The organism is Paenibacillus sp. MCAF9, assembly GCF_052114265.1.
Lineage (GTDB): Bacteria > Bacillota > Bacilli > Paenibacillales > Paenibacillaceae > Pristimantibacillus.
Genome location: NZ_JBFREL010000030.1, coordinates 1 through 57,671 on the forward strand (window position 1 = coordinate 1; position 57,671 = coordinate 57,671).

The following is a 57,671-nucleotide window of genomic DNA, read 5'->3' on the forward strand; positions in this document are numbered from 1 at the left end:
TTATCGCTTTTTTATCGCTTTTTTCGCTTATCCCGAAGGATTTGCGAGGCAGTTATTACTCGTTGTTCAGTTTTCAAAGAGCAATCTTTTCTCTCTTGTCGACCGTGTATCTCGTTGGCGACCTAGATAATATATCATAGGCGTATATAGCATTGCAAGTTTTTTTTTCATTATCTACGAAAAAGTTTTCAACACTCCTATTTGCCTTCTATTTGCGTAATCGTTGCTTCGCTTCCTCCTCACCTATATTGAAGAAAGACATAAAAAAACGAGCTCTGCGATTTCCGCAAGCTCGTATGACTTCTAATATGTTTTTGTAACTGTATATTGAGCTGCATCCTTGATAAGCTCATACTTTTTCTTGCCCTTCTTTAGACCCGCATCAACTGTCGTATCAATCGTAACCCATTTCCCATCCAAGTATACTTCGTTCCAAGCATGATAAACATCCACATAAGTAGATTGTCCCATCAAGAGCTTCGTAGGAATATCCACGCTCCGCAGCATTGCCGCAAACAATGAAGCGTATCCGTAGCAGATATCCTTTCTCGATTTAAATGTGCGATCAATATTGGGGAGGTAATCAACTGACAGATTAGCAGCTAATTGATTATCATAACTTACATTCGTAATAATATACTCGTAGATTGCCTTTACTTTCTCCATATCCGTTTTTTTATTGCTCGCTAATTCTTTTGCCTTGACGATGGCGCTGCTCGCATTCGACCAGTCAATGTTCTGGATGGAATTCAAGTACAAAACCTTGTTGTCTTTTAAATCAAGCGTCACGGTTTCTTTCTTCGCCAGTTTGTATTTGTTGCCTGTTGTATTCTCTAGAACAGATATCGTATATTCGCCATTGCCAAGCTGCAATGGAAACTTCTCAGCTGTTTTTCCGCTGGTTAGATTATATGTATAATTTGATGCGCCTTTTGCGATCATAAGCTTCGTTTTCACTTTAGTGCTCACTGCATATTGTACGGAGACAACACCTTTATCTAAATTCCCCGTGTTGAGCCAATCAGAAGAGTCCGCTTCATTTGCCTGAACGACCGTTACATGGATGGATGCAAAAAGAACAAAAGCTGCGATGACTAACATAAATTTACGCATGAATATACTCCCTTCGGTAGCTGGCTGCCATCTTACGGAAGGCCCTTTAGCTTTGCGTCCCTACCTTTCGATAGGTTTGCCATTATCGTGTGAAGCGCTTTGTGATGAATTTCCCCTATACAAACAAAAAAAAGCCTGTTCATTCGGTAGCTGGCTGCCATCATACGGAAGGCCCTTTAGCTTTGCGTCCCTACCTTTCGATAGGTTTGCCGTTATCGTGTAGCGCTTTATTAGTTCTATTCTACCATATGAATCTAGCAAATCAATAGATTGTACTACAATATCAATCATAATTTGAATGTTTTTAAGGATTGTTGTTGCAAATTCTCGATATTAGAAAAAAAAAGAACCGTTGGCTGCTAAAAGCCAAACGGTTTCTTGTTTCTTTCTTATTCAGCAGAACGCTGATCTCTCATATGAGGGAACAACAGTACATCACGAATAGATGGAGCATCTGTTAGAAGCATGATCAATCGGTCGATACCGATTCCTAGTCCGCCTGTTGGCGGCATGCCGTATTCCAGAGCGCGGATAAAGTCTTCATCCATCTCATGCGCCTCGTCATTTCCATGCTCACGCTCAACAAGCTGCGACTCGAAACGCTCACGCTGATCGATCGGATCGTTAAGCTCCGTAAATGCATTAGCATGCTCACGTGCTACGATGAATAGCTCAAATCGATCGGTGAAGCGTGGATCCGCTTCGCTCTTCTTAGCAAGCGGCGAAATAGCAACCGGATGTCCTGTAACAAAGGTTGGCTGAATAAGCGTATGCTCACCGAACTGTTCAAAGAAGGCGTTGAGAATATGACCAAATGTCATATGCGGATCAACGGCAACTTTGTGTTCTTTCGCCAAACGATGGGCTTCCTCGTCGCTCATTTCCACGCCGAAATCTACGCCAGTCGTTTCTTTGACAAGCTCAACCATGCTGACACGGCGCCACTGAGGCGTCAAATCAATCTCTTGGCCTTGATAAGTGATTTTTGTTGTTCCAAGAACCTCTTGTGCAATATGTGCGATGACATTCTCTGTCAATGCCATAATATCCTTGTAATCAGCATAAGCCTCGTAAAGCTCAATCATTGTAAACTCTGGATTGTGGCGAGTCGAAATCCCCTCATTCCGGTATACACGGCCGATCTCATATACTTTCTCCAATCCGCCTACAATTAGTCGCTTCAAATGAAGCTCGATTGCAATACGCATGTAGAGCTGCATGTCCAGCGCATTATGATGCGTTTCGAAAGGCCGTGCTGCAGCACCGCCTGCAATGGAATGCAGTGTTGGTGTTTCTACTTCTAAATACCCGCGGGAATCTAGGTAGCGACGCATGGATTGAATGATTTTGGAACGAGTAATAAAGGTTTGTTGGACGTCGGGATTCACGATAAGGTCAACATAACGCTGACGATAACGAAGCTCTACGTCTTTTAAGCCATGATATTTATCAGGCAATGGAAGAAGCGACTTTGTCAAAACTTCAATATCACGTGCTTTGACAGAGACTTCGCCTGTATTCGTTTTGAATACAACGCCTACTACGCCAATGATGTCACCGATATCTAGCAAATCAAAAGCTGCAAACTTATGCTCTTCAACGGAATCTTTACGAACATATATTTGAACCTTGCCGCTCAAATCTTGAATCGTAGCAAAACCCGCTTTGCCCATGCCGCGTTTCTGCATAATACGGCCAGCAATACGTACTTCAACCGCTTTTTCTTCTATTTCTTCTTTGCTGAGCTCTTCATAGGCTTGTACAATATCTTTGGCGTTATGAGTACGTTCGAACTTTCGGCCAAATGGATCCACACCTAACCCTCTAAGCTCGTCCAATTTGTTTCTGCGAATTTGCAAGAGCTCACTTAGCTCCTGCTGTTCATTGTTTTCTTGTTCCACTTCTTTCATCTCCTTGATCATTCGGCAAAAGCAAGCAGCTGTCACCGGATTCATGCAGCAAAATCTCGTTTCGCAATAAAATATAAGCAATGTATAGACCTGTAATATACGTTCTTATATTTTAAACGTTCAAAAAGCTTCCTACAAGGAAGCTTTTTGAACCGCTCATAGCAAACATTATTTTTTGATATCGAGAATTTTGTATTGAATAATGCCGACTGGTACGCTAACTTCGACAACGGTGCCTTTTTTCTTGCCTAGAATCGCTTTACCAACCGGGCTTTCATTTGAAATCTTGTTTTGCAAAGGATCGGCTTCCGCTGTACCAACAATGGAATAATCCATTGTGTCGCCATACTCCATATCCTCAACCGTTACGATCGAACCGATGCTCACGGTATCAATATCAATATCGTCATTATTTATAATACGCGCATTGCGCAACATTTTCTCAAGGGTAAGAACGCGGCCTTCGATAAATGCTTGCTCATTCTTCGCATCTTCATATTCCGAGTTTTCGCTTATATCACCATAGCCAATTGCTACTTTAATACGTTCAGCTACTTCACGACGCTTGACCGACTTTAGGTTCTCTAATTCATCTTCGAGCTTTCGCAGCCCTTCTTGAGTCAGAATGATTTGCTTATCGTTCATCTTTCCGATTCTCCTGTCATGTGACTAATTTTTCATACCTTGTATGAATTCACTGTTACCTAATATATTACGCTTCTTATTCCTCATACCAACTGTTGTTTGAAGCGCTCTTGATGTCTTCGTTAGATTATATTGCACGATTATATTGCAAAGTTACCCTGAATGTCAATCAAAGCCAGACGACCCATTGAAACCGTTTCATTTCTGAAATGTAGAGCAGAAGCCGCATGATAGCGGCTTTTGTCGAATGGTGTCGACTCGCTCCCGTTACGGGGTAAATCGCATAACCGATCTATTTGTATTTTAGTAAGCGTCTTCTTCTGCAGAACCCGCTTCTTTGCTGAAACAGCACTGACAGCTTGGAATTCTTCGTCCTCTCCAAGCGAGTGAACGTAGTTTTCCAAAATCGCTACCATCGGATCACGGCCGGAATGTTCGAGCAGCCTTTTTGCATCCTCTGGTGAGAAAACGTCGCCATTCCCAATTACGGGAATCGATACCGCTACTTTGACATCCTTTATAATGTCCCAATTAGCCTTACCCGTATACTACCATGCAAAATGGCCTTGTCGCTTACCATCTCCGCACATACAAGACCCGTTCCAAACTCCTTGGCAATTAATCAAAGGCAGGATAGCACACGCTTGTCATCGGCGCTAGCACCACTCTATTCTTCATTTCGATGCCACCGATTTTCAGCATGTCACTCCTTCCTCCTCTTCTAATTGCTTAATGTTCATGTCTTGTGTACCAGACAGCACTATTCACGGTTATCAGACATTAATTCCTCATAGCTGATTCCGAGCGTCTTAGCGATATGATTTAATAACTTCGTATCCGTCTTTCTTGTTCCTCGCTCCAATGAGCCAAGAACGGCCACCGATACGCCAAGCTCCTTGGCCAGCTCCTGCTGAGTATAGCCCTTCAGCTTTCGAAAGGCTCTGACGCGCTGCGCCAATTGATTGTTTTCCATAACGTAATGCCTTCCTTTCCATCCAGAAGCGCTGCTTCAGATACTGCGCTTACCTCGGACTGCAGCCGATGTGTTTGATCCAAAACATCATGCAGCGGAACGAGAACGAACGACCGCTCCATCATACGCGGATGCGGCAAAGTTAATTCCTCTTGATCCATTCTGACATTATCGTATAGGAGCAGATCAAGGTCAATGGTTCTCGGTCCCCAACGAATTTGTCGAACTCTACCGAGCTGCTGCTCGTACTCCAAAAGCTGACGTAAAAGCATTAATGGAGATAGTGTCGTTCGTACAGCTAATGCCATATTGATAAAGGGAGGTTGCTCTGTGTAGCCTACCGGATCAGTCTCATACATGCCCGACACTCTGCTTACCACGATGTTCGGGTGCGCATCGATGAGGCTAATCGCTTCCAGCAGCAGTTGCTCACGGTCTCCCATGTTAGATCCTAAAGCAATATATGCCTCTGCCTGTGCGCCATCAAGCGGGAATTGTTCGTCCATCATTGTCCCGCTTTCTGCGCAGTTCTACCGTTACTCCGTCAAAATGGATATCAAACGGCGGGTTTGGCTTCGTTACTCGAACCGTCACTTCATTTACCATAGTATAAACTTCCAGTACTTGCGATGCAATGTGACCTGTTAAAGCTTCGATAAGCTTAAACGGAGGGCCCTCTACAATCGTTTTCGTAAGAGCGTGGATTTCTGCATAATTCACCGTACTGTTCAAATCATCGGTTAACGCCGCTTGCTCCAAATCCATATTGAGCTCAACATCCACATAATATTTCTGGCCTAGCTTGTTTTCTTCAGGAAATACGCCGTGATAGCCGTAAAACCTCATCCCTTTGATCATCATTTTATCCAATATAGTCACTCTCCTAACGATGTAGCTTATTTTAAATAAGAAACGAAATTCAACAACACAATTAATATCGATATAAAATAGCGTCCGTCATAAGCGCGGTACGCTTAATTGCACGCACATCATGCACACGTACGATTTGGCAGCCATGCGCAATGCCAAGAGCAACCGTCGCAGCCGTTCCCTCAACAAGCTCATCAACAGGCAGATTCAGCGTCTGCTTAATGAAACGTTTACGCGAGGTGCCAAGCAGCACCGGATACCCAAGTGCATGCAGCTCGGATAGACGGCCAAGCAGCTCCAGATTATCCTCATAGGTTTTGGCAAAACCAATACCCGGATCTAGCCAGATTTGATCTTCAGCGATGCCAGCCGTTCGCGCAATGCTTACACTGCCCTGCAAATCTGCAAGTACATCGGGAACAAAATCATTATAGTCTCTCGCATGGCGGTTATGATTGATGATGACAGGACAAGCATATTCAGCTGCAACTGCGGCCATATTAGGGTCACCCTTAAGCCCCCAAATGTCATTAATGATATGAGCGCCTGCCTCTAGCGCGTGCCGCGCAGTCTCAGCTTTGTATGTATCGATGGATAAAGGAATGTGCGGCAGCGCCTTACGCAATGCCTGAATAACAGGAAGGATGCGCCGCAGCTCCTCCTCCACTCCCACCGGCTCAAATCCTGGACGTGTCGATTCACCGCCAATATCAATAATATCAGCGCCTTCCTCCACCATCGCTTTCGCACGGGCAAGAGCCGCATCCACACTCGTATAACTCCCGCCGTCCGAGAAAGAATCAGGTGTCGCATTCAAAATGCCCATAATCACCGTACGCCCGCCCAGCTCCAGCCTCGTTCCGCTGCCAAACTCATATGCTCTTTTATAGAAATTTGGTTGTTGATCCATTGTTAGACCGCCATCCTTCTTCTTAAGGTTACATGATTATAGAGCTTAGATAGCTCCAGCATCACCGTCAATTGTCGTCTGTCGGTAAAGAGTAAGCAATTGCTTCGTAATAGACCCTGCTTGACCGTTGCCGATAACTCTACTCACCCCGCCAGCTTCTGATAACAGAGTAACGGGAACGAGCTCCTGAATGGAATTGGTGAGCCAAATCTCATCGGCCGTTTGCAGCTTCTCCAAGCTATAAAGGCCCTCTTCGGTTTCATACCCTGCACTGCCAGCCAGCTCCAGAACTCGCTCGCGTGTAATTCCCGGCAATATACCGGTGGCCAGTTCAGGCGTATATACAACATTGTCCTTAGCAAAAAACAAGTTGCTCACGATTCCCTCCGCCAACCATCCTTCTCGGCTGAGCATAAGACCCTCGGCCCCAGGCGCAGCACCACTGGCAAGCAGCTCTCGCTTAGCAATAATATTGTTCATATAATGGAGAGACTTAAAGCGAACCTCGCCCTCAGGCGTGTTCCTCCTTGTCTGCAAAAGCCGCAGCTCCCGTCCGCGCATATGAACCGCATCTTTAACCGGCGGCAAAGCCTTTACAAGCATTAACACATTCGGCTGTTCATAATCTCCTGTCGGCAACCCTAGCTCAGCTTCGCCTGCACTGACGGTTAGTCTTATATAGCCATCTTTTAATTCATTCGCCTCAAGGAGCTCGTTAACGGAGCTGCGCAGCTCCTCCATATTAGGCGTGTACTGAATTCCTAGCTGATCACAGCCTGAGCATAACCGCTTCATATGCCTGTCTAGTAAGTAAGGTTTCCCCTCATAGGTGCGGAAAGTCTCGAACAAACCTATACCGTACAAAAAGCCGTGATCATAAACTGAGATCACGGCTTCGCTCGCATCCATTACGGAGCCGTTCAGTTCGACCTTCATCGCACTGCGCCCGTCCGATTTTGCAAGAAATTACGAAGCATCGTCAAGCCATGCTCCGTTATAATGGACTCAGGGTGAAATTGCACCCCTTCAATTGCATATTCCTTATGACGCAAACCCATAATTTCTCCTTCATCGGTTTCCGCTGTTATTTCCAAGCAATCAGGCAGTGTTTCACGGCGTACGATAAGAGAATGATAGCGAGTAGCGATAAAAGGTGATGGCAAACCTTCAAACACAGATTTTCCTTGATGATAAATGGCAGACGTTTTGCCGTGCATCAGCTTCTCCGCACGTACCACTTCCCCGCCAAATGCTTGTCCGATCGATTGATGACCAAGACATACGCCAAAAATCGGGATTTTACCTTTAAAATGCTCGATTAGAGATAAACTAATGCCCGCTTCATTCGGTGAACACGGACCTGGTGATATTAGAATATGATCGGGCGCTAATGCTTCGATTCCGGCTAAATCTATTTCGTCATTTCTTTTTACCGTAATATCTTCCCCAAGCTCACCCAAATACTGTACTAAATTGTACGTAAAGGAATCATAATTATCGATGACAAGTATCATGTTAAGGCTCCCCCTTTTTCCGTTTCCGCTGCCAAATCGACTGCTGCAAACCGTTCGCTGTACTGAATGGCCTTCCATAATGCCTTCGCCTTGTTTAGCGATTCTTTATATTCCCGCTCCGGCTCAGAATCAATAACGATGCCTGCTCCCGCTTGAATATGAACAACGCCTTCTTGAAGCACCATTGTTCTAATAATAATATTAAATTCCATATCTCCGCTGTAGTCAATCCATCCAAGCGAGCCCGTATACGGTCCTCTGCGTGTCGGTTCAAGCTCTTCTATGATTTCCATTGTGCGAATTTTTGGAGCACCTGTAATCGTTCCTCCGGGGAAGGTAGCCGATATAACATCGTAAGCATCTTTGCCGTTTGCAAGCTGTCCTACTACCTGAGAAACAAGATGCATAACATGAGAATATTGTTCAATAACCATAAACTCTTCGACCTTAACCGTACCATAGGTTGAAATCCGCCCAAGATCGTTCCGCTCCAAGTCAACGAGCATAATATGCTCCGCCCGCTCCTTCTCATTCGTGAGAAGTTCGTCAGCCAGGCGCAGATCCTCTTCCTCCGTTCGCCCGCGTCTACGCGTTCCAGCTATCGGTCTTGTGATCAGCTTGTTATCATTGAGCTCAACGAGAAGTTCAGGGGATGCAGATACAATCTGAAAATCAGGACAACGCAGAAACCCCATATAAGGCGATGGGTTAACTAGTCGAATCCATTCATAAAGTTCTTCCGGCGCAGCCGCAATCGCTTTGCTCTGACGAACGGACAAATTCACTTGAAAAACGTCACCCTGCTCAATATATCGCTGAATGCTGCGAACGGCGTCCATGTATGCTTGCTTCGAGAAAGGCGATGTGATGCCAGTAATCGAATCCACATCCAATTGCAATAAATCATCTGTCAACAAGCGCTGACGCTCTGCTCGAAGCGATATCGCTTTCGCTTGGGCACGCTCCTCATCAAACCAGGTTAACCAGTAGTCGGTCATCCCTTCCGCTCTAGATGAAGCACGGTCATAAGCAGCACGCAGCTCCTCTTGATCCGCATTTTGATCTACTTTTGAATGGACAGCACAATACACTTTTGATTGCTCATGGTCGATGATCCATATTTCATTCATTTGCATGAATAAATAATCGGGAATATCCTGATTATCCTCGGCTAGCACCGGCAGTCGTTCGATCGAACGGATGACATCGTAACCCCAGAATCCGATACAGCCGCCAACCCACTTAGGCCCATTCTCAAGCTTCGGCCCCAGCAAACCGCTCATCCATTCTCTCACAACCTCAAGCGGCTTACCTTCCCAGCGGCGCTTGCTTTGCTCCTCTAGCGAATGGAATTGTATCGACTCTGCTTGCAGCCCTTTTCCACGGATAACCCCGTCAGGATGCAATCCCAAATACGTATATCGTCCGTCCTTGCCGCTTTCTAGTACAAAAGCATGCGGCGAAGCGTCCTGCCATACTTCTTCCCATGACGTTACGTTCGCCCGATTACCGAACGCAAAAGGTAATTCTTTAACGAATGGCAGCGTCGTATATTTCTGTTCGGCGTGCCACCGAGTCCATTGCTCTATCGCGGTGATCATCACCTTCAACCCCCGAATACTTGACTTATTTTGCTCAGTATACAGAATAGCTAACTAAAAAGAAAGCCTTCCATTCCGAGGAATGAAAGGCTGTTCGATATAGGCAGTAAAAATTAGTTTTCGAAGTTGAACAGCGGTGTGGAAAGGTAGCGTTCGCCATTGCTTGGAACAATCGCAACAACACGTTTTCCTTCGCCAAGCTCTTTCGCAACTTGCAATGCCGCATAGATCGCTGCGCCAGAGGAAATTCCGCAAAGAATGCCTTCTTCTTTCGCTGCACGACGAGCGTATTCAAACGCATCTTCGTTCTCAATTGTAATGACAGCGTCGTAGATATCACGGTTCAAAATATCAGGAACAAAGTTTGCGCCGATACCTTGAATTTTGTGAGCACCCGGTTTGCCGCCAGAGAGGATCGGTGAAGCAGCAGGCTCTACCGCGTAAATTTTAATACCGTCGAAGTTTTTCTTAAGCACTTCACCAGTACCTGAAATCGTTCCGCCAGTTCCGATACCGGCTACGAACGCATCAAGCTTGCCATCAAGGGAGTTGATCGCTTCGACGATCTCAGGACCTGTCGTTTCGCGGTGAACCTTAACGTTTGCTTGGTTTTTGAATTGTTGCGGCAGGAAGTAGTTCGTGTTCTCAGCAGCTAGTTCTTCCGCTTTGCGAACAGCACCGTTCATACCTTCAGAACCTGGCGTCAATACAAGCTCTGCACCGTAAGCGCGAAGCAGGTTGCGACGCTCAATACTCATCGTTTCAGGCATAACAAGAATAGCCTTATAGCCTTTTGCAGCTGCTACAAGTGCTAGTCCAATTCCTGTATTTCCACTAGTAGGCTCAATAATAGTATCGCCTGGTTTTATGATTCCCTCTTGCTCAGCTACCTCAATCATACTGATTGCAATACGGTCTTTTACACTTGCACCTGGATTTTGATATTCAAGTTTCACATAAACTTCTGCACTGCCCTCAGGCACGAGACGGTTTAAACGAACAAGCGGAGTGTCACCGATAAGATCTAGAACACTTTGTACAATTTTGGCCATGGAAATAACTGCCTCCTTATTCCGACTAATTCAGTTGGTATTTTCACTAATTACATCTTAACAATCTCTTGCATCCGTTGTCAATAGTGACTTTAACTCTCCACTGAAAACGCAGCACCGGGCAAAGCTATTCTGTTTTCACAGCATCATATTTCTCTAGCAGCTTATCCTCAATTTTGGTCAATGAGTCAGCACGTTCAAGCGCCAGCTGCTTGCGTACGGTATCTTGCAGCCTGCCGCCCGACATATTCGTTGTCATTTGGCGTTCGATAAGACGAATAACCGCATAACCCCCATCTACCTTAATCGGACCAGCAATTTCAGCTACCCGCAAACGACTGGCTGTTTCCATCATTTCGCGGTTATAGAATGGGTCATCTTTATCAATCAAGCCGAGATCGCCGCCTGTATCTGCCGTAAAAGAATCAATGGAATAGGAACGTGCCATCTCAGCAAAATCCTCGCCATCCGATAAAAGCCCCATTACGGAGTTAGCTTCCTTCATCGTCTCCGTTATAATCCATTGCAGATGCAGCTGCATTTTCTCATCAAATTCCTCAGGATGATCGGTTATATAGCGTTCAACCTCTTCATCTGAAACATGAATGCTTCGCACGACGATTTTCTCCAGAAGCAAGCGGTAATGCAAGTCCTCCAACACCTGTTCCCGGCTCATGCCTAATTGCTCCTGCATGACTTCAAAAAAACGTTCTTCACTATCGTAGCCTTCAATCATTTTATCAAGCTCACGGCTTTGCTCTTCTGCAAGTATGCTTAGCTCAGAGGCTGCAGCTTCTAAATCAATCGCTTTGTGAACCATTAACGTGCGCAGAACGGCAGCTCCATATTGCGAATGAAGCTCACCTTCCAAATCTGCAAGCGTAATGTTTTCCTTGCCCACTTTAGCGATAACACGACTACCATCCGATTGATTTGTTGGTGTTTGGCCTGGCTTGCTTGGTTCAGCCGTTTCTTCCCCACTGCCGACATTCGTTGGCTGCTGATTATCCAGCTGTCGATCATGACCCGGCCACACTCTAATTACGACGACTACCGATAATACCACCATGCATACGGCTTGAAGGATGACAACGGCCTTCAGCACCTCGTATTTCCTCATTGCCCTAATGCCTCCGATTATTGGATCGGCTTTGGTTTCGCTTGTTCAAGCAGCAGCTTTAGCTGAGCCCGTTCAAATGTATACGCTTCGTTGCAAAATTGGCAAACGACTTCCGCTTTTCCATCTTCATCAATAATTTGTTGCAGCTCATGCTCACCTAAACTGAGAAGTGTCTGCTCTACACGCTCGGAGGAACAGAAGCATTGAAACTTCAAGTCCATCGTATCGTGAATGTGAAGGTCGCCATCTTCGCCCACAATCCGGCGCAGCAGCCCCTCCGGTGACTCTCCTTGATCAAGCAAAGTCGTTACAGGCGGCATCGATCCAACCGCTTGCTCCAGTTTTGTAATCTCATCGTCCGTCAAACCAGGCATAAGCTGAACGATAAACCCGCCGGCATGCAGCACCGAATTATCTGTATCCACCAAGACGCCAAGGCCAACCGCCGAGGGCGTCTGTTCGGAGACCGCGAAATAGTATGTGAAATCCTCGCCAAGTTCACCCGATACAATCGGAATACTGCCACGGTATGGTTCCTTCATCCCTAAATCCTTTGTAATATGAAGATAACCAGTGCGCCCGACAGCTCCGGCTACGTCAAGCTTGCCCAGTGCGTTGCTTGCCAAATGCACTTCAGGATGATCAACGTATCCACGAACCTCTCCGTCTGCATTGGCATCAACAACGATCTGGCCGATTGGACCGTCGCCCTTTACTTGAATCGTCAGTTTTTCTTGCCCTTTCAGCATAGCGCCCATAATAGCACCTGCTGTTAATGTACGTCCTAACGCTGCAGTAGCCGTTGGATATGTACCATGCCTTTGGCGAAGCTCTTCAACAAGCTGAGTCGTGCGAGCCGCGAACACTCGAATCTTGCCATTCCATGCCGTCCCTCGCACCAGCACGTCCTTCAGCTGATTTTCCATCAAAATCCCTCCTGATTGCGTTCATATATAATTCTCAATCCTTCAAGTGTGAGCAGCGGATCAACCTCTTCTATCGTTTCCGATTCAGCAGCGATTAACTCAGCTAAGCCGCCGGTTGCGATTACACGTGGTGTGACACCAAATTCTGTGCGTATCCGTTTAACAATACCGTCAACCTGTCCTGCGTATCCAAAAATAATGCCAGCCTGCATCGATGTCACAGGATTGCGTCCAATGACACTCTTCGGCTTCACAAGCTCAATACGCGGCAGCTTAGCGGCGCGCTGATAAAGCGCTTCGGTAGAAATGCCGATACCCGGCACGATGGCACCGCCCAAGTAATTGCCGCCTTCATCAATATAGTCAAAGGTCGTTGCTGTACCGAAATCAACAACAATAAGCGGTGAGCCGTATTTTACGATGCCCGCCACCGAATTGACGATCCGATCAGCCCCAACCTCACGCGGATTCTCATAGCGGATGTTTAATCCGGTTTTGACGCCAGGCCCTACGATTAGAGGAACTTTACGCAAATATTTGAGACAAAGCTGCTCGAGCGTCCGCATCAAAGGCGGAACAACCGATGAAATAATGACGCCTTCCATTTGCTCCAGCTTCACGCCCGCATAATGAAACAGATTATGAATGTTAATGCCGTATTCATCTACTGTAGCAGAACGATTAGTGCTCAGCCGCCAATGGTGCAAAAGTTCTTTTCCTTTATAGATACCTAACACAATATTCGTATTTCCAACATCAATGACGAGGATCAATGCGACTCCCCACCCTTCTTCTCATTCAAATCCAAGCTAATATCGAGCGCATGGAAGGAATAAGTCAATCCGCCTACCGAAATGACATCAACGCCGCAAGCTGCGATACCTTTAACGGTTTCTAAAGAGACACCACCAGATGCTTCTACGATAACGTGAGGAGAAGCTGCTTTAATTCGAGCTACACATTCCTTCATCAAGTCTGTAGACATATTGTCCAGCATAATAATGTCCGCGCCACAAGCAAGCGCTTCGTCCACTTGCACTAACGATTCTGTCTCTACTTCAATCTTCATTGTGTGTGGAATTTTACTGCGCGCAGCTTCAACCGCAGTACGAATGCCGCCAGAGCCTTTAATATGGTTATCTTTAATCATAACAGCATCGTATAAACCGAATCGGTGGTTAGCGCCGCCCCCCACACGCACTGCATACTTCTCCAGCATCCGATGGCCTGGGGTTGTCTTGCGAGTATCGACAAGCCGAACCGGCAATCCATCAAGCGCATCGATGAAAGAACGTGTCTTAGTCGCAATGCCAGACAGCCGTTGCATTAAGTTAAGCGCAAGTCGCTCTCCGGTTAATAGGCTATGCGTACTGCCCTCTACGGTGGCGATAACCGTACCCTTATTTACATACTCGCCATCCTGTACTTTGGAATCAAAGACAAGTGACGAATCAACAACCTCAAATACGAGCTTCGCAATCGGAAGCCCTGCAATTATACCGCTTTCCTTCACATGGATAACGGCTTTGGAACGCGAGTCCCTTGGAATCGTCGTTTCGGTCGTAATATCCCCACTGCCTATATCCTCTGCAAGCCATCCGCGAATTTGCTCGCGCACTGCCGCATTATAACCGCCTGCCATCCATTCAAACATCCTCTATTCGCTCCTCCGTCAATCCATATAGACGGTGTAACACCGTATGCTTTCTCCACATTGCATCATCGCGTACCGGGAAATCCTCACGGAAATGCGCACCACGACTTTCCTCCCGAGAGAGTGCAGCTTCCGTAGTCAGCAGGGCACAGGTGAGCAGATTAGCAAATTCGTATTCCTCACGCCCCGTCAGAACGGATTGATAGATAGGCAACTGCCTTTTCAATTCCTCAAGACCCTTCATAAGACCACTTGCATCGCGGCGCAAGCCAGCATAACGGACCATAATCTTTTGCAGCTTAAGCCGTCTTTCTACGACAGCTTGGATTGATGTACTGCTCCGTTCTATCTCATTACTAATATTAGGCTGAATCGTAAGACTCGGAAGCTCATCGATTCGTTTTACAATTCTTCTGCCAAATACAATGGCCTCGGAAAGCGAATTGCTCGCTAATCGATTAGCGCCGTGTACACCTGTTGAGGATACTTCGCCGCAAGCGAATAAACGCTTTATATTCGTTTCCCCATTTAGGTCGGTTTTCACTCCGCCCATCATATAATGCATAGCTGGCGCAACCGGAATCCAGTCCGACGTCAAGTCGAGGCCGTATTTTAAGCAATATTCATATATAGTAGGAAAACGGTGCTTCACCATTTCCGGTGATTCATGTGTAATATCAATATAAACGAAGGTCGATTTCGTCTCTTCCATTTCACTGACGATGGCTCTCGCCACAACATCACGCGGTGCCAGCTCCAGCTGCTCATGGTAGCGTTCCATGAAGCGCTCTCCTTTAATATTACGAAGATACGCCCCTTCGCCGCGCACAGCCTCTGATATCAAAAACCTTGGCGCGCCTGGATAACATAGAGAGGTAGGGTGGAACTGAATAAACTCGACATCCTGTATGTATGCCCCTGCTCGATAAGCCATCGCAATGCCGTCTCCTGTGGCAACCTCAGGATTTGTCGTGTAACGGTAGAGCTGGCCAGCCCCGCCTGAGCTTAAAATGACGGCTTTGCCTCTTACAAACAACCGCGCACCGCTCGGCTTCTGTACAATGACACCACAGCATTCGCCGTCATGAGTGACCAAATCAATAACAAAATGGTCGTCCCAAACTTCAATTTTAGGATTGGCAATAGCCGTTTCGGACAATGCTCGTACGATCTCAAAGCCTGTAGCATCCCCGTTGGCATGCAAAATACGCCGCTGGCTATGCGCTCCTTCCTTCGTAAGCGCAAACTCGCCATTCTCCAGATCAAATTGCGTTCCCATCTTTATTAAGCTGCGAACACCTTTGGGCCCCTCATGAACAAGTACATCAACCGCTTCATTAGAACATAAGCCTGCACCCGCTACGAGTGTATCTTGTCTATGGTAAGCCGGTGAATCCTCATCCGAAATAACCGCAGCGATACCGCCCTGCGCATAACGCGTATTGCTGTCGAGCAGCGATTTTTTCGTAATCATGAGGACAGAATTGTTTTCACTTGCTCGTATAGCGGTAAAAAGACCGGCAATGCCGGCCCCAATTACAATCACATCTTTTTCTATAACAGGCAGCTCACTTAACTGCACATCGACTAAATATCTAGGAATCATCATTGGCTCCTCCAAGCGTAGAAGCAGCGCATACTACTTCACGAGTAGCATGCGCTCCAAGGATAAACGGGCTTGATCTGCAACATGTGGCGGTACGTAGATTTGAGGCTGCATCGTTTCCAAGCATTTCACTAGCTTCTTCAAATTATTTACTTTCATGTTAGGGCACACCAAATATTTAGATGCAAAATGAAAAGTTTTGCCTGGGCTGTCTAAACGAAGCTGATAGCCAGTGCCATCTTCTGTTCCCACGATAAATTCTTGGCAATCTGATTCTTTACAATATTTAATAATAGCGGTTGTACTGCCTACAAAGTCGCCTAGCTCAACGACTTCAGGACGACATTCCGGATGCACAACGAATTGCGCATTAGGATATTTCGCTTTCATTTCTTCTACGTCTTTAACCGTCAGCATATCGTGCGTATTGCAGTAACCTTCCCAGATAATCATTTTCTTATCGGTATTCTGCTGCACATAGTGGCCTAGGTTCTTATCTGGTACCCAGATGATCTCGTCGCCTTCAACCGAATTGACAACTTTAACCGCATTTGCAGATGTGCAGCAAATATCAGTCTCCGCTTTGATCTCAGCAGACGAGTTAATGTAAGTAACGACCTTTGCATTCGGGTGCTGCGCTTTCAGCTTACGCAAGCCATCAACACTTACCATGTCGGCCATCGGACAGCCCGCACGCTCGTCGGGAATGATAACGGTTTTATTAGGAGCCAAAATTTTTGCGCTCTCACCCATAAAGTGAACGCCGCAAAAAACAATAACTTCAGCATCCGTTTGTGCAGCCTTCTGCGCAAGCAGGAAGGAATCTCCACGGAAATCAGCTACCTCTTGAATTTCATCACGTTGATAATAATGAGCTAAAATGATAGCATTCCGTTCTTTCTTCAACTGTAACAACCGTTCACGCAGCTCTCGGTTTTGCTCCGCCTTGCGTTCCAGTGCCAGTGCTTCCACAGTAGATCCTCTCCTCTTATGAGGGATGGGCGATAACCCATTCCGTTATACGGCAAGCTGAACTTTGTGAATTGATGCACAAACTTAGAAAGTCGCTTACCTATAGTTTAAACCAAAAGGGATAAATTCATTTGATTAAGTTTTAATTTACACGCGGTAGATGCTACTGTCAATGCGTTAAAGGCCTTTTTAAGGCAGCAATTTAAAATAAATTATTTTGATCGCTGTATCTCACTCACATTCTTCGTAAATGAACCTTTTTTACTATATAATCGCGACCTCCGTCATCACTTGTATTAGCAACGAAATAAAAAAAGTCTCTCTCCGCGATGGAGAGAGACCATTTTGAATTATCTTTTTGCTGGATCGTAAGGTTGACCAAGTGCTGATGGCGCATTTGAACGACCAACAGCTCCTGCCAAAACGATCAAAGTCAAAACGTATGGCAGCATGTAGAAAAATTCAACTGGAATGTGCTGCGAGAATTCAAAGCGCTGTGCAAAGCTTCTAAGCGCCTGAGCTAGACCGAAGAACATTGCTGCTCCTACAACGCCAAGCGGATTCCATTTGCCGAAAATCAGTGCTGCGAGCGCAATAAATCCTTGCCCAGAAATCGTATTATGCGCAAAGCTGCTTGTCGTCGTCAATGTAATTGTCGCACCGCCAAGACCAGCAAGCGCGCCGCTGAGCAATACGCCGATATAACGGTATTTTGTTACGCTGATACCAACGGTATCCGCAGAGCTCGGATGTTCGCCCACTGCACGCAGACGCAAGCCAAACGGCGTGTGGAACAAAACGAAATAACTGATTACTGCGATAGCTAGAACAATATACGTCGTCGGATACGCGGTAAAAATAGCTTTCCCGAGCAACGGAATATCTGATAAATAAGGTATTTTCACTTTGTGAAATACATTAGCCAAAAGCGGCGTTTGACCTGATCCATCATAAAGGCTTTTGGTTAAGTAAAGCGATAAGCCAAGCGATAGGATGTTAATAACGACACCGACGACGGTTTGATCCGCACGGAACGTGATCGTGGATATCGCATGCAATAAAGCAAATAACGTACCATAAATAGCTGCAGCTATAAAACCAATCCACGGTGAAGCACTGCCTAAGCCAGCTTGTATCGCATACTCCGTTGCAACTGCCGCGGCAAATGCTCCTGAAACCATCAAGCCCTCTAGTCCGATGTTCACAACACCTGAGCGCTCTGAGTACATACCGCCAAGCGCTGTAAAAATGAGCGCGGTGGAGAACACGAGCGTTGTATTAATAAGTTGTCCAATGATGTCTAGCACGTTCATCCTACACCGCCTCCTTCCGCTTGCTTGCACGTTTATTTAGAAAAGGCTTTAAGAACCACTTCACCAATCCATGCGAAGCAACGAAGAAAATAACGGCGCCGATTACGATACGCACGACCTCAGGAGGAACACCCGCACCAAAGCTCATGCCTGCTGAACCGTAGCTGAGTCCACCGAATAAGATTGCGCCAAGGAATACACCAATCGGCGTATTGCCGCCAAGGAGCGCTACCGCAATACCATCAAACCCATAGCCCGGAGAAGCGGCCATAACGGTCTGGTTGCCGAACACGCCTAAAATTTCAAACACGCCGCCCAGACCAGCGAACACGCCGCTTATAAACATCGACTTAACCATCGTTACGTTAACGTTCATACCCGCATATAACGCTGCATCCGGATTATGTCCAACAGCACGAAGCTCGTAGCCTTGTTTCGTACGCCATAACACGAAATAAAACACAACGATACAAATGAGCGCAATAATTGTTCCCCAATGCATACGAGCGTTGTCTGTCAATTTAATAAGCCAATCAATTTTCACCATAGCTGATTCATGAACCGGCATCGACTTCTGCTGGCCTTTCTCAACAAGAAACTTCGCAATGATAAAATTGGAGAGGAACAATGCGATCCAATTCAGCATGATGGATGAAATAACTTCATTTACTCCACGCTTCGCTTTCAAGTAACCAGCAATACCCGCCCATAGGCCGCCGAATACAGCACCCGTAATTACAGCTAGAGGCGCATGTATATACCATGGCAGGTCAAGCAGCACGCCTACGATTGTCGCGCCAGTCATGCCCATTACAAATTGTCCCTCTACACCGATATTGAATAGGCCTGTACGGAAAGCGAAGGAAACGGCTAAACCTGTAAAGATCAATGGTGTAATTGCTCGAACCGCTTCTCCCATATTGTAAGGAGTGCTAAACAGCTTATTGATTAAAGAAGTGTACGCTAGAATCGGATCGAACCCTCCAGCAAGCATGGCAATGGCTCCAACCACAAAACCAAGAACGATTGATACTATAGGAACAAGGATAGACGATTTATTAAATATTTTTTTCAAGGTTTCCATATACGCTATCCTCTCCCCTCAGATGCAGGTACAGCTAATTTGTTACCAGCCATCATAAGTCCAAGCTGCTGATCATCTCTTTGCTCAGCGTCAACCTCACCCATTAGCTTGCCTTCATACATGACCGCAATTCGATCGGACAATGCATAAAGCTCATCAAGCTCAAATGAAACGAGTAAAATCGCTTTTCCTTCGTTACGAGCTTGTACCAACCGCTTGTGCACAAATTCGATCGCACCGATGTCGAGTCCGCGTGTAGGCTGAACCGCAATCAGCAAATCAGGATCTTTATGAAGCTCCCGTGCGATAATAGCCTTCTGCTGGTTTCCTCCAGACAGCTGACGAGCATGCGTATGAATACCTGATGAGCGAACATCAAATTCGTTAACAAGCTTTTCAGACAGCTTGTCCATACTGTTGTAATCAATAAACATAGAACGGCCGAATTCCGGCTCAAAATACGTATTCAATATCATATTCTCACTGACTGAGAAATCAAGCACCAGCCCATGCTTATGCCGATCCTCTGGTATATGCCCTACTCCAGCAACCGATATTTGGCGCGGAGAATGATTTGTCATATCCTTGCCATTCAGCTTAACGCTGCCGCCGTCCAGCTTGCGCATACCTGTTATAGCATAAATGAGCTCGCTTTGACCATTGCCATCAACACCGGCTATGCCAAAAATCTCTCCTGCACGAATGTTGAAGGTGGTACCATCCAATACATTTTTGCCTTGATCACCTTTCATCTGCAATCCATCCACAGATAAAATAACTTCGCCAGGCTCGTTCTTCGTCTTCTTCACCTCGAAGGATACGTCCCTGCCGACCATTAATTCCGCAAGCTGCTGCTCATTCGTCTCATCTGTGGTCACTGTCTTGATAACCTTGCCGCGTCGAATAACGGTTACAGCATCTGCAAGAGCCATGACTTCTTTCAATTTATGCGTAATGATAATAATCGACTTTCCTTCAGCAGCCAGGTTGCGAATGATTTCGATTAGCTCCTCAATTTCCTGCACCGTCAAAACAGCTGTCGGCTCATCAAAAATAACGATTTCAGCGCCGCGATACAACGTTTTCAGAATTTCAACACGCTGCTGCATGCCTACTGTAATATCTTTAATTCGCGCCTGAGGGTCTACATTCAGACCATAACGTTCAGATATCGCCCGAACCTTCTCATTAGCGAGCTTGTAGTCGATTTTCATACCTTTGACAGGCTCATTGCCAAGCACAATATTTTCAGCAACGGTAAAAGGCTGTACGAGTTTAAAATGTTGATGAACCATGCCGATGCCAAGGTCAATTGCTTTAGAGGCACCCTCAATGACTGTTTTCTCACCATTAACCCAAATCTCGCCCTCGTCCGGTTGATATAGTCCGAACACAATGTTCATTAGGGTCGATTTTCCTGCGCCATTCTCGCCAAGCAGCGCATGAATCTGACCTTTCTTCAATTCAAAATTTATGGAATCGTTAGCTACCAATCCGGGAAACCGCTTTGTAATTCCCTTTAACTGTACAGCCGCCTTGCTCCGGTCCATTCCTCATCATCTCCCCGGTTTTTACTGCTTGAATATGCATAAAAAATTTGACATTAAAAGCACTTACTTATCCCAACAAAGAACAAAGACCGGCCGAAGCCGGTCTTGTCTGATTCATCAACAAACGATCCTCAATCAAAGGATACCATTGAATGGAGAAAACTATTCAGTAGGTACTTTAATTTCACCGCTAACGATTTTTGCTTTGTATTTCTCTACTTCAGCAAGAACATCAGCTGGAACGTTTTTCTTAGATGTTTCTGGCAAGCCTACTGCATCGTCTTTCAAACCTAGCTCTTGTACAGTTCCGCCAGCCCATGTTCCAGCGAGTAGATCTTTGGATACTTTATGAACAGCAGTTTCAACGCCCTTCATCATGGACGTTAGTGTAATTTCATCACCGAACTCAAGTGATTGGTCTTTATCTACACCAATAACCCAAACGTTTTCACCATTGTCTTTACGTGCTTTACCTTCATTGAACACACCATTACCCGTTGCGCCTGCCGCGTGGAAAATAATATCAACGCCGCCATCGTACATTGTCGAAGCAGCCAACTTACCAAGGTCAGGTTTACCGAACTCACCAGCGTATTCTACTTTTACTGTTGCATCTGGTTTAACCGCAGCAACGCCCGCTTTAAATCCAGCTTCAAATTTTTTGATAACCGGAATATCCATACCGCCTACGAATCCAACTTTATTTGTTTTTGTCATCAAGCCTGCAACGACACCAACAAGGAAAGATCCTTCGTTTTCAGCGAAAGTAATAGAAGCAACGTTTGGCGCTTCAACTACGCTGTCAATTACTGCTAGCTTAGCATCTGGATTTTCTTTAGCCACTTTGCTTAGTGCATCATTAAACAAGAAACCGATACCCCAAGTAAGGTCATATCCTTCTTTAACGAAGCTGTTTAGGTTCGGCTCCATGTCTGCTTCGCCTTTACTTTCCAAGAACTTCGTTTCCGCGCCAGTCTCAGCACTCACTTTCTGAAGAGCTTCCCATGCGCTTTGGTTAAAGGATTTATCGTGTACGCCGCCAACATCAGTAACCATACCAATTTTTTTGCCTTTTCCAGTACCATCGTTTTCAACAGCAGGCGTAGTACCTTTATCTCCGTTCGTGCCGCCCTCGTTGTTTTTCTTGCCACCGCAAGCTGACAACACTAGTGTCAACGCGATCATCATTACAAGCATAAAGCTAAATGTCTTTTTCATGCGTGTTTTCTCCCCTGCTCTAATTTTTGTGTAGCTTGGCAACCCCTGTTACATTCTTATTCTTGCTGATACTGGTCGCTATTATTTCATTATAGTTACAAAAAAATAAACGTCAATAACTTATGTCAGTTTAAGTGACATAAAAACGTTATGACCGTCATCATGTAACATCTATGTAACGTATGACCAATATGAACAAAACCTCCATGTGAGCATTTCTGTTTTTCATCTGAGGTTTATACACGTATTATAGGCTAAATCCGAACATTAATAAAGAAAAAAATAGTCGCCCGCTACTCTTTACAAGTAGCAAAGCGACTATCGTTAACAATTATCCATAAAATACTATTCGTTCTTATCTGGATCTTCTGTTAGATCACGTTTCTCAAGGTTCGGAGCTTTCGCTTCGTCCTGATCACGAGTTTGGATGCGCACCTTTACGTCTCCAACCGTCTCAATAATAGGCTCGGTTGTCGGCTCATTTGTTTCAACTGCATCAGTAGAAGGACCGCCTTCCAAAGTACCAGTCTCAACCAAACGTTTGATTTGATCCATTTCGAGCGTTTCTTCATTAAGCAGTGTTTGAGCAATCAAATGCATTTCTTTGCTCTTCTCTGTCAATAGCTTCTTCGCACGATCATAACAGCCTGTAATAATGGATTGCATTTCTTGATCTATCTCGTATGCAATGGCATCCGAGTAGTTCTGCTCATGTCCAATATCGCGTCCAAGGAATACTTGGCCTTGTGAACTGCCGAATTGCATCGGTCCAAGCTTATCGCTCATACCGTATTCCATAATCATACTGCGTACGATGCCTGTCGCTTGTTTAAAGTCGCTATATGCACCTGTACCAATTTCACCAATAAACAGTTCCTCTGCTACACGGCCTGCAAGCAAACCAGTGATTTTGTCCAGAAGCTCCTGTTTCGTTACAAGCATACGATCTTCTTTTGGAAGCATGATGACATATCCGCCAGCACGTCCGCGAGGAATAATCGTAACCTTATGCACCATATCCGCATGCTCCAAGAAGAAACCTGCAATCGTATGGCCTGCTTCATGGTAAGCGACAATACGTTTCTCACGATCACTGACAACACGACTTTTCTTCTCCGTACCTACAATGATTCGGTCAATCGCATCATCAACTTCAACCATTGCGATATCTTTCTTATTACGACGGGCAGCTAGGAGCGCTGCTTCATTAAGTAAGTTTTCTAAATCAGCGCCACTAAAGCCTGTTGTACGTCTTGCGATAACTTCAAGCTTAACATCCTTGGATAGCGGCTTATTGCGCGCATGTACTTTAAGCACCGCTTCACGGCCCTTAAGGTCTGGACGGTCAACCGTAATTTGACGGTCAAAACGGCCTGGACGCAGAAGCGCTGGATCAAGGATATCCGGACGGTTTGTTGCTGCAATAATAATAATACCTTCGTTGGCACCAAAGCCATCCATTTCAACGAGCAATTGGTTGAGCGTTTGCTCACGTTCATCATGTCCGCCGCCTAGACCAGCGCCACGTTGACGACCTACCGCATCAATCTCATCGATAAAGATGATACAAGGAGCATTTTTCTTCGCGTTCTCAAACAAGTCGCGTACACGGGATGCACCGACACCAACGAACATCTCTACAAAATCAGAACCGGAAATGCTGAAGAACGGCACGCCCGCTTCGCCTGCTACTGCACGTGCAAGCAATGTTTTACCAGTACCCGGAGGACCAACAAGCAATACGCCCTTCGGTATACGAGCGCCTACTAAATTAAATTTCCGCGGGTCCTTCAAGAAGTCTACGACCTCAACGAGCTCTTGCTTTTCCTCGTCTGCGCCAGCGACATCTTCGAATGTAATCCGCTTCTTCTCATTATCGTAAAGCCGCGCTTTGCTCTTGCCAAAGTTCATAACTTTGCCGCCGCCGCCCTGAGCTTGATTCATCAAGAAGAAGAACAGGACAAAGATGATGACAAACGGAATAATGGAGGTAAGGAATGTAAGCCAAATGCTTGGCTGATCCATTTCCTTCGTCTCATAAGCGAATCCATACTGCTTCGACCATTCAGCGATCTTAGGCTCAGCGCTAACGCCAGTCCTTGATACGAATTGATCGTTTTCTGCATCCGCAGGTTTCACTTTATATTTTCCGGAAACAAAATAAGATTGGTTCTCGTACTTAACACTTAACTCTTTAACATTCCCTGACTCAATTGCTGCAACGAGTTCATCGTAACGCAATCCAACGGTCGTGTTATTTTGGCTGCTGATAAATTGAAAAATCCCAACGGTCACCAAAAAGATAATTAAATAAAAACCAGTATTACGGATGATCCGATTCATCCCCAACCTCCTCTCAGACGCTTAAAATATTTTACCATATCATGACTTTCCATAACAATAGAGGTGTACGGAGAAGGGCATGTACGGGTGAATCGCAATTATTTTTGATAAACTTGCGGCTTCAAAATACCAATATAAGGGAGATTACGATATTTTTCTGCATAATCCAGTCCATAACCGACAACAAACTCATCAGGCAGTGTAAAGCCTTTATAGTCTGCTTCCAATTCAACTGTACGGCGAGCAGGCTTATCGAACAAAGTTACAACTGTAACAGACTTCGCATTGCGACGCTCTAGCACGTCAATTAGGTAACTAAGCGTCAATCCGCTGTCGATAATATCTTCAACGATTAGAACATCTCGGCCTTCGACAGATACATCGAGGTCTTTAATAATTTTGACAACGCCAGATGATTTCGTGGATTGTCCGTAGCTAGATACAGCCATAAAATCAATTTCAAGCGGCACTGTAATTTCCTTAACCAAATCAGCCATGAAAATAAACGCGCCTTTCAAAACACAAATAACGAGCGGATTGCGCCCATTAAAATCTTTACTCAATGTTGCACCAAGTTCCTTAACCTTATCACCAATTTGCTGCGCGTCGTACAATACTTCTTGAATATCGTTCTGCAAGTGTAAATCCCCCTACGCTTAACTATGTTTATGAGTGTACCAGTGCTTCTTATTCGTTGCCTGCCCTTATGAATAACACGTCTTTTGTGTGTACATCCGTAAGCGCATGACTTGATCTGCGAATGCCCGGAATCCAGAGTAATTTGCCTGACCCATCAAACAGCAATGGATACAGCTCTCTCTTCAGCGGAGCAACTTTCTCGTCAACGAACATATCTTGCACTTTTTTCGAACCATTTAATCCTAAAACCTGAATTCTGTCTCCCGGCTGCCGATTTCGAACAACGAGCGGATACGTTAGTTCCGACGCATCAAAGCAGGCTTCATAACGCGATGCAGGCTTACAACTTTCTAACGCTGATGTATAAGCAAACTCAAATGTCCACCCGCATTGCTCAATCGCCAGGCTAGCTTTATCCCTTCCCACCTCGCACAAATAGGCACTCGCTTCTTTGGATACATGCTGTGGCACTTTAATCCACCGCATTCTATCATATTCACGAGCGCAGCATATGCCGGCACCAGCATCGATTCGCCAAGTTGCAGGCGCATGAGCGGAAGCAGCAAGCCTCATCGTCTCAATCTGCTCGAAAGATATCTTTTCCGTTTCCTTAGAAAGATAACTTAATATTAGTTTAATCAATCTCCTTTGTAAAGCGACGTGGAGACCATGCAAATCGTCGCAGCTTATCGCGCAATCATTGGGGGATAACGTAACGAGCTGCGCAAATAACGCTTCGGTTTGTTTCTCCATCCATTCGTCTTCCGCTCCCGCTACTTCAGCAAGTCGTTGAAGGGATTGGGATATGTGCGGATTATGCTTTGATAAATACGGTAAAATATCTAACCGAATGATGTTTCGGAAATAATGGCGTTCCTTGTTACTGCTGTCCGTGCAGTAAGGAATTTGGTGTTCTTCGCAGTAACGCAGAAGGTCTGACTTGTTCATACGAAGCAGCGGCCTGATAAGTTCCACGTTTTTTTCTCTTCTTTTACTGAGAATTCCCGCCAAACCAGTTAAGCCTGTCCCACGAATGACGCGCATAAGGACGGTTTCCGCCTGATCATCTGCATGATGGGCGAGCGCGATACGCGAGGCTCCATATCGGGTCGCGATTTCATGCAAAAAGCCGTACCGCCTCTCGCGTGAGGCAGCTTGTCCATTCATTCGAGTTTCTTCTATATAAGACGGCATGTCGAACGTTACCGTCTCACAAATGACCCCTAGCTGCTCCGCAAATTGCTTAACGACAATCAGCTCATGCGCCGACTCCTCTACTCGAAAGCCGTGATTCACATGAGCTGCAATAATGGAGATTTCATTGCTCTTCGCTACAGCAGACAGCATATGCAGCAGCGCCATCGAATCCGGACCTCCGGACACCGCTACAACAATACAATCCCCTTTCGACCAAAGCCTGCGGTCTGCAGCTGTTTTCTCAAGCTCGTTTCGCAGATTCATAGGTTGTACCTCACCTTCACTTCCCGTTGCGCGCTGCCGCTACAGCACATTGCGTATGAGCCAGTAAATTGACGTTCCAAGCAAGACCGCTGACAGGGCAGCAAGCCCCTTTAACCACCCTGGTGTAGCAGAGGGTCTATGCGTGTCTCGTCTATGCATCAGTAAACGCCAAGCCGCTGAAGCCTCGCCCGCGTCCGAATACTGTCCTGCAAAAGCTTTACGCAGCCATCCGGCAACTGGCTTTAATACCGAACTGGATTCAGCTATCTGGATGAGCTCCATAGCTGAGCGATTTTGCGGCAATAGCTCCACTGTTAACTGATGAAGCCGTTTTGGTTCATGCAGCTGTATGCAAAGCACACCAAACGAGAACAAATCGTAACTCGGATCAGCAGATCGCGAGCCTTCATTCCAGTAGCCCCGATCATAAATCTCAGTAAATTGGCGAACGGCTTTACCTGCTGCAGTCACCCCGCCGAAATCAACCAGCTCAACATGACCATAATCGGCAACAAGCACATTTTCCACCTTTAAGTCGCCGAACACCCATCCTGCTTGGTGCAGCTTCGTCAGCTTGCTCAGCAGATTCAAGCCAACTAACGGAAACCACTCCGAGCCGTGCTGCTTTAGGTAATCGTCCAGCTTAGATCCCAGTACATAGCGCATAATATAAAAAGGATATTCCTTTCCATCCGGACCGTACAAATCATCTACGTCGAACAAAAAGGACTCCTGCCCGTATTGCTTCTGCTTGGCGATCGACTGCAGCACATTGATCTCCGATTGCAGATCGAGTGCATCTAAACCGAGCTTCATCGCATACCAGCTGCGATCACGCTGTACGAGATATACTTTACCGTTTGCGCCCTCTCCAAGCAACCTCTCTACCCGGTAACGCCCTTGTTTCCACTTGCCAACCACCACCATGCCACGGCGAAGATCAACTTTAAACGACGTAGTCACTCATCATCCCATCCGTTTCGTCTCTGCTCTGTCTACCATAATCGCCCTGACGATAAAAATCAATGACATGCATAATCGCAGGGCCCGTCGGCGTGGTTCCGCCCATTTGCAGTTTCGGAAAGATGGCGTGAACACCATTCAAGTGACTCGTCCAGCTCAAATCCATCAAACAGTCGTCCCCATGTCTTGAGCCTGGGAAATGAAATACCGAAATTTCACTTTTCCCTTGTCTCGCTTGCAGGCTGAGCATTAAATCGCGTATAGCCTCCTCCACAGCAGCCAGCTTTGGCTTCATGCTGGCGCTGGCATCGATAAGAAGCGCCACTTGCAAATTTGATGTCTCACCCAGCTCGTCGATAACACGTACAACATCGCCACGCTTCTCCGGCGACAATGCTTCGATTGAGCCGTTGCCAAGCACCTGCTTCAATTCCTTCTGAACCGCTAATTGAATCGTTTGCACTACAGTCTTGCGAGTCATCATCTGTACCGTCTGCGACAGCTGACGCATATTTACCATCCTGCTTAGACCGCCGCCCGCACGCGCAATCTCATCAATCTCAGCCGCGCCAAGCTCACCTACATCGCCATGATCGAGTACGCCTACTACATTTACTGAAATCCCTTCCGATTGCGCATGTGCCGCCGCTATGACTGGACTTAGACCCACATTAGAGCATCCATCTGTAATCAACAATATTTGCTTCATATTGATTTACCCTCCTCAAGCGTTTGAGAATCAAACACAACATCGTAAGCATAGGCTTAAGTGTTTGAGAATCAAACGCAGCTTCGTAAGCATAGGCTTAGTGTTTGAGAAACAAACACAGCTTCGTAAGCATAGGCTTATGTGTTTGAGAAACAAACACAGCTTCGTAAGCATAGGCTTATGTGTTTGAGAAACAAACACAGCTTCGTAAGCATAGGCTTAGCGTTTGAGAATCAACGCAGCTTCGTAAGCATCGGCTTCGCCCTTTGCCTTTCTATTAGCTTTGCCTTTTTTGAGAGGGATAAACAGCTAGACTAGTTAAAAATTGATATTTACACATATAACAAACCAATATTACTTGTATTAATAAGGCACATTCGTCCACTCACTGAAAATAGGTTTGATATTCATAGCAATATGTATAACTATTTTATTTGAGCATTTACTATGTACCACAGTTGAGAATTACTAAACTTCATACGCCCCTTTATCTTTCATCGGTCATAATTGAGTGTTGAATGAATGCAGTAACAAATTGATGTTTCAAAAATAAAAACTACGTGTATGTATTAATATTAGTGTGAATTCCACTTCGCGGGTTAACTCAACAGAGCATGTTATGTCTTTGTTACGTTAAAGCTTTTATGTGCTATACACTCGCTATTATGTAACAAACAATAACAATAGCCCATTTCCTGTCAGCGTGAGTCAGCCGACAACAAAATAGGCTACTGCTTGCCCAATGAATATCATAGATACAAGCTCACCGTTCAAGTATCCATTCATCATTGTTTTAAATTTATAAATGATTTTACAGTCCATATTTTATTTCTGTACTCAGCTCACCGTCCTTGGACGCTCCATGCGCGTCACACCCGGAAAACGGAAGGATGCCCATTCCGGCAAATGCTTATCGATACGTGCTACAAGCACGGTCATATCATCAATAATCTCTCCATTATGATGACGAACCACCTTCTCAAGCAGCGCGTCCGCCATTTCCTGCGGATCATCTGTCGCCAGCTCGTTAATAATTCGCTTCATCCAGAGCTCTTTATTAACCGCAAGGCCCGGCGCATCATAAATGCCGTCACTCATCATGACTAGTGTGTCGCCCGATTGCATTTGCATCGACACGAAGTCGACGTCAATATCTTGAAGAATGCCAATCGGCAAATTGTTCGCTGTTATCGGAATAACCTCATTTCCTCGTTTAATAAAGCTTGGCGTTGATCCTATTTTCATAAACGTCGTTTGCGCCGTATACAAATCAACGATCGCTAAATCGACGGTAGCAAATACTTCATCAGATGAGCGCAATAAGAGCACCGAGTTAACTGACTTCACGGCCAGCTTCTCATCCATGCCTGACTGCAGAAGCTGCTGCAGAATCGACAATGCCGCGCTGCTTTCCTGACGCGCACGCTCACCATTGCCCATACCATCGCTGATCGCAACTGCAAACTTGCCATTTCCAAGCTCCACCATACTGAAGCTGTCGCCAGACAACAGATCTCCTCCTTTAGCTGCACCAGCTACGCCCGTCTCCACCTCGTACTGCTTGGCTGAGCCAAACGCAACCAGGGACGGCTCACCGCTTCTCGTTGGGGAGTGCTCCGATTTCACTGCAATATGCTCTCCCAAAATATCACTAAGCAGCGGCGCGATTATTTTTCGGCACTCATCATAGCCTTGTCCAAACGTATGATACACCTCTATATCCACATTCCCCTCCTCTAAGCTCACAATATCAATCCCCTGTACGGATAAACCGAGTCCTTCCACCGCCTCTCTAATTTGCTCCTCCTGCAGATGAAGCGTTTGTCCCTCCCTTTTAATTTCTTTCGCCAAATCCTCCATTACCTGCGATACACCCTGCAATTGATCCGCTACAAGCTGACGGGAGTCGCATATTTGCTTCTTCCAGTGCATATTATTTTGATATAGCTCGTACTGCTGGCTCATATCCACAAGAACCTGGGACGATTTCACGCAATGCGCCGACCAAGCCCGCGGTATTTCCTTAGGGGATGGAATCCGATTCTCCTCTACTACCGTCATCATATCGGTCATCATTTTGTACGTATGAAAAAACTTGTCCTCCCAACAAGCATTTTGCCTATGGCAGCTGGCACAGCTGCGCTCAGCAACCGCATTCATAAAATGGCTGATCTCATCCTCCCTTTTAACCGTCGTAACGCTGCTACCCAGCTGGCCAAAGCTCTTTGACAGCTGACGGAACACTTCTGAGTACTGTGATACGCGGTCCGCAGTCACCTCACGTACCCGCTTCGCATAATCATGCTGCGATTTGGCATGCTCATTCGTACCCGGCACATACCTTGATATCGTGCGAATCATAATACGCGGCGTCAGCATAAGCAGCGTTGCGGCTGCTACCGACTCCCAGGTTGAGCTCATAACATCAGCCTGGCTTCCTACATATATGGATAAAATCGATGTTCCAAGCAACATTCCGAATGCCGCTGCCATTTTGCCGCCATCACGCAGCAGACCAGCCAGCAAGCCCGCAAAAGCGAGTAAGCTCATTTGAACGACTGCACCAAAATCAGCCAAGCTTAGAATGAGTCCTGCAACTACACCGACCGAAGCGCCAAGCGGCGCACCCCCTGCTAAAGCAAAGAGGAGCAGCATATAACGTGACATCACATGCTCTACCGACATTCCGTAAAACACCCATCCAACCGCCCCCGTCATAACCGACGCGAGCAAAATCATTAAACAAATGATTTCCTCGTTTTTGAGAGAAGCTGATTTTTTGGTCATCGTAAGCACTGGTATCGCTTGTATGAATACTAATGTGAGCACAAAACCAAGTGCTGCCTCCACCACAACGAGCATGAAATTGTACCAGCTCAGCTCGTCCCCTATAAACACGCTGAACATTTGCACCATTAACGTTGATGCGAATACTAGAATGGGCGCCGACGACAGTTCTGCCTTCTCGTAGGTTTCCAATCCCTTTAGGAAAAGAAAGAGTACAGCAATCTCCATCGCAATCCACATCGGGGCAGGATCAGCTGCAAACCAACTCCCAGCTACTAAGGATATTGCTACCCACGGGTAAATATCCCTTCTCATAAAGTAAATAACGGCGAAATAAGCAATAGCAAACGGCATCAGCGATTCGAGTATAACCGCTCTTCCGAGCAAGAAAGCTACACCTACGAGTAGAAACGTCCACTTTTTTGCTAAAATGACTTGAATGAACCGCCTTGCAGCCGCCCATTCCCGACCTTTCTGCAACATCGTCTGAGCTAGTCCTAACCGTTTCATACCTGGAAGCACAACCGTGTTTTCCTTTTCCATGAGCAGACACCACCATTCCGAATGTAATGTGTTTTTCATTATAGGAGGTTGTCCGCATAAAGTTTGTCAGTTAAAGCAACTGAATTGTAAATTTTTTCCGACAAAAATAAATGGCCTTGCGGTCATTGTCATTTCACTGTCAAACATATATCCCGTATGGGATTTCAATGCCTCCTACCCAACCAAATCACACAGGTCCGACAACAAAATATGTGTTGTGTCCTTTCGAAATGATGGCGAATCGAGGTTATAATGTGTCGGGAATGATGGAGGATTAGAGAAAAGTATTTTTTTTACGATTCTGCGCGCTTTACAAACGACATTGACCGTGACAATTAGAGGCTCGTCCAAAAATTCACCAGCATATACGCAGTCTTATTGTCCTGCTTCGACAGCAACCTGTATACGCTTACTAATTATCGCGGGGAAAATTGTGCAGCTGGACGCAAAAAAAGCAGAACCGGTTAGGTTCTGCTTCATGTATAATGTTATGACGATTCAGCTTATACTCGCTTGGCACCGCGTCCGCCGCGTTTGCCCTCCGTATTCTTCTTCAAAGAGGAGATGCGCTCTTCGCTGTCTTTCAGGAACCGTGACACTTTATCCTCGAATGACGGTTTACCGTATGCCGGTCTGCCAGCCGATTGCTTGTTGAAGGGACGTCCGCCGCCACCACCACCGCCACCGCGGTTGAAACGTTCGCCACCACCACCACTACCGCCAGTGCTTCCACCGCCGCCTCCGCTGTGACGCTCGCGTTGTTGTGGCGCTGGTTGGCCTTCTGGCCGGTCAATGGCTTGCTTAATGGAAAGCCCGATCTTTCCGTCTTTGTCCACGTTGATCACTTTGACTTTCACGACATCGTCGATCTTCAGGTGATCCTTCACGTCTTTGACGTAATTATCAGCAATTTCCGAAATGTGAACAAGACCCGTGACACCTCCCGACAAGTCGACAAATGCCCCAAAATGCGTAATGCCTGTCACTTTTCCTTCTAACTTAGCGCCCACTTCAATTGCCATAAAATAAAATGTTCCTCCCTAAAAGTTATGCGAAGCAAAACTGAATTCATAAGCATATGCTAAAAGTTTTGCGAAAACGCTATTAACGTGATTATAACCGAACCGTTCAAGTAAGGTCAACAGACGTTCACCCGAATTGACGCCCTAATTAGTCACTGAAAATTTGCTGCTCGCCCTTCTTTACCATGCCCTGCTCTTTTGTTGCTAGCTGTTCGATATATTCTGGGTCGTTTAATCGTTCAATTTGACGTTTAAGCTCCTCGGTTTCTTTGGTGGTAACATCAAGCTTATCTTGAATTGTAGTCAGCTTCAAACCTGTTGCGTTCTTCTGCTGCATTTGGCCAAAAATTGTATACCCCGCCCAGCCCATAAATAGCACAATGAACATCATCCATAGTTTGAACCGGCGTTTTGTGCCAGCATTCCCTGGCGTTTTATTCTCAGCTGCTTTTGCCATGAGCGGTGTTACCTCCTAAACCATTTGCTCCACAATCGAGCTATTCGTTGTCCAAATTCTCTCAGCTTGCCAACTAATTGCCATTTGGCAGCGTAGCGCGATAGCCACCGTCCAAGCGGACGAATGACTGGACCTGCCATCCAAACAAACAATTTCCAAAATGGACGGACTAATTGTATCACAATTTTTAGAGTGAAAATAGTGAGCGCAGACCCAAATGCCAAAATTACCTTTACCAGCTTATAGAGCAGTAAAATCGGCTTAACGATAAGAATATCCAGGCATTTTAGCACAATTTGGATTAGTTTGCGAACGGCTCCGATGATCCATTTTACGACTTGAATAACGATTCTGCTAAAAAAGAAATAATAGATGACCATCCCAATAGCCAGTCCGATAAAAACGTACGCTCGCACCTCGCCATTGTTGCTAGCGTACAGTACCCGAAAGACGATCAATGCCGCTGCCATCCAGTAAACGACATCAAGCACCGGAAGCCACCAGCGCGGAAGCTTGAGCTCATTCGTCACGACTCGGTAGCCGTCGAATACCGTTCCCATGCCAAGGCCTGATAATAGCATGACCGCCATCGTTAACCATTGCATATTAAGCGTCACTTAAATAGCTTCCCGAACAACCCTTTGGATTTAGAGGAGGAATTGTTGCTGTCCATATAGGCGAGCGAATGGACGAGTCCTTCAATAGTTACCATTCCCTGTTCAAGGCTAAGAAGCTTCATATGCAAATTTTGGCCCTTAACCTCCAAGAAGCCAAGCTCTGTTTCGAGTAAAAACTCTTCGCTGTCAAAGCTCTCTACGTTTACGACGCCGGTAAGCTCCAGCAGCTTGCGATTTAGCATTTTGACTTCCTGACGCTTCTGCCCCTTGCCTTGGTCAACCATAGACTCGTCCTCCGCTTCGTTAACATGTCTTGGCGTAAACGGCTACAGCCGAGCTAGTGCGGCGCAGCATACGTTTCGCGTTCAAATATAAGAAGGGCATAGGCGTAAAGCTTATCCTGTCTTATATGTTAAGACTAGCTTATGGGGCGTGGACGAGAATTAGAACCTAAACTGCTTCATTCATAGCATTCAGCGCGTCGTCGTTTCTTTCTGTATATACCTGTAGAAAAACTAGCAATAGTACAATGGTTACCAACTGGTTGAATAGGCTATAGCATAAATCAAATATCGTCGCGGTTATCCATGATTGATTCACATAGAGAGAGAAAATAAAAACGATAATGCTGGTAAGCACTAGGACCATAACGTATCCGCCAATCGCATAGCCTACAAACTTGAAATAACGCCCGCGTGCCAAATCACGGCTAACTGTCATCGGATTTATCCGCGATGTATCAGCAATAGAAACAATACTAGGCATCAGCATCAGCCATACAGCAAACAAGAAGCCTGGAACAATAAATACGATAAATCCCGCAACTACAATGACGCCGTGTAGAAAAGTATACACAATCATGCGCGGCCATTTGCGAAGCCCCCACAGAATGGGCTGCACAATGCCACTGCTGTTCCCCGTCATTATGCCAAGTATGTAATAGATAATCATCGGCGTGATGACACATAGGAAAAATAAACTGGTCACACTGTCCATGCTGCTCATAGGCATATAAATAAAGCCGTCTTCCGGTTCAAAATAATAATAGTTTTTAATAGCCTCAACCGGAATCGTTATTATCGCTGTTAAAAATAGAATGGGTACAATGTTTTTGAAATAGAGAGCACAAGCATGCGCAAGCAATGAAAAACCCTTTCGCCGATACTCGGGAATGGGCAGCTGCAGATGATTCATCGAATAGTCCTCCGAGTATATAAACATAATTTATGAGGTTGAAACAGGGAATCTCTTAAAATTTAAAAGCTACTTATTGGGCACAAAAAAAGACTGCCTGCAAGTATTATGCTTGTAGGCAGTCTTGTTGTTATTGCGGTACTTCCCAGTCGAGCGTATTCTCGCGCTGGCGTTGCTCTTCTTTCACCAAGGTATACAGCTCTCCGGCTTCATCCTTACGGGTCGTCTCCGCAATTCGCTCAACGCGAACGGTTACGATTTTTTGACCGAACTGGATTTGGAGCTCATCACCGACTTTGACGGCGCTGCTAGCTTTCGCTTCGCGGCCGTTGATCCATACGCGACCTTGCTCGGATACATCCTTCGCAACGGTACGGCGTTTGATCAGCCGGGATACCTTAAGAAATTTATCTAATCGCATAGATTATTGGATAGCTTCTTTCAACTTGTTGCCTGCTTTGAATGCAGGAACTTTTGCTTCTGAAATTTCGATTGGAGCGCCTGTTTGCGGGTTGCGGCCAGTGCGTCCAGCACGTTTGCGAGTTTCAAAAGTACCGAAGCCGATCAATTGTACTTTATCGCCACCAGCAAGTGCATCTGTTACTTCGCCCAAGAAACCGTTAAGTACTGCTTCTACGTCACGTTTAGTCAAACCGCTTTTTTCTGCAATGTTGTTGATCAAGTCTGTTTTGTTCATTATAAAATCCTCCTAATTTTTAACCATTATTTGTGGTCGACGCTTGTGGCGCCGCCTTTGCTTCCCATTTTTACTCTCACGAAGAATACTTATTCTGCCTTGAAGCAAATAAATCCTGCCGCTATTTGAAATTTTTTTGCGTTTGTTGCGGAATAAAGGCGATTCATGACGAATTGCAAGCTAGGATTGACGCTTTGCCTCTTCCCACCAACGATCCATTTCTGTTAAATCAGTCTGGTCAAAATTTTTACCGCTTATACGAAGCTGTTCCTCAATATATTCAAATCTACTGCGGAATTTTTTGTTCGTGCGGGAAAGCGCCTCTTCCGGATCAGCGTGGATGAAGCGCGAGGCATTGACGACTGCAAACAGCAAATCACCAAGCTCAGATGCCTGCTCCTCTTCCGATTGCGAAGTTATCGCTGCGCGCAGCTCTGCAAGCTCCTCTTCAATCTTGGCAAGAACTGGACCAAGCTCGTCCCAATCAAAACCTACCTTAGCCGCTTTTTTCTGAAGCTTGTAGGCTTTCATGAGTGCTGGCAGATCTGGCGGAATGCCATCCAGTACCGATGTACGCGAAACATCGGTTCCTTTAATCCGTTTTTCCTCAGCCTTCATTTGTTCCCAGTTGACCAGCGCCTCTTCCGAATTGCTCGCATCAACGTCCCCAAATACATGCGGATGGCGGAAAATAAGCTTCTCGTTAAGTGATTGTATCACATCATAGACGGAAAATGCGCCAGTCTCTTCTTCCATTTGGCTATGAAGCATCACTTGCAGGATAACATCGCCAAATTCCTCCTGCATGGCATCCGGATCATCATTATCGATGGCTTCAAGCGCTTCATACAGCTCTTCGATAAAATTTTTGCGGATAGACTGATGCGTCTGCTCCTGATCCCAAGGACAACCTTCAGGGCTGCGAAGAATAGATACAATCTCATGCAATCGCTCAAAGGAACGATTGCGAAGCGCTGCATCATCAGAGCGCGGAACCCAAATCAACGATAAATTACCGTAACCAGGTGTGCGATCAAGCTCGTATAGCGGAACGCGAATGATCTGCTGCTGGGAAGCAACACCAAGAGCATGCCCTACCACAACCTCGTAGTCATCGGGATAACGCTCCATAAGCGCAAGCTTAACATCAGATGCCGTGAAGGCATCATACACCTGTCCAATCAGAGTATGCAACTGCGGCTGCAACAAAGACGGCTGTAATTCAGCTGCATCAAGCAGCGCAAAGCCTTCTATTGGATCGATTCCAAGACTAATAAAAGCTTGATCAAGGAAGCTTTCACCGCCGATAATTTGCAGCTCAATACCCGCTTCCGGACATTGCTCGCGCAGCAGTTGAACCGTGCGCTCAGCTACCATTGGATGCCCGGGAACCGCATAAATAATAGGCTCGTCCACGCTTGTGCTCATGCTCTTTGTTTCGGAAATAAGCGCCTCGGCTATTGCCTTGTACACATCCGGAAAGGAATCATGCTGCTCATACAAAGTATCAAATGAGGTATATTCCATACCGATTTCCAGAAGCATCGACATTGCAGGATGCTCAGCCGTACGGACAAAAATTTTCTTCGCTGCTTGCAGCCTGCGCCATACGCCAAGCGTCATTTGGTCAGGATCACCTGAGCCGAGCCCAACAACAGTAAGATACGGGGTTGCCATAGTGGTAAAGCCTCCTTAACTATACATTCGTATTATGGTCGAAATTTGATGGAGTAGCTATAATGCCAGCGGCTTGCAAAAAGACTTTTGGGGTCATATAGGGATTGAAACGAGCTCGGAAGTGTGTTCGGTAAAGAGCTCGGATGCATTCGAAAATGAGTTCGAAAACGAGCGCACATACATAAAAACATGACTAATCATCGTTTATCTTTGCTCAAAAATCAATAATGAACCAATTTGACATAAACTTCAATATAGCCATAAAAAATGCTTGCGATTAGCATATCACACTGGATGTTCATAGTTGAAATAGTCAATTCGTAGGAAACAATATGGGATATGGGTATAGAGGGTAGTTTAGTCTCAATAGCGTATCAATCGGAAAATAGTTTATCTATTTGAGTGAGTCATTGATCAGAATAGATGAGCTGGTGACCAAGCTTATTGCCCGTGAAACTAACATATTTAACAGAAATTTATAAAAATATGTATTGATTATGCGATAACCTCTACTAATTCTGCTCATAATTGCTAGATTCCTAGGGATTGTTATAGATCTAGAAACTAAATCTATTTTCTTCAAAATGACCAATATTGCACAAATAAGTCTAGATATTGGTCTTATCTTGCGACGCTTTCTGCCAGTGGGCAGCAGAAGTGCGGAGTGGTCGGAGATAGGACTAGAATTTAGCTCTATTTCCTTCGGAATGATCAATATTCCACAAATAAGCCTAGATATTAGTCTTATTTTGCTGCGATTTCTGCCAATGGGCAGCAGAAGTGTGGAATGGTCGGAAATAGGACTAGATTTTAGTTCTATTTGCTTCAGAATGATCAATATTCCACAAATAAGCCTAGATATTAGTCTTATTTTGCTGCGATTTCTGCCAATGGGCAGCAGAAGTGCGGAATGGTCGGAAATAGGACTAGAATTTAGGTCTATTTGCTTCAGAATGATCAATATTCCACAAATATGCCTAGATATTAGTCTTATTTTGCTGCGATTTCTGCCAATGGGCAGCAGAAGTGCGGAATGGTCGGAAATAGGACTAGAATTTAGGTCTATTTGCCTCAGAATGCTCAATAATGTACAAATAAGTCTAGATATTAGTCTTATTTTGTATCACTTTCTGCCATTAGGCATCAGAGGTGCGTAATGGTCGGAAATAGGACTATGGATGCATCACGTTGAGAGATTACACGTTAAACCACGGTAAGCGATGCCTGACAGCAATGATTGTGCTGGAAAGATGCTTAGGTTTTCTCAACTTTAGAGAAAACCCTAATAATCTACACGAGATAACCTGTGCAGATCAGACAGTTGGTGTTTTTCATATTACTCCATGAAAAACACTTGCCTTACAAGCGCTCACCGCCGCCAAATTGCGGCGCTAGCGCTCATCTTTCGCTGGCGGAATAAGCCGCCAGCGCTGCAAACGGGCGGCCAGCACCGCGCCGCCCGGCAACGCGCGCAATTCGCGCGCGCTGATAGCGCCGCCGCGCAAAGCTGCGGCGCCAAAGGCGCAAGCGCCGACGGCAACGCACGTCAGCGCAAGCGCAGCTGCTGCCGCCCTAGGCGGCAGCCCGCCAAGCGCTGCGCTCAGCGCTCGCTCGGCGATAACAAGCGCCGCGGCCATGACCGCGAGCGCAAAGACCGTGCCCGCCGCCGCACGCCCATGCGACGGCTGGCGTCCATCTTCTCTCCCTTGCATTCGCTCCAGCTCCTGCTCCTGCTCTTGCACTCGCCCCTGCCCCATCTCTCGCACTCGGATCTGCTCTTCCTTCAGCATTCGCTCCTGCCCTTGCTCTTGCTCTTGCTCTCTCCACCACTCTCGCCCTTGCACTAGCCCCTGCCCCATCTCTCGCACTCGGCCCTGCTCTTCCTTCAGCATTCGCTCCTGCCCTTGCCCTCGTCCCTGCTCTTCCCCCAGCACCCGCTCTCGCACTACCTTCTCACCAACCACCCGCTCGCCCGGCTTCACACGCCCATCCACTCCCGCTCGTCCGCCAGCTAGCGCCGCTCCAGAACCCGACGCTGCATACCGCACTGCAATAATCCCAAGCAAAGCCGCCACGCTTAGCGCAGCGACACCTGCGATGGCTGCGCCTTCAATGCCATAAGTGGGTACAAGCACAGCGTTAATTACGCCTTTAAGCAGCGCTGCAACCAGCAACAGAATAGCTGGAATACGTACAGCGCCTAATCCTTGAAGCACAGGTGCCGTCACCGCATTCACACTGCCCGCAAGAGCAGTGCAGCCAACCAAAGCGAAGGCGAATGTGCCTTGAGTATCCGAATACAGCATCATATTGAGCGGTTCCGCGAGCAGTGCCAAGCCGATGGCTGCTGCAGCGCCGATTGCCCACGCCGCCCGCTCGGCAAGCGAGAGCTGCACTCGAAGCTGTCCGTATGCACCACGCATACGTGCTAACGCAATGCTTGGTACGAGTGCCGCTGCCGCCGCTCCGGCTACCATAACAACAAGCTGAACAAGCGGCTGCGCTCGGCTGTACACGCCAAACGATGTCATTGCCGCAGCTTCCGAAGCTCCGCCTTCCTGCAATAAGCGAGGAACCATAAAGGCATCCACAACGCCAAGAACAGGAACAACCACCGCGCCAAGCGCGACAGGCAGTGCAATAACGGCAAGCTTTCTCATCTCTGCTCGTATTGCCCCTGCCATTCGATTAAGCCGCTCCCCGCTGCGTCTGCGCCATAAATATATAGCCAGCAGCAAAAGCGATGCGCAAGCTCCGAATGCCGAACCGCTCATCACACCAGACGCTACAGATGCATCTGCCCATCCAGCGGACCAGCTTAATGCAAGCACCAGCAGCATTACGCCTACACGAATCATTTGCTCAACAACTTGTGAGGCGGCAGACAATCCCATTTGTCCGATTCCCTGTACATATCCTCTTAACGCAGCAACGAATGGAGCAAGCAGCAGCGCAAACGAGACCGAACGCACTGCACCAGCCGTCTGTGCATCGCCAATCCAACCTGCTACTTGATTCGCTCCACCCCACATCAAGCCAAACGAAATAATACCCGTCACACCAAGCAGCAAAAGCGCAGCGTATAACGTTCGCCTGACGCCTTCTGCATCATCTCCCTTGCGAAGCCTCTCTGCAATGAGAAGCGATACGGCCGTTGGCAATCCCGCAGTGGCTAGAACAGCTGCCAGCTGATAAAACGGATACACGGCGTTGTAAATGCCAAACACGCGGTCCCCAGCTAGATTTTGCAGCGGTATTTTTTGAAAAACACCAATCAACTTTGACAGCAGCGCCGCACCCGCCATGAGCGCAACTCCATTCATGAGATGCTGCTTCGAGCTTCGTTCTAATTGAACCCGTCCTTCAACTGCAGGTTCCGCTGCTTTAGCTAGCGACTGTTCGCCAGCACAAGGTCGCTCTTGGCTCTCCGTAAGTTCAGCCTCAGCTTGGCGTGCTTCGACCGCTCCCACGCTTGTTTTTCGCTTACCCGCCTGCCCCAGCATTTCCGCCGATTGCCCATTCTCCCCCGGCTTGCGGTTCATCCCGTTCACTCCTGCCTATCGCACGATTTCTATTGGTATCTATTATACCTCACAATCGTAAACGTGGAAAAAGCTTCCCCAATCGAGTGTTTCTCGATTAAAGAAGCTGTTATAGCCACATTTCTTACTATTGCTCCATCTGTTTTGCCAAAAAGCCCGCTGCCGTCTCAGCCATTTTTGTTTCCATAGTAGACATTTTTACCGATTCATCCTTGCTAAGTAGCACGACTGTTCCAATGGGGTCGCCACCCGCAATGATCGGCGCAATAACGAAGGAGCTGTAAGTTTCCTGCGTATCCTTCACAATTTCAAAGGCACCGCCATTTGCTTCAGCAAGCGTCTTGCGATTTTCCATACAGCTCTCCAAAACAGTGCCTACCTGCTTATCAAGCAGTTCTTTCTTGGAGGCTCCAGCTACAGCAATTATGGTATCCCGGTCCGTGATCAATGTAACATGATTTGTTCCCTCAAATAACGATTCCGCATATTCCTTAGCGAAGTCGCCAAGCTCACCGATAGGAGAATATTTTTTCAAAATAACTTCGCCATCACGATCTACAAATATTTCTAGAGGGTCTCCCTCGCGAATACGCAGTGTACGGCGGATCTCCTTCGGAATGACGACACGCCCGAGATCATCGATGCGACGTACAATTCCAGTTGCTTTCATTTCTTGTTGCCCCGCTTTCCTAGAGGATTTTGAATCGACTGGATTCTTGCAGCTTGTTTATAACGAAGAAGAAACTTCCTTCAAAAGATTTTGAATCTGACCATAGTATTCATCCGCTCCCAATTTCTTATGCACGGACTACAGTTCAAGCCAAACGTTCCATCTCTTTGTGAAAAAGGCCGTCGACGTATCGTCCAGCCTTCGTTTTACGCTTCCCCGAGCTCGTTTTCAGCATTCCCCATTTCTCCCTTTTGCTTGCATGAGAAGCAAATGCATTTTAATTGTTTATGGATTAAAAAAGGCAGTTATCGATTTGAATCGATAACCGCCCTTTGCCTAAATATTATTTACCTTCATTATTGTCCATCTGATTCGTTTTTTTGAGCCTGCCTGCCTTGCCAAGCGCTTCTCTGAGCAAAAACTCAATGTGCCCGTTGACGCTGCGGAATTCGTCTGCGGCCCATTGCTCAAGAGCACGATGGATATCGGGATCCAAACGAAGCGGAAATGCTTTCTTTTCTTTAGTCATAATAATCAGCCTCTAGCCGTAAAGAGTTCCTGTATTAATGACTGGAGTTGCAGCGCGATCAGATACAATCGCCACCATTAAATTGTTCACCATCGCCGCTCTCCGTTCGGCATCCAAGCTAATCCCGTTTTCCTCCAACTGCCGCAGTGCCATATCTACCATACCAACTGCACCCTCAACAATTTTGGAACGTGCCGCTACAATTGCAATCGCCTGCTGCCTTTGAAGCATTGCACTAGCGATTTCCTGAGCATACGCCAAATGAGTCAAGCGAGTCTCAAGCACCTTTACGCCGGCAACTGCAAGACGGTTTTGCAGCTCATTGCCTAGCTCCGCCGCTACCTCATCCGCATTGCCTCTAAGTGAGGAAGCCGCGTCTGAAGAGAAAACATCGTAAGGATATTGCGCGGCAATGTGACGTATCGCCGTCTCGCTTTGAATTTCTACAAAACGCTCATAATTATCAACGTCGAAGCTCGCTCTTGCGGTATCCATTACTTTAAATACAACAACAGCACCAATCTCCACCGGATTTCCTTCCGCATCATTCACCTTTAGTGTTTGGCTGTTGAAATTGCGTACTTTAAGTGAAATATTAACCTTGTTCGTAAGCGGAAGAACCATCCATAAGCCGCTTTCAAGAACTGAACCCATATACGTTCCGAAAAACGTAACCACCTTCGCCTCATTCGGCTGCACGATCGTAAGAGAGGATAAACAAATAACTGACAGCAAAATTAAAAAAGCGCCAACACCGATAATTACCCCAGACCCGCTGTCCTTGGATGCTTCCGATATCGTTAGAAAAATACCGCCAGCAGCAGCAACTACCGAAAACAGCAATGCCATGTATCCGCTAACATACCAGGCTTTCTTCTCGTTCATTAAACCCCACTCCTTCATCTTTTTCTATATTGTTTTGATATAAATATGATATCACTTTTTACATATATAAGCAATTATTTCTTTTTACATCCAACCTCTTTTTGCAACAAAGGGAGCTGCCGCTTCGTCACAAAAAGCACAGAGATTAAGAAGGGATGAATACATTGAAATATTTATTAATCCTATTTCTGCTATCCTTGTCGATCGGTTGTACTGGAGAAACCAAGACAACGTCAGAGCAATCCATTTCTCAAAGCTATCTTGAAGAGAAAGGATATCGAATCAGCTCAAAAGATGGGCAAGTTGAGAGCTACGAGCTTACCGAACAGAAATTATCAGTATTGCCCTATATGATGTACTGGGGGTTGCAGCGGGTGAACCCCTCCGATTATATTGGAAAAACGATTCATATACAGAAATTTACCGTAACGAACCACCCGCTAAGCAAAGATAAGGTAGATGTTTTTGTTTATTTGGCTGATGGTCAGCCCATAGGAGGAACTTCATTTCCATACGGAGACACTACAGACGGCGGGTATTGGTCTATAGACGGCAAAAGTCTAGAAGATATTCAAGGAATGTCTTATCAAGAGTGGCGTAAAAGCTGGACTGAGAAATATAAAAGCACTTCACCAGATGAAGCATAAAGCATTCCATATACAGGGGGATTTATATGAAAATAAAGAACGACGTGCAGGAAATCATCGAAAACCTTCGGCATATAGGTGCCATTGAAAATCAGTCCGAAATCCATAAACAAATGGACGGAACGACGGAAGGTCTTGTATACCTCATTAAAGTCGATGAATCACCCAAATATGTGCTAAAGCTCGATCAGCCAGTTGCACTTTCTTTAGTTGAACAATATAAAAAAACATATCCAGATGCCCCTCTATTGCCTAAGCTTACTTACACCGCTCCAGATAAAACATATATCGTTTATACATTTCTCAAGGGTTCAACCGATTATATTGTCGGCTCTAAGGAGCAATGGTTGAAGGCTTTAGTGAGCGGACTTATTCAGCATTACATAAGCTGCTCACCATCACAGAAATGGGGAGATTGGCTGGATAATCCCCGCAATACTTGGCGAGAATTTATGGAGGAGAAAGTCGATTACGCTCGAAGTTATATCGGCGACCGCTTGCCATTAGAGGATCATACCCTTGTAAAATCACTTTTAAAGAAAGCAACGATGAGCGAATCTCAGGGAAAATTTTTGCTTCACGGCGACTGCGGCGTTCACAACTTCATTTTTAGTCATAACGAGTTAATTGGCGTTATCGATCCTTCGCCAATAATCGGACCTCCGCTCTATGACTTGCTTTATGCATTCTGTTCCTCACCTGATGACTTGAGCATAGAGACGTTAATGCCTGCATTCGCTATGCTTAATCAATCGGATGAGGATCAACCAAGGCTAATTGAAGAAGTGATCATCCAGCTCTATTACCGTTTAGGCATTTGCCTCAAGCACCACCCTCACGATATAGACGACTACTTACAAGCATGGCGTTACTGGAAGTCCTTAATAAGCAATGAATAAACCACTATCATCACAGCTCAAAAACAGCTCTAGCATCACAAAGAAAAAAGCGCCTCTCATAAAGGCGCTTTTTGCTCATCATTCGCTTTATACCGTCAAATATTTGCGTATGACCTCATCATCCAGCGACTCCAAGCCGCCTTCCCACGCAATCGCCCCTTTTTCCAGCACGTAGAAGTAGTCTCCTACACTCTTCACGAAATCCAGGCTTTGCTCCACCAGCAAAATAGCCGTCTTGCCATCCGCTTTAATTGAGCGAATAACATCCCTAATATCATCGACAATGGAGGGCTGAATCCCCTCACAAGGCTCATCAAGCAGCAATACTTGAGGCCTTGAAGCTAACGCCCTCGCGAAGGCAAGCTGCTGCTGCTGTCCGCCGCTAAGATCGCCGCCGCGGCGCGTATACATTGCCGGCAGCACAGGAAACTTTGCAATAGCCTCTTCTGGAATAGAAGATATTTTCGACTTTGAAGCCTCAAGGCCAAGCAGCAAATTTTCATAAACGGATAGCTGAGCAAATATTTCGCGTCCTTGCGGTACATAGCCGATTCCACTTTTAGCCCGCAGTCCCGGCGCTTTCTTCGTTAAATCCGAGCCATTATAAGAAACAGAACCCTCGCGCGCCTTCAGCAGCCCCATAATGCTTTTCATAAGCGTTGTTTTGCCTACGCCATTCCGCCCGAGCAGACATACAACCTGCCCTTGCTTCACTTTCAGCGACACATCACGCAAAATAATACTCTCACCATAACCAGCCTCAAGCTGTTGAACGGCTAACATCGGCATCCCGCCTTTTCCCCAAGTACACTTCCGCCACGCGGTCATCTCGCTGAATTTCATCCATCGAGCCTTCCTTCAACAGCTTCCCTTCATGCATAACGGTGACCTTGCTCGCAAAATTACGAACAAACTCCATATCATGCTCCACGACTACAATCGACCGCATACGGGCTATCTGGTGAAGAAGCTCGCCCGTTTTATCCGTCTCCTTATCGGTCATCCCCGCCACCGGCTCATCGAGCAGCAATATTTCCGGCTCCTGGAGCAGCATCATGCCAATTTCGAGCCACTGCTTCTCTCCATGCGAAAGACCGCCTGCCCGCCAGTTCGATTTTTTCTGCAAACCAATCATAACGAGCTGCCCGTCAATTTTAGCCCGCTCATCCTCAACCATCTTTGCAAACAACGTCGCGAACACGGTACGCTTCTGACGCATCGCGATTTCCAAATTCTCAGCAACCGTCATCGAAGGGAATATCGAAGGAGCTTGAAATTTACGACCGATGCCAAGCTCAGCAATTTGATGCTCTTTCTTTTTCGTTATATCTACCTTCCCGAATGTGACACGTCCCGCCGTAGGCCTTACTTTCCCACAAATCACATCCAGAATTGTCGTTTTGCCAGCTCCATTTGGCCCTATGAGGAAACGAAGCTCCCCTTTCTCAAGCTTTAGGTTCATGCCTTGGACTGCTTTAAAGCCATCGAACTCAACAGTTACATCATCACACAGCAGGATTGCGGACTCCTTCATGCTTTGGCTCCCTCCCTTTTTTGCGTAATTTCAATTGGCCAACTAAGCCAGCAACACCTTTAGGCATAAATACGACCACGACCACAAACAGCAGCCCCATAAAGAATAACCAGCCCTGCGGATAAGCGGTACTGAACTCACTTTTAGCCCAGTTCATAAGGATAGCGCCTAGTGCGGCTCCAACCAGCGTTCCACGTCCGCCAATGGCTACCCAAAGAACCATTTCAATCGAAGGCACAATTCCGAGCATCGACGGTGAAATAATACCGACGTGGAGTACAAACAGCATGCCCGCTATACCTGCAATGCCAGCCGAAATCGTAAATACGACCATTTGATAAATTGCCGGATTGTAGCCGATGAACCGCACCCGGTTCTCGCCATCTCGAATCGCGCGAAGCACCTTGCCGAAGCGGCTGCCGATGACGTAGCGGCAAAAGATGAAGATAGCAATGAGCGCAATGACGGTAATATAGTAAAGCACGCGCTTCGTCTCAGGAGAGCCTATAGAGAAGCCAAGCACGGTAGAGTAGCCTGTTATCCCATTCGTACCGCCTGTAAAAGCTTGCTGACCAATGAGCAGTGTCGTCGTAATAATAACGAGCGCTTGCGTCAAGATCGTGAAGTAAACGCCGCGAATTCGGTTGCGGAACGTGACGTAACCAAGCACAAGCGCGAGCAGCGCAGGTATGGCAATTCCCATCGCTACCGCAAACCAGAAGCTCTGGAACGGCTGCCAGAAAAGAGGAAGCTCTTTAAGACCGCTCCAGCCCATGAAATCCGGCGGCCTTCCTCCGCTTGCCTCCAGCTTCAAATACATCGCCATAGCGTAGGCGCCTAAGCCAAAGAAAATGCCATGCCCTAAACTTAAAATGCCGGTGTAGCCCCATATCAGATCAAGCCCTAATGCTACTATGGCAAAGGCTAGAAATTTCGCTAACAAATTGAGCCGAAAATCACTTACAAATAGCGGAGCGGAGAAGAGTGCTGCCGCCGCTGCTGCATAGCCAATTAAGATCCAAATCCGCTGAGGAGTAAACTTTTGCAAGCGCATAAGCGTTCCACCTTTCTTTTCCCTAGTCAAGCGACCGCGAACGCATGGCAACGAGTCCCATAGGCTTCCATTGGAGGAAAGCAACTATACAGACAAACACTAGCACCTTGCCAAGCGAAGCATTCGTCCAATACTCAAACAACGTATTAAACATTCCAATCCCTGTTGCCCCGAGCACTGTCCCAACCAACTTGCCGACTCCGCCAAGCACGACGACCATAAAGGCATCAACGATATAATAAGTGCCAAGGGACGGGCCGATAGGGCCAAGCAGCGTTAACGCACAGCCGGCAATGCCGGCAATACCCGAGCCGATAGCGAAGGTCATCGCATCCACTCGTCTTGTCGAAACGCCAAGGCATGCAGCCATATCGCGATTTTGCATCACTGCCCGCATCCTTCTGCCTTCATGGCTGCGGTAAATATAGAAATACATAGCAATTAAACAAGCGATAACGAGTCCGATGATGAATAACCTTTTGTAAGGAAGCAATGTTCCATCCATAATCTTTAAGCCGCCATTTAGCCATGCTGGGCTTGTGACTGCAACGTTTGGCGCCCCAAAAATAGATCTTGCAAGCTGCTGCAGTACGAGACCCACACCCCAAGTGGCGAGCAAGCTATCAAGCGGCCGTCCATATAGAAAGCGAATCAGCGACATTTCGAGAATGAGACCAATGATAAATGCAACGATAAAGCTGACCGGAATGGACAATACAAAATACCAATCAAACATCGATTTCGGCAAATAATCATGAAACACATTTTGCGTCAAATACGTGGAGTACGCACCGATCATAATTAACTCGCCATGCGCCATATTGATGACCTTCATCAAGCCAAACGTAATCGCAAGCCCCAAAGCAACCAGCAATAAAATGGAGCTGATGCTTAAACCATTAAATAGTTGCAGCAGAAACACTTCCATATGACCGCTCCTCTCTAGCGTAAACGGCTGTCGCCTTCCTCTGTCACAAAAAAAGCAGAAGGGAGCATTCGAAGCGATCGAATACTCCCCCATTAATTGCTGTGTATTAGACCATTGTTTGCTTATGGATTATTGCGTTGGTTGAATACTTGCTGCCCAGTCGTAGCCTTTGAGATACGGATCCGGCTTAACCGCTTCACCTGAGTTCCACAGCTCCTTGAATTGGCCGTCCGCTTGCACTTCGCCAATACGAACCGTTTTATAAATATGCTGAGTAGCGCCGTCAATTTTCACTTTTCCTTCTGGAGCATCCCACTCCAGCTCTTTGGCTGCTTCCTTTACTTTATCTACGTCCGTGGAGCCTGCTTTCTCGACCGCCTTTGCCCACAAGTAGACCGCTGTATAGCCGGCTTCGATAGGGTCCGCCGTTACGCGCTCATCACCGTATTTCTTTTTGTAGTTTTCGACGAACGTTTTGTTAGCTGGCGTATCCGTTGTTTGATAATAGTTCCACGCCGCCAAATGGCCTTCCAGCACATCGACGCCAATACCGCGGATCTCTTCTTCTGCAACCGATACTGACAATGTAGTCAAATCTTTAGCTGTAATGCCTGCATCCTTCAATTGCTTGAAGAACGCAACGTTGCTGTCACCGTTAAGCGTGTTGTATACGACATCTGGTTTAGCTTCTTTGATCTTGCTGATTAGCGTGCTGTAATCTGTATGGCCTAGCGGCGTGTATTCTTCTCCAACCAGTTCGCCGCCTTCAGCCTTCAACTGTTCTTTAATTACGAGGTTTGCGGTACGAGGGAATACATAGTCCGATCCGAGTAAGTAAAATTTCTTGCCGCGGTTTTCAAGCAGCCACGAGACAGATGGAACGATTTGTTGGTTTGTCGTAGCGCCTGTATAAAAAATATTCGGAGAAGATTCAAGACCTTCATATTGCACCGGATACCACAGCAGGCCATTTAACTCTTCGAATACCGGCTTCATTGCTTTCCGGCTTGCGGATGTCCATCCACCAAATACGGTAGCCACTTTATCTTCGGAAATAAGCTTGCGTGCCTTCTCAGCGAAGGTCGGCCAATCCGAAGCGCCGTCTTCAAGTACAGGTACAATCTTTTTACCTAAAACGCCGCCTGCTGCATTAATTTCATCGATAGCCATCATTTCAGCATCGATAACCGATACCTCGCTAATTGCCATGGTGCCGCTCTGTGAGTGCAATATTCCCACTTTTATTTCCCCGTCCGCTCCCGATCCGGCATTGGCAGCATTCGTAGGTTTATCTGTTTCCCCATTCGTAGATGCTGGTTTGTTGTTGTTTGCGCCACAACCTGTCAATACGATCGTTAAAGCTACAAACATAAGGCCAAATGAATAAAACATTCTCTTTTTCATCTTCCCACTCCCCATCGCTTCATATTTGTCTCTATATTTCCGAACATTTACATGGAATTAACTTCCATTGTTCGTGCTTTTATTATAGATTGGGAATTAAGTTAATGTCAATATAGTTAACACTAATTTTTTCAAGGGATACATTTTCACTTAAAAATGGTCATTTAGGGGTGTTTTATTTATGTTTATGTTAGGTATAATGACACTTGTTTGTCGTTGTACTTCTTTTATGTACGAAAGATTGAATGTATGACATTTTTATTTACATAAAAAACCCAACCTAAGGCAAATGCCTCAAGTTGGGTTAACTTGTTTAAATTCATATGTTATTTTTTATTTTCTTCTGCTCTTGCAATAAGCATGTCTACAATAAGATCGACTTGTCCGCTTATAGCAATAGGATCATAACGATAGAATGTATTAAAATCATTTTCAAAATATTGATTGTTTTTCACGGCGTCTAAGCTTTTCCAAACCGCTAAGTCTGTCAGCTGCTTAATCGCCTCACCCTTCTTCTCCGGGTCATAGACGGTCACCGCTTGACCCGATCTGCCCGAATTTTCGCCAAACATCCATATTTCGCCTTTATCTGTAAGCTCAAAAATGCCGACTGTCGTATTTTCATCGACAACACCTTTCAGCTTCTCGCGGCCCGCTTTTGGCTTCACGCAGCAAATATTGATTTGTGTTCAGCATACAATCCATCCTTACTCACCATAGTTTCAGGAAAAAGACCCCTTAACCGGTGAATGGTTAAAGGGTCTGACATGTTTGTCTTGCACTTATTTCGTTGCAGGTGCTTCTGTAGCAGGCGCATCCGTAGCTGGAGCATCCGTAGCCGGCGTTTCTTCGCCAGCAGGAGCATCGCTGGCAGGAGTGTCACTTGCTTTTGGAAGCTTAATGACGATTTCTTGCTTAGGAAGCTCGTCTGTCATGTATTTGTTCATTTTCTCAGAAGCAACGGTACCTTTTACTGATTCTTTATCTGCATCAGTTAATTTATCAAATGCTGGCGTATCACGTTTCTCAACAAGGATAACATGGTAGCCAAAATCTGTTTTCACAGGCTCGCCAATAACGCCAATTTCTTGTTTATAAGCAGCTTGTTTAAATTCTTCTACCCATTGACCATTCTTCTTGTCCGCATATAGACCGCCTGCGTCCTTCGAGCCTGGATCATCGGAATATTCTTTGGCAAGGGCAGCCCAATCTCCGCCTGCTGCCAGCTTGTCTTTCACTTCTTTAGCGCGAGCCAAAGCTTCTGCATCCGTGCGAATCTCTTTTTCTTCTTGTGTAGTTGGATCCGTTGTTTTGGTTGATACCAAGATGTGGCGAACAGAAACGGTTGCATAGTTAATACCGTTCTTTTCATATTCTGCTTTCATTTCTTCCTCAGTTACTTGAGCGTTCATATGAGCTACAAGCTTGGAAGTCATAAGCAAATAGTTTTCCATATCTTTGTCTTTTAATTTTTTAGCATCTACAGCAGCTTTCAATTCCGCATCTTGGGAAAGTGCTGTTTTATACTGCTTCATTTGCTCTTTTACTTCTGTTTCAGCCTTTTTAACGTCTTCCTTAGAAGCCTGGCTGCTTAAAATTTTGTAGGAAATATACTGCTGGAGCAGCTGCTCCTTAAATTGCGGAATTTCAATAACTTGCGCATACGCTGGCTGCATTACCGTAAATACATCCAAATACTTGTTGAATTCCTTGTCTGTCACATTGCCGCCTTTATAGGTTGCAACTTCTGTTTCCTTCGCGCCGCCGCATGCCGCCATCGTCAAGACCAGCACGACTGCCACGATAAGCAGCGCGCCTTTGCGCCATGCCGATTTGCGTGAACTGTGTAACATGTTGAATCCCCTTTCATATTGAGAACTTGATAGTATTGTATCAGAAAAGGGGCGTATAAAGCGAATCTTGTCTATGTTGTCGCATCTTGCAATTCGTCTTTATAAAGGAGAACATCCTTGTACGCTTGCAAAAATTGTTCAATCATATGAATTTTCTGCTCCATATTCAATCCCTTGCCGCGCAGCAAAATACTTGGGTTTGGCTCCTGCTCGCTGCCCTGCTTAAAGCGGTTCTCATGCTTCAGACAAAGCTGATCAACCTTCTTACGGTCAATCCTCCGCTTCTCGCCAGCTGCGTAACGAAGCAGCAGATCATCACCTTTGCCGCTGAGCTGTTCAATACCATACATCGTGCCATACACTTTTAATCTAGCCACTGCGAGCAAATTGCTTACCGCTTGCGGTAAATCGCCAAAACGATCCACAAGCTCATCAATCACATCATCTGCCTCTTCGAACGTTCGGATAGCAGCCACTTTTTTATAGATCTCAATTTTTTGGATGCTGTCATAAATGTAATCCGAAGGCAAATAAGCATCTACGCTAATATCAATAAGCATGCTAACTGGCTTCTCTTCTTTGATTTCTTCGCCGCTCATCTCCGCTTTGCGCTTCGCGATCTCATCAGCCAGCATTTGCGAATACATGTCGAAGCCTACCGAGGCAATAAAGCCATGCTGCTCCGCCCCAAGCAGGTTGCCCGCTCCACGAATCGATAGATCGCGCATTGCGATTTTGAAACCTGAGCCGAGCTCAGTAAATTCTTTGATGGATTGCAGACGCTTCTCCGCAACCTCCGTAAGCACCTTATCCCGTTGATACGTGAAATACGCGTATGCAATACGATTCGAACGACCAACGCGGCCGCGCAGCTGATACAGCTGAGAGAGTCCCATTTTGTCAGCATCATGTACAATAAGCGTATTCACGTTCGGAATATCGACGCCTGTCTCAATAATGCTGGTGCTTACCAGAACATCGGATTCGCCATCGAGGAAATCAAGGATGGTCTTCTCCAGCTCCTGCTCTGACATTTGCCCATGGCCGACCGCAACTCTAGCACCTGGTACAAGCGCGTTGATTTGCTCCGCCATCTGGTAGATGCCTTGAACACGGTTATACAAGTAATAGACTTGGCCTCCACGTGCCAGCTCGCGCTCTATCGACTCCCGTACGAGGGACGGGCTGTATTCCACCACATAGGTTTGCACAGGGAAACGATTTTCCGGCGGCGTTTCAATAACAGACAAGTCCCGCACGCCAAGCATCGACATATGAAGCGTTCTTGGAATCGGTGTCGCAGTCAGCGTAAGCACGTCGACATTAGTTTTCAGCTTCTTCAGCTTTTCCTTATGCGATACGCCAAAACGTTGTTCCTCATCCACGATCAAAAGGCCGAGCGATTTGAAAATAATATCCTGCGACAGCAGTCGATGCGTCCCAATAACGACATCTACTGTTCCCGCCTTCAGGCCCTTCATCGTTTCATTCTGTTCCTTGCGTGAACGGAAACGGCTGAGAACCTGGACGTTAATCGGATAACCTGCAAAACGCTCGCGGAATGTCTCATAATGCTGCTGCGCCAAAATAGTCGTCGGAACTAGCACTGCTACCTGTTTGCTGTCCATTGCTGATTTGAAGGCAGCACGAATGGCAACCTCGGTTTTCCCGTAACCGACGTCTCCGCATAACAGCCTATCCATCGGCTGGGTTTTCTCCATATCCTTCTTAATCTCTTCGATCGCTCTGAGCTGGTCGCGCGTCTCGTCATAAGGGAACATCGCTTCGAACTCATTCTGATACGACGTATCTTGTCCAAAAGCGTACCCTGGAGCCGTCTGCCGCTCCGCATACAGCTTGATCAAATCATCAGCAATATCCTGAACGGATGCTTTTACTTTGCTCTTCGCTCGCGTCCATTCACTGCCGCCGAGTTTATTGACCTTAGGCTCTTTATCTTCATTGCCGACATACTTCTGAATCATATCCACTTGCTCGATTGGAACAGACAGCTTATCGCCGCCAGCATAGAGAATATGCAAATAATCTTTATGAATACCTGCTATTTCTAGCGTGCCTATACCTACATACTTGCCTATACCATGATTATGGTGAACAACATAGTCACCGACTTTAAGCTCTGTATAGCTCTTAATACGCTCGGCATTATCAACTTTTTTATCCATTTTCCGGGCTTTGCGCTGCTTCTGGGAGAACATCTCGCCTTCAGTAATAATGACAAGGTGAGAGGATGGCAGCTCAAAACCGGACTGCAAATTACCTTCTAGCAGAGTAGGCGTCTCAATGCTATAGTCGTCAAGAACTCGGCGCATGCGTTCCATACGCTCTGCATTGCCGGCAAGCATCATTACTGTGGCACCCGTCTTGCGCCAACGTTCCATTTCTGCCTTCAGCACATTCATTTGTCCATGAAAATTTTGCATCGAGCGGCTTGTCATGTTCAATATATTTTGCGGCTGCGAATGCGGGATTTGCCTTAAGAATAAGGACAGGAACAGCGTTGGAAACGGACGGTGATGCAAAATCTCCTCTGTATCGCGGGCTAGAGCAAGATCCGGAAGCGACTTGCCGTTTTGCAGCAAATGCATGGACCATTCCGCTTCATCCCGCTCCAATTGCTTCGCTGTCTCTATTAAACGCGTTGGCTCGTCTAGTATGAGCAGCGTATCAGCTGGCATATAGTCAAGAATCGTTTGACGCTCTGGGTATAACAACGAAATATATTTATAAATTTCCGGAAAATAAACATGCTCGCGCAGCCTTTCAATCTCTCCGCCCAGCTCCGTGCGAAGTCGATCCTTGGCTGTACGATCTGTCATCTTATCGAGCTGCTTCTCTAGCAGCCGCTGCGCATGATTAGCCGCAGTCTCCATACGGTGGCCGTCTGCGAGCAGCTCTTGGCATGGCGGAACCACATAAGTTTCCAAGCGATCCAAAGAACGTTGATCTGCTGGATCGAAGGTACGTATGGAATCAACGTCATCGCCAAACCATTCGATCCGGTACGCTTGTGAAGCCGTAAGCGGATAGAAGTCAACAATCCCGCCGCGCACGCTTATATCGCCGCGTAACTCTACGCGGTCAGCCCGTGTATAACCAAGAGCGGTCATTTGCCGCAGAAAAGCATCTATCGGCAGTGACTGGCCAACTTGAACCTCAACTTGCGCTTCAGCCATAACACTGCTTATAGGCAAATAGCGCCGAACGCCGGAGAAGGGCACGACAACAATCCCGCGATAGCCTTGGGACAGCTTGATCAGCACATCCATTCGCTGCGCAAGCGTCTCAGGACTCGAGATCGCCGCTTCTGCAGCTACCAGCTCATTTGCGGGATATAATAATACATTTTCTGACGAAAGACATTCCTGCAAGTCCTCCGCAATCTTCTGCGCAGAGAACATGTTATGCGTCACAACAAGCATAGGACGCTCTACATCCTCCCGCAGCGCTGCAATGAGCACTTGTCTGGAAGAGCCTGCGAGGCCAGATATCATCTGCTCACGCATGCCTTTACGAATACCGGATATAACGGACTGAACGTCCGTATCCGCGGCAAAAGCATTAATTAAAGCTTTCAACTTTTGCGACACCCCGTTTCTTTACACAATCGGAGAGTGATACGATCGCTCCCTGTACATTGAAAATAAGCCTCAGCCATCTGCTAAGGCTCATACTATTCACTTTCCGTCATTGAAGAGGACTAGTTACCAAATGAAGCTCTGGGTTCGCATCAATCGCCTCGCGGCAATAATCACAGACCACTTTTACCGTTACATCTCCATTTGGGTCATACGCTATTATATCGCTGCGTTCTTCGGGGGTCAAGAAATGGAAGCCCAGTTGATGCTCCGTTATATTTGACCCGCTAAGCGACCCCATCGATGTTCTGCAGTGCCGACAAATATAGTTTACTGCCATATGTATGCCTCCTGAAGGGTAGTTATATCCTTCAGTATGCCCTCATAATCAATTTCTAACAGATTATCGGTTAAACTTTGCCATTGTCTCCTCGAAAGGCGCCTTCAATCTAAACTCAATAGCATCACAAGCGTCAGCAACCATAGCAGACAATTTTTCATGCTCGCTCTTCGGAAAAGTGGAGAGCACATAGTCCGCAATGTTCATGCCTGGCTGCGGGCGCGAAATGCCCATCCGAACGCGGTCAAAAGTTTGCGTGCCCAAATGCTGAATCAATGATTTGATTCCGTTATGCCCGCCCGCACTGCCTTGATAGCGAAGGCGAAGCTTGCCGATCTCCGTATCCAAATCATCATAAACGATTAAGCCATCCTGAACCTCAGCCTTAAAGTAATCTAGAAAAGATCTTACTGACTCTCCAGACAAATTCATATATGTCATCGGCTTAATAAGGACAACCTTCGTGCCTTGTACGTTGCCTTCGCCGATTAATGCCTTGCATTTATTTTGCGTTACACTAATACCCCAGCGCCTTGCAAGCTCATCAATAACCATAAATCCGACATTATGCCGGGTTCCTTGATAAGCAGCACCGGGATTGCCAAGTCCTGCAATCCACCTCATTGCTCACTCCACTCCTTTACGGACAAATGTAACATAATCTATTACAAGCGTAAACATCGGAAGCCGTTCTACGTCAGAACTTTCATACTATTTTCCCCAAAAAGCAAACAACGCCGCCCTGATGAAGGACGGCGCCCGAATATGCTCGGTACTGCGTGGTATACGTAATTTGTCAAAAGAGATTCTACAGACTCTTAACGCCCTCAAGCTTCGCTTCGTTGGAGCGCGACTCTGCTTCTGTAAGCTCCACTGCAGCAGCCTCTGCTTCTTCTTCTGTAAGCTCTTTTTGCGGCGCAAGAATCGTTGCAACGACCTGCTCAGGCTCCGCTAGTAATTCCACGCCGCTCGGCAGCAACAAATCGCTTACGAGTATGCTTCCGCCAATCTCCAGCGACGATATGTCTACGGAAATAGAATCAGGAATACTGCCCGGCAAGCATTGCACCTCAAGCTCATGCAAAATCAACTGCAAGATACCGCCCTCGCGTACACCTTGAGAATCGCCTTCTGCATGAATACGAACGTTCGCCCGCACATTCTCGTTCATATTAATTTGATGGAAATCAACGTGCAGCACTTGTCTGCTCAAAGAATCACGTTGCACCTCTGCGATCATAACAGAGGTTTTTCCATGTGATGGAATATTAATTTCAAGCACCGCATTCGGCTGAGAACGCAGCAAAGCCTGCAATTCCTTACTATCCACCATGACCTGTGCTGCATCATTCAACTGTTTACCATAAATAACGCCCGGTATTTTCCCTTGGAGCCGCAATTGGCGCAACTCACCTTTCGTCGTGCCAGTTCGTTGATCCGCGTTCATAGCTATCGCCATATTGATTACCTCCTAAAAGTTTTGTGAAGCAAAACTTGCTTCGTAAGCATACACTTAGGTTTTGTGAAGCAAAAACTTGCTTCGTATGCATATGCTTAGTTTTTGTGAAGCAAAAACTCGCTTCTGTTTTGATTTCCCTATAACTTACCCACTACAGCCAAAAATTAAACTTTATTCGACATTTGCATAAAAAAAGATGCAGCAACGAATTCATCATCTGAATTCGTCACTGCATCCTGCATCCTCTATATCAACCATTTGGTATTATGATTGTTTCTTTTCTTTTTTTGCTTTTGCACGTCCACGGATTTTATCCGCATAACCTGATTTGTTCACTTGGCGCTCGCGTGCGATCGCAAGATCACCAGCTGGTACATCATGCGTAACCGTAGAGCCGGCAACCACATATGCGCCATCACCAATTTTCAATGGTGCAATCAAATTGACATTGCTGCCGATGAAGGCATTATCGCCGATTTCCGTTACAAATTTATTGTAACCGTCATAATTGACCGTTATGGCGCCGCAGCCGATATTAACGTCTTTGCCAACCTTAGCATCGCCAACGTAGCTTAGATGCGATACTTTGCTGCCATCATCAAGCGATGCGTTTTTGAGCTCCACAAAGTCACCAACTTTGCAGCCTACGCCAAGCTTCGAGCCTGGACGCAAATTAGCGTATGGCCCCACAGCGCTTGTATCGCCAATTACCGATTCAGAAACAACTGAATATTTAATCGCGACGCCGTTGCCGATCGTACTGTCCGCAATATCAGCTTGAGGACCGATAACGCAATCTTCTCCGATAATTGTTGACCCGCGAAGCACTGTACCTGGATATATGACGGTGTCAGACCCGATCTGAACACCTGCTTCGATATAAGTTGAGGACGCATCAATCAAAGTGACGCCGCCAAGCAGATGATTGCGGTTAATTCGATCGCGCATGAAACGCTCTGCCTCAGCAAGCGCCACGCGGTCATTCACGCCGATGGCTTCTGACACATCTTTCGTACAGTAGCCTTGGACGGATTCGCCCGCTTCACGGAATATTCCGATAACATCCGTCAAATAATACTCGCCTTGTGCGTTATTACTCGTTACCTTAGCAAGCGCAGCGAACAGCTTCTCATTGTCGAAGCAATATGTGCCTGTATTAATTTCTTTAACTGCCGCTTCTTCAGCCGA

54 protein-coding genes, 3 pseudogenes and 2 riboswitches (1 of these 59 running past the window's edge) are annotated in these 57,671 nt (G+C 46.3%); of the genes and pseudogenes, 3 read left to right on the top strand and 54 right to left on the bottom strand.

Features of this window, described 5'->3' with window-relative positions:
- Positions 1-303: 303 nt before the first annotated feature.
- From AB4Z45_RS27185 to mazG, 38 genes and pseudogenes are all read right to left on the bottom strand, one after another.
- Positions 304-1,113, bottom strand: coding sequence for a transglutaminase-like domain-containing protein (locus tag AB4Z45_RS27185; protein WP_076271321.1), 810 nt, complete (start codon positions 1,111-1,113; stop codon positions 304-306).
- Between the two features lie 12 nt (positions 1,114-1,125).
- Positions 1,126-1,204: riboswitch (cyclic di-GMP riboswitch) on the bottom strand.
- A 51-nt stretch (positions 1,205-1,255) separates the two neighbouring features.
- A riboswitch (cyclic di-GMP riboswitch) is annotated at positions 1,256-1,334 on the bottom strand.
- Between the two features lie 168 nt (positions 1,335-1,502).
- Positions 1,503-3,023: a lysine--tRNA ligase gene (gene lysS, locus AB4Z45_RS27190; protein WP_441912680.1), complete on the bottom strand. Its 1,521-nt coding sequence runs from the start codon at positions 3,021-3,023 to the stop codon at positions 1,503-1,505.
- 168 nt (positions 3,024-3,191) lie between these two features.
- Positions 3,192-3,668, bottom strand: a complete 477-nt coding sequence (greA, locus tag AB4Z45_RS27195) for a transcription elongation factor GreA (RefSeq protein ID WP_076271320.1) — start codon at positions 3,666-3,668, stop codon at positions 3,192-3,194.
- A 140-nt stretch (positions 3,669-3,808) separates the two neighbouring features.
- Positions 3,809-4,084, bottom strand: a complete 276-nt coding sequence (locus AB4Z45_RS27200) for a hypothetical protein (protein WP_441912639.1) — start codon at positions 4,082-4,084, stop codon at positions 3,809-3,811.
- Positions 4,085-4,135: 51 nt separating this feature from the next.
- Positions 4,136-4,192 (bottom strand): annotated as a pseudogene (locus AB4Z45_RS27205) (hypothetical protein); the annotation flags it as partial.
- 29 nt (positions 4,193-4,221) lie between these two features.
- Positions 4,222-4,370 (bottom strand): annotated as a pseudogene (locus AB4Z45_RS27210) (tRNA-dihydrouridine synthase); the annotation flags it as partial.
- Between the two features lie 58 nt (positions 4,371-4,428).
- Positions 4,429-4,641 carry a helix-turn-helix domain-containing protein gene (locus AB4Z45_RS27215; protein ID WP_054025845.1) on the bottom strand — a complete coding sequence of 71 codons (213 nt, stop codon included), beginning with the start codon at positions 4,639-4,641 and terminating at the stop codon, positions 4,429-4,431.
- A complete protein-coding gene (folK, locus tag AB4Z45_RS27220) occupies positions 4,593-5,150 on the bottom strand; it encodes a 2-amino-4-hydroxy-6-hydroxymethyldihydropteridine diphosphokinase (RefSeq protein WP_441912640.1) in 558 nt (185 codons plus the stop codon). Before folK ends, AB4Z45_RS27215 begins: the two co-directional genes overlap by 49 nt.
- Positions 5,125-5,511, bottom strand: a complete 387-nt coding sequence (gene folB, locus AB4Z45_RS27225; RefSeq protein ID WP_076271318.1) for a dihydroneopterin aldolase — start codon at positions 5,509-5,511, stop codon at positions 5,125-5,127. Before folB ends, folK begins: the two co-directional genes overlap by 26 nt.
- Positions 5,512-5,572: 61 nt before the next feature.
- Entirely contained in the window at positions 5,573-6,421 is an 849-nt protein-coding gene (gene folP / locus AB4Z45_RS27230) for a dihydropteroate synthase (RefSeq protein WP_441912641.1), read from the bottom strand.
- A 45-nt stretch (positions 6,422-6,466) separates the two neighbouring features.
- Complete coding sequence (pabC, locus tag AB4Z45_RS27235) at positions 6,467-7,357, bottom strand: aminodeoxychorismate lyase (RefSeq protein ID WP_441912642.1); 891 nt, start codon at positions 7,355-7,357, stop codon at positions 6,467-6,469.
- Complete coding sequence (gene pabA, locus AB4Z45_RS27240; RefSeq protein WP_441912643.1) at positions 7,354-7,935, bottom strand: aminodeoxychorismate/anthranilate synthase component II; 582 nt, start codon at positions 7,933-7,935, stop codon at positions 7,354-7,356. The genes pabC and pabA overlap by 4 nt, the downstream gene beginning before the upstream one ends.
- Positions 7,932-9,536 (bottom strand): anthranilate synthase component I family protein, encoded by a 1,605-nt coding sequence (locus AB4Z45_RS27245; protein ID WP_441912644.1) that lies wholly within the window; start codon positions 9,534-9,536, stop codon positions 7,932-7,934. The genes pabA and AB4Z45_RS27245 overlap by 4 nt, the downstream gene beginning before the upstream one ends.
- Before the next feature lie 113 nt (positions 9,537-9,649).
- On the bottom strand, positions 9,650-10,588 hold the full coding sequence (cysK, locus tag AB4Z45_RS27250; protein WP_054025838.1) for a cysteine synthase A: 939 nt from the start codon (positions 10,586-10,588) through the stop codon (positions 9,650-9,652).
- 127 nt (positions 10,589-10,715) lie between these two features.
- Positions 10,716-11,708, bottom strand: a complete 993-nt coding sequence (locus AB4Z45_RS27255; protein WP_441912645.1) for a peptidylprolyl isomerase — start codon at positions 11,706-11,708, stop codon at positions 10,716-10,718.
- A 17-nt stretch (positions 11,709-11,725) separates the two neighbouring features.
- Positions 11,726-12,634, bottom strand: coding sequence for an Hsp33 family molecular chaperone HslO (gene hslO / locus AB4Z45_RS27260; RefSeq protein ID WP_339205908.1), 909 nt, complete (start codon positions 12,632-12,634; stop codon positions 11,726-11,728).
- Positions 12,634-13,407, bottom strand: a complete 774-nt coding sequence (locus AB4Z45_RS27265) for a type III pantothenate kinase (protein WP_441912646.1) — start codon at positions 13,405-13,407, stop codon at positions 12,634-12,636. The genes hslO and AB4Z45_RS27265 overlap by 1 nt, the downstream gene beginning before the upstream one ends.
- On the bottom strand, positions 13,404-14,288 hold the full coding sequence (nadC, locus tag AB4Z45_RS27270; protein WP_441912647.1) for a carboxylating nicotinate-nucleotide diphosphorylase: 885 nt from the start codon (positions 14,286-14,288) through the stop codon (positions 13,404-13,406). The genes AB4Z45_RS27265 and nadC overlap by 4 nt, the downstream gene beginning before the upstream one ends.
- Complete coding sequence (gene nadB / locus AB4Z45_RS27275) at positions 14,281-15,894, bottom strand: L-aspartate oxidase (protein ID WP_441912681.1); 1,614 nt, start codon at positions 15,892-15,894, stop codon at positions 14,281-14,283. The genes nadC and nadB overlap by 8 nt, the downstream gene beginning before the upstream one ends.
- A 33-nt stretch (positions 15,895-15,927) precedes the next feature.
- Complete coding sequence (nadA, locus tag AB4Z45_RS27280) at positions 15,928-16,866, bottom strand: quinolinate synthase NadA (protein ID WP_054025832.1); 939 nt, start codon at positions 16,864-16,866, stop codon at positions 15,928-15,930.
- A gap of 350 nt (positions 16,867-17,216) precedes the next feature.
- The gene (locus AB4Z45_RS27285) at positions 17,217-18,179 is read right to left on the bottom strand and encodes an ABC transporter permease (RefSeq protein ID WP_441912648.1); all 963 of its coding nucleotides are present in this window, start codon (positions 18,177-18,179) and stop codon (positions 17,217-17,219) included.
- Between the two features lies 1 nt (position 18,180).
- The gene (locus AB4Z45_RS27290; RefSeq protein ID WP_441912649.1) at positions 18,181-19,263 is read right to left on the bottom strand and encodes an ABC transporter permease; all 1,083 of its coding nucleotides are present in this window, start codon (positions 19,261-19,263) and stop codon (positions 18,181-18,183) included.
- Positions 19,264-19,268: 5 nt separating this feature from the next.
- The gene (locus AB4Z45_RS27295; protein ID WP_441912650.1) at positions 19,269-20,813 is read right to left on the bottom strand and encodes an ABC transporter ATP-binding protein; all 1,545 of its coding nucleotides are present in this window, start codon (positions 20,811-20,813) and stop codon (positions 19,269-19,271) included.
- A gap of 162 nt (positions 20,814-20,975) precedes the next feature.
- Positions 20,976-22,031: a BMP family lipoprotein gene (locus AB4Z45_RS27300; RefSeq protein ID WP_441912651.1), complete on the bottom strand. Its 1,056-nt coding sequence runs from the start codon at positions 22,029-22,031 to the stop codon at positions 20,976-20,978.
- 345 nt (positions 22,032-22,376) lie between these two features.
- On the bottom strand, positions 22,377-24,374 hold the full coding sequence (gene ftsH, locus AB4Z45_RS27305; RefSeq protein ID WP_441912652.1) for an ATP-dependent zinc metalloprotease FtsH: 1,998 nt from the start codon (positions 24,372-24,374) through the stop codon (positions 22,377-22,379).
- Between the two features lie 98 nt (positions 24,375-24,472).
- A complete protein-coding gene (gene hpt / locus AB4Z45_RS27310) occupies positions 24,473-25,012 on the bottom strand; it encodes a hypoxanthine phosphoribosyltransferase (RefSeq protein ID WP_441912653.1) in 540 nt (179 codons plus the stop codon).
- A 49-nt stretch (positions 25,013-25,061) separates the two neighbouring features.
- On the bottom strand, positions 25,062-26,474 hold the full coding sequence (gene tilS / locus AB4Z45_RS27315) for a tRNA lysidine(34) synthetase TilS (protein ID WP_441912654.1): 1,413 nt from the start codon (positions 26,472-26,474) through the stop codon (positions 25,062-25,064).
- A 39-nt stretch (positions 26,475-26,513) separates the two neighbouring features.
- On the bottom strand, positions 26,514-27,437 hold the full coding sequence (locus AB4Z45_RS27320; protein ID WP_441912656.1) for a protein kinase domain-containing protein: 924 nt from the start codon (positions 27,435-27,437) through the stop codon (positions 26,514-26,516).
- Positions 27,421-28,146, bottom strand: a complete 726-nt coding sequence (locus tag AB4Z45_RS27325; RefSeq protein ID WP_441885240.1) for a hypothetical protein — start codon at positions 28,144-28,146, stop codon at positions 27,421-27,423. The genes AB4Z45_RS27320 and AB4Z45_RS27325 overlap by 17 nt, the downstream gene beginning before the upstream one ends.
- Before the next feature lie 837 nt (positions 28,147-28,983).
- A complete protein-coding gene (spoIIE, locus tag AB4Z45_RS27330) occupies positions 28,984-31,476 on the bottom strand; it encodes a stage II sporulation protein E (protein ID WP_441912658.1) in 2,493 nt (830 codons plus the stop codon).
- Between the two features lie 503 nt (positions 31,477-31,979).
- Complete coding sequence (locus tag AB4Z45_RS27335) at positions 31,980-32,498, bottom strand: S1 domain-containing RNA-binding protein (protein ID WP_076271298.1); 519 nt, start codon at positions 32,496-32,498, stop codon at positions 31,980-31,982.
- 148 nt (positions 32,499-32,646) lie between these two features.
- Positions 32,647-32,955 (bottom strand): FtsB family cell division protein, encoded by a 309-nt coding sequence (locus tag AB4Z45_RS27340; protein WP_076271297.1) that lies wholly within the window; start codon positions 32,953-32,955, stop codon positions 32,647-32,649.
- Positions 32,956-32,963: 8 nt separating this feature from the next.
- Positions 32,964-33,572, bottom strand: coding sequence for a spore cortex biosynthesis protein YabQ (yabQ, locus tag AB4Z45_RS27345; protein ID WP_441912659.1), 609 nt, complete (start codon positions 33,570-33,572; stop codon positions 32,964-32,966).
- Positions 33,569-33,856 carry a sporulation protein YabP gene (yabP, locus tag AB4Z45_RS27350; RefSeq protein ID WP_076271295.1) on the bottom strand — a complete coding sequence of 96 codons (288 nt, stop codon included), beginning with the start codon at positions 33,854-33,856 and terminating at the stop codon, positions 33,569-33,571. The genes yabQ and yabP overlap by 4 nt, the downstream gene beginning before the upstream one ends.
- A gap of 166 nt (positions 33,857-34,022) precedes the next feature.
- On the bottom strand, positions 34,023-34,766 hold the full coding sequence (locus AB4Z45_RS27355) for a YciC family protein (protein WP_441912660.1): 744 nt from the start codon (positions 34,764-34,766) through the stop codon (positions 34,023-34,025).
- 130 nt (positions 34,767-34,896) lie between these two features.
- Positions 34,897-35,187 carry an RNA-binding S4 domain-containing protein gene (locus tag AB4Z45_RS27360; protein WP_076271293.1) on the bottom strand — a complete coding sequence of 97 codons (291 nt, stop codon included), beginning with the start codon at positions 35,185-35,187 and terminating at the stop codon, positions 34,897-34,899.
- A 3-nt stretch (positions 35,188-35,190) separates the two neighbouring features.
- Positions 35,191-35,463: an HU family DNA-binding protein gene (locus AB4Z45_RS27365; RefSeq protein ID WP_053373361.1), complete on the bottom strand. Its 273-nt coding sequence runs from the start codon at positions 35,461-35,463 to the stop codon at positions 35,191-35,193.
- Positions 35,464-35,643: 180 nt separating this feature from the next.
- On the bottom strand, positions 35,644-37,140 hold the full coding sequence (mazG, locus tag AB4Z45_RS27370; protein WP_441912661.1) for a nucleoside triphosphate pyrophosphohydrolase: 1,497 nt from the start codon (positions 37,138-37,140) through the stop codon (positions 35,644-35,646).
- A 644-nt stretch (positions 37,141-37,784) separates the two neighbouring features.
- On the opposite strand from mazG, the gene AB4Z45_RS27375 reads away from it, so the two are divergent.
- Complete coding sequence (locus tag AB4Z45_RS27375; RefSeq protein WP_441912662.1) at positions 37,785-38,297, top strand: hypothetical protein; 513 nt, start codon at positions 37,785-37,787, stop codon at positions 38,295-38,297.
- A gap of 234 nt (positions 38,298-38,531) precedes the next feature.
- Here AB4Z45_RS27375 and AB4Z45_RS27380 read toward each other — a convergent pair whose 3' ends face one another.
- The 4 genes from AB4Z45_RS27380 to AB4Z45_RS27395 form a co-directional block, all read right to left on the bottom strand.
- The gene (locus AB4Z45_RS27380; RefSeq protein WP_441912663.1) at positions 38,532-40,682 is read right to left on the bottom strand and encodes an oligosaccharide flippase family protein; all 2,151 of its coding nucleotides are present in this window, start codon (positions 40,680-40,682) and stop codon (positions 38,532-38,534) included.
- Between the two features lie 127 nt (positions 40,683-40,809).
- Positions 40,810-41,352, bottom strand: coding sequence for a stage V sporulation protein T (spoVT, locus tag AB4Z45_RS27385; RefSeq protein WP_054025813.1), 543 nt, complete (start codon positions 41,350-41,352; stop codon positions 40,810-40,812).
- Between the two features lie 343 nt (positions 41,353-41,695).
- Positions 41,696-41,881, bottom strand: a complete 186-nt coding sequence (locus tag AB4Z45_RS27390; RefSeq protein ID WP_441912664.1) for a hypothetical protein — start codon at positions 41,879-41,881, stop codon at positions 41,696-41,698.
- Between the two features lie 12 nt (positions 41,882-41,893).
- Positions 41,894-42,766, bottom strand: a complete 873-nt coding sequence (locus AB4Z45_RS27395; RefSeq protein WP_339205884.1) for an SPFH domain-containing protein — start codon at positions 42,764-42,766, stop codon at positions 41,894-41,896.
- A 164-nt stretch (positions 42,767-42,930) separates the two neighbouring features.
- Here AB4Z45_RS27395 and AB4Z45_RS27400 point away from each other — a divergent pair, with 164 nt between their 5' ends.
- On the top strand, positions 42,931-43,413 hold the full coding sequence (locus tag AB4Z45_RS27400; protein WP_441912665.1) for a hypothetical protein: 483 nt from the start codon (positions 42,931-42,933) through the stop codon (positions 43,411-43,413).
- A gap of 26 nt (positions 43,414-43,439) precedes the next feature.
- Positions 43,440-44,312, top strand: coding sequence for a phosphotransferase (locus tag AB4Z45_RS27405; RefSeq protein WP_441912666.1), 873 nt, complete (start codon positions 43,440-43,442; stop codon positions 44,310-44,312).
- Between the two features lie 87 nt (positions 44,313-44,399).
- Here the strand turns inward: AB4Z45_RS27405 and urtE are convergent, their stop codons facing one another.
- The 12 genes and pseudogenes from urtE to glmU all read right to left on the bottom strand — a co-directional run.
- The gene (gene urtE / locus AB4Z45_RS27410; protein WP_076271287.1) at positions 44,400-45,095 is read right to left on the bottom strand and encodes an urea ABC transporter ATP-binding subunit UrtE; all 696 of its coding nucleotides are present in this window, start codon (positions 45,093-45,095) and stop codon (positions 44,400-44,402) included.
- Complete coding sequence (gene urtD, locus AB4Z45_RS27415) at positions 45,073-45,846, bottom strand: urea ABC transporter ATP-binding protein UrtD (RefSeq protein WP_076271286.1); 774 nt, start codon at positions 45,844-45,846, stop codon at positions 45,073-45,075. The genes urtE and urtD overlap by 23 nt, the downstream gene beginning before the upstream one ends.
- A complete protein-coding gene (gene urtC / locus AB4Z45_RS27420) occupies positions 45,818-46,900 on the bottom strand; it encodes an urea ABC transporter permease subunit UrtC (RefSeq protein ID WP_441912667.1) in 1,083 nt (360 codons plus the stop codon). Before urtC ends, urtD begins: the two co-directional genes overlap by 29 nt.
- Before the next feature lie 22 nt (positions 46,901-46,922).
- Positions 46,923-47,828 (bottom strand): urea ABC transporter permease subunit UrtB, encoded by a 906-nt coding sequence (gene urtB, locus AB4Z45_RS27425; protein ID WP_441912668.1) that lies wholly within the window; start codon positions 47,826-47,828, stop codon positions 46,923-46,925.
- A gap of 129 nt (positions 47,829-47,957) precedes the next feature.
- On the bottom strand, positions 47,958-49,232 hold the full coding sequence (urtA, locus tag AB4Z45_RS27430) for an urea ABC transporter substrate-binding protein (RefSeq protein ID WP_076271283.1): 1,275 nt from the start codon (positions 49,230-49,232) through the stop codon (positions 47,958-47,960).
- A gap of 326 nt (positions 49,233-49,558) precedes the next feature.
- Positions 49,559-49,897, bottom strand: a pseudogene (locus tag AB4Z45_RS27435) (iron(3+)-hydroxamate-binding protein yxeB); the annotation flags it as partial.
- 117 nt (positions 49,898-50,014) lie between these two features.
- Complete coding sequence (locus AB4Z45_RS27440; protein ID WP_076271280.1) at positions 50,015-51,085, bottom strand: peptidylprolyl isomerase; 1,071 nt, start codon at positions 51,083-51,085, stop codon at positions 50,015-50,017.
- Positions 51,086-51,156: 71 nt separating this feature from the next.
- On the bottom strand, positions 51,157-54,684 hold the full coding sequence (gene mfd / locus AB4Z45_RS27445) for a transcription-repair coupling factor (RefSeq protein WP_441912669.1): 3,528 nt from the start codon (positions 54,682-54,684) through the stop codon (positions 51,157-51,159).
- A gap of 109 nt (positions 54,685-54,793) precedes the next feature.
- The gene (locus tag AB4Z45_RS27450; protein ID WP_339205871.1) at positions 54,794-55,024 is read right to left on the bottom strand and encodes an anti-sigma-F factor Fin family protein; all 231 of its coding nucleotides are present in this window, start codon (positions 55,022-55,024) and stop codon (positions 54,794-54,796) included.
- 63 nt (positions 55,025-55,087) lie between these two features.
- Positions 55,088-55,648: an aminoacyl-tRNA hydrolase gene (pth, locus tag AB4Z45_RS27455; protein ID WP_076271325.1), complete on the bottom strand. Its 561-nt coding sequence runs from the start codon at positions 55,646-55,648 to the stop codon at positions 55,088-55,090.
- A gap of 184 nt (positions 55,649-55,832) precedes the next feature.
- The gene (locus tag AB4Z45_RS27460; protein ID WP_441912670.1) at positions 55,833-56,483 is read right to left on the bottom strand and encodes a 50S ribosomal protein L25/general stress protein Ctc; all 651 of its coding nucleotides are present in this window, start codon (positions 56,481-56,483) and stop codon (positions 55,833-55,835) included.
- 264 nt (positions 56,484-56,747) lie between these two features.
- Positions 56,748-57,671: the 3' portion of a bifunctional UDP-N-acetylglucosamine diphosphorylase/glucosamine-1-phosphate N-acetyltransferase GlmU gene (glmU, locus tag AB4Z45_RS27465; RefSeq protein WP_441912671.1), read on the bottom strand. The gene runs 474 nt beyond the window's last position; the window shows 924 of its 1,398 coding nt (coding positions 475-1,398); its start codon lies off the right edge, out of view; its stop codon occupies positions 56,748-56,750.

What these genes read in the sequence shown, in the direction of transcription:
- AB4Z45_RS27185 (WP_076271321.1), bottom strand. Translation starts at nt 1,113, where the DNA reads ATGCGTAAATTTATGTTAGTCATCGCAGCTTTTGTTCTTTTTGCATCC.
- lysS (WP_441912680.1), bottom strand. Translation starts at nt 3,023, where the DNA reads ATGAAAGAAGTGGAACAAGAAAACAATGAACAGCAGGAGCTAAGTGAG.
- greA (WP_076271320.1), bottom strand. Translation starts at nt 3,668, where the DNA reads ATGAACGATAAGCAAATCATTCTGACTCAAGAAGGGCTGCGAAAGCTC.
- AB4Z45_RS27200 (WP_441912639.1), bottom strand. Translation starts at nt 4,084, where the DNA reads ATGGTAGCGATTTTGGAAAACTACGTTCACTCGCTTGGAGAGGACGAA.
- AB4Z45_RS27215 (WP_054025845.1), bottom strand. Translation starts at nt 4,641, where the DNA reads ATGGAAAACAATCAATTGGCGCAGCGCGTCAGAGCCTTTCGAAAGCTG.
- folK (WP_441912640.1), bottom strand. Translation starts at nt 5,150, where the DNA reads ATGATGGACGAACAATTCCCGCTTGATGGCGCACAGGCAGAGGCATAT.
- folP (WP_441912641.1), bottom strand. Translation starts at nt 6,421, where the DNA reads ATGGATCAACAACCAAATTTCTATAAAAGAGCATATGAGTTTGGCAGC.
- pabC (WP_441912642.1), bottom strand. Translation starts at nt 7,357, where the DNA reads ATGAAGGTCGAACTGAACGGCTCCGTAATGGATGCGAGCGAAGCCGTG.
- pabA (WP_441912643.1), bottom strand. Translation starts at nt 7,935, where the DNA reads ATGATACTTGTCATCGATAATTATGATTCCTTTACGTACAATTTAGTA.
- AB4Z45_RS27245 (WP_441912644.1), bottom strand. Translation starts at nt 9,536, where the DNA reads ATGATCACCGCGATAGAGCAATGGACTCGGTGGCACGCCGAACAGAAA.
- cysK (WP_054025838.1), bottom strand. Translation starts at nt 10,588, where the DNA reads ATGGCCAAAATTGTACAAAGTGTTCTAGATCTTATCGGTGACACTCCG.
- AB4Z45_RS27255 (WP_441912645.1), bottom strand. Translation starts at nt 11,708, where the DNA reads ATGAGGAAATACGAGGTGCTGAAGGCCGTTGTCATCCTTCAAGCCGTA.
- hslO (WP_339205908.1), bottom strand. Translation starts at nt 12,634, where the DNA reads ATGGAAAATCAGCTGAAGGACGTGCTGGTGCGAGGGACGGCATGGAAT.
- nadC (WP_441912647.1), bottom strand. Translation starts at nt 14,288, where the DNA reads ATGTTTGAATGGATGGCAGGCGGTTATAATGCGGCAGTGCGCGAGCAA.
- nadB (WP_441912681.1), bottom strand. Translation starts at nt 15,894, where the DNA reads ATGATTCCTAGATATTTAGTCGATGTGCAGTTAAGTGAGCTGCCTGTT.
- AB4Z45_RS27285 (WP_441912648.1), bottom strand. Translation starts at nt 18,179, where the DNA reads ATGAACGTGCTAGACATCATTGGACAACTTATTAATACAACGCTCGTG.
- AB4Z45_RS27290 (WP_441912649.1), bottom strand. Translation starts at nt 19,263, where the DNA reads ATGGAAACCTTGAAAAAAATATTTAATAAATCGTCTATCCTTGTTCCT.
- AB4Z45_RS27295 (WP_441912650.1), bottom strand. Translation starts at nt 20,813, where the DNA reads ATGGACCGGAGCAAGGCGGCTGTACAGTTAAAGGGAATTACAAAGCGG.
- AB4Z45_RS27300 (WP_441912651.1), bottom strand. Translation starts at nt 22,031, where the DNA reads ATGAAAAAGACATTTAGCTTTATGCTTGTAATGATGATCGCGTTGACA.
- ftsH (WP_441912652.1), bottom strand. Translation starts at nt 24,374, where the DNA reads ATGAATCGGATCATCCGTAATACTGGTTTTTATTTAATTATCTTTTTG.
- tilS (WP_441912654.1), bottom strand. Translation starts at nt 26,474, where the DNA reads ATGAATCTGCGAAACGAGCTTGAGAAAACAGCTGCAGACCGCAGGCTT.
- AB4Z45_RS27325 (WP_441885240.1), bottom strand. Translation starts at nt 28,146, where the DNA reads ATGAAGCAAATATTGTTGATTACAGATGGATGCTCTAATGTGGGTCTA.
- spoIIE (WP_441912658.1), bottom strand. Translation starts at nt 31,476, where the DNA reads ATGGAAAAGGAAAACACGGTTGTGCTTCCAGGTATGAAACGGTTAGGA.
- AB4Z45_RS27335 (WP_076271298.1), bottom strand. Translation starts at nt 32,498, where the DNA reads ATGGCAATTGAAGTGGGCGCTAAGTTAGAAGGAAAAGTGACAGGCATT.
- AB4Z45_RS27340 (WP_076271297.1), bottom strand. Translation starts at nt 32,955, where the DNA reads ATGGCAAAAGCAGCTGAGAATAAAACGCCAGGGAATGCTGGCACAAAA.
- yabP (WP_076271295.1), bottom strand. Translation starts at nt 33,856, where the DNA reads ATGGTTGACCAAGGCAAGGGGCAGAAGCGTCAGGAAGTCAAAATGCTA.
- AB4Z45_RS27355 (WP_441912660.1), bottom strand. Translation starts at nt 34,766, where the DNA reads ATGAATCATCTGCAGCTGCCCATTCCCGAGTATCGGCGAAAGGGTTTT.
- AB4Z45_RS27360 (WP_076271293.1), bottom strand. Translation starts at nt 35,187, where the DNA reads ATGCGATTAGATAAATTTCTTAAGGTATCCCGGCTGATCAAACGCCGT.
- AB4Z45_RS27365 (WP_053373361.1), bottom strand. Translation starts at nt 35,463, where the DNA reads ATGAACAAAACAGACTTGATCAACAACATTGCAGAAAAAAGCGGTTTG.
- mazG (WP_441912661.1), bottom strand. Translation starts at nt 37,140, where the DNA reads ATGGCAACCCCGTATCTTACTGTTGTTGGGCTCGGCTCAGGTGATCCT.
- AB4Z45_RS27380 (WP_441912663.1), bottom strand. Translation starts at nt 40,682, where the DNA reads ATGAACCGCAAGCCGGGGGAGAATGGGCAATCGGCGGAAATGCTGGGG.
- spoVT (WP_054025813.1), bottom strand. Translation starts at nt 41,352, where the DNA reads ATGAAAGCAACTGGAATTGTACGTCGCATCGATGATCTCGGGCGTGTC.
- AB4Z45_RS27390 (WP_441912664.1), bottom strand. Translation starts at nt 41,881, where the DNA reads ATGACTAAAGAAAAGAAAGCATTTCCGCTTCGTTTGGATCCCGATATC.
- AB4Z45_RS27395 (WP_339205884.1), bottom strand. Translation starts at nt 42,766, where the DNA reads ATGAACGAGAAGAAAGCCTGGTATGTTAGCGGATACATGGCATTGCTG.
- AB4Z45_RS27405 (WP_441912666.1), top strand. Translation starts at nt 43,440, where the DNA reads ATGAAAATAAAGAACGACGTGCAGGAAATCATCGAAAACCTTCGGCAT.
- urtE (WP_076271287.1), bottom strand. Translation starts at nt 45,095, where the DNA reads ATGTTAGCCGTTCAACAGCTTGAGGCTGGTTATGGTGAGAGTATTATT.
- urtD (WP_076271286.1), bottom strand. Translation starts at nt 45,846, where the DNA reads ATGAAGGAGTCCGCAATCCTGCTGTGTGATGATGTAACTGTTGAGTTC.
- urtC (WP_441912667.1), bottom strand. Translation starts at nt 46,900, where the DNA reads ATGCGCTTGCAAAAGTTTACTCCTCAGCGGATTTGGATCTTAATTGGC.
- urtB (WP_441912668.1), bottom strand. Translation starts at nt 47,828, where the DNA reads ATGGAAGTGTTTCTGCTGCAACTATTTAATGGTTTAAGCATCAGCTCC.
- urtA (WP_076271283.1), bottom strand. Translation starts at nt 49,232, where the DNA reads ATGAAAAAGAGAATGTTTTATTCATTTGGCCTTATGTTTGTAGCTTTA.
- AB4Z45_RS27440 (WP_076271280.1), bottom strand. Translation starts at nt 51,085, where the DNA reads ATGTTACACAGTTCACGCAAATCGGCATGGCGCAAAGGCGCGCTGCTT.
- AB4Z45_RS27450 (WP_339205871.1), bottom strand. Translation starts at nt 55,024, where the DNA reads ATGGCAGTAAACTATATTTGTCGGCACTGCAGAACATCGATGGGGTCG.
- pth (WP_076271325.1), bottom strand. Translation starts at nt 55,648, where the DNA reads ATGAGGTGGATTGCAGGACTTGGCAATCCCGGTGCTGCTTATCAAGGA.
- AB4Z45_RS27460 (WP_441912670.1), bottom strand. Translation starts at nt 56,483, where the DNA reads ATGGCGATAGCTATGAACGCGGATCAACGAACTGGCACGACGAAAGGT.